Annotated in this window: 48 protein-coding genes and 1 pseudogene (2 of these 49 cut by a window edge); 28 read left to right on the forward strand and 21 right to left on the reverse strand. The window is 74.6% G+C overall.

Annotated features, from left to right (window positions below; genetic code table 11):
* The 3 genes from J5Y04_RS41470 to J5Y04_RS07945 form a co-directional block, all read left to right on the forward strand.
* Nucleotides 1-400, forward strand: the final stretch of a protein-coding gene (locus J5Y04_RS41470) for a zf-HC2 domain-containing protein (protein WP_307852996.1). 614 nt of this gene lie to the left of the window's left edge; 400 of the gene's 1,014 nt are visible here — the last part of the coding sequence; the start codon falls outside the window, past its left edge; the stop codon is at nucleotides 398-400.
* Nucleotides 401-549: 149 nt separating this feature from the next.
* A complete protein-coding gene (locus J5Y04_RS07940) occupies nucleotides 550-999 on the forward strand; it encodes a sec-independent translocase (RefSeq protein ID WP_209411153.1) in 450 nt (149 codons plus the stop codon).
* Between the two features lie 230 nt (nucleotides 1,000-1,229).
* On the forward strand, nucleotides 1,230-1,904 hold the full coding sequence (locus J5Y04_RS07945) for a hypothetical protein (protein WP_209411154.1): 675 nt from the start codon (nucleotides 1,230-1,232) through the stop codon (nucleotides 1,902-1,904).
* Nucleotides 1,905-2,009: 105 nt separating this feature from the next.
* Here the strand turns inward: J5Y04_RS07945 and J5Y04_RS07950 are convergent, their stop codons facing one another.
* From J5Y04_RS07950 to J5Y04_RS07965, 4 genes are all read right to left on the reverse strand, one after another.
* Nucleotides 2,010-3,170, reverse strand: a complete 1,161-nt coding sequence (locus J5Y04_RS07950) for an Mrp/NBP35 family ATP-binding protein (RefSeq protein ID WP_148643045.1) — start codon at nucleotides 3,168-3,170, stop codon at nucleotides 2,010-2,012.
* A 56-nt stretch (nucleotides 3,171-3,226) separates the two neighbouring features.
* Nucleotides 3,227-3,772, reverse strand: coding sequence for a DUF1003 domain-containing protein (locus tag J5Y04_RS07955; protein ID WP_307853025.1), 546 nt, complete (start codon nucleotides 3,770-3,772; stop codon nucleotides 3,227-3,229).
* Between the two features lie 67 nt (nucleotides 3,773-3,839).
* Nucleotides 3,840-5,126, reverse strand: coding sequence for a magnesium transporter MgtE N-terminal domain-containing protein (locus tag J5Y04_RS07960; RefSeq protein ID WP_148643043.1), 1,287 nt, complete (start codon nucleotides 5,124-5,126; stop codon nucleotides 3,840-3,842).
* Nucleotides 5,127-5,337: 211 nt separating this feature from the next.
* Nucleotides 5,338-5,886 (reverse strand): hypothetical protein, encoded by a 549-nt coding sequence (locus J5Y04_RS07965; RefSeq protein ID WP_209411155.1) that lies wholly within the window; start codon nucleotides 5,884-5,886, stop codon nucleotides 5,338-5,340.
* 122 nt (nucleotides 5,887-6,008) lie between these two features.
* Between J5Y04_RS07965 and J5Y04_RS07970 the strand changes: the two genes are divergently transcribed.
* A complete protein-coding gene (locus J5Y04_RS07970; protein WP_374105966.1) occupies nucleotides 6,009-6,962 on the forward strand; it encodes a DMT family transporter in 954 nt (317 codons plus the stop codon).
* Between the two features lie 57 nt (nucleotides 6,963-7,019).
* On the opposite strand, the gene corA is transcribed toward J5Y04_RS07970, so the two are convergent.
* Nucleotides 7,020-8,144: a magnesium/cobalt transporter CorA gene (corA, locus tag J5Y04_RS07975; protein ID WP_209411156.1), complete on the reverse strand. Its 1,125-nt coding sequence runs from the start codon at nucleotides 8,142-8,144 to the stop codon at nucleotides 7,020-7,022.
* 457 nt (nucleotides 8,145-8,601) lie between these two features.
* Here corA and J5Y04_RS07980 point away from each other — a divergent pair, with 457 nt between their 5' ends.
* Nucleotides 8,602-9,261, forward strand: coding sequence for a suppressor of fused domain protein (locus J5Y04_RS07980; protein ID WP_209411157.1), 660 nt, complete (start codon nucleotides 8,602-8,604; stop codon nucleotides 9,259-9,261).
* Nucleotides 9,262-9,390: 129 nt separating this feature from the next.
* Here the strand turns inward: J5Y04_RS07980 and J5Y04_RS07985 are convergent, their stop codons facing one another.
* From J5Y04_RS07985 to J5Y04_RS08005, 5 genes are all read right to left on the reverse strand, one after another.
* Nucleotides 9,391-10,251: a PHP domain-containing protein gene (locus J5Y04_RS07985; RefSeq protein WP_209411158.1), complete on the reverse strand. Its 861-nt coding sequence runs from the start codon at nucleotides 10,249-10,251 to the stop codon at nucleotides 9,391-9,393.
* 53 nt (nucleotides 10,252-10,304) lie between these two features.
* Nucleotides 10,305-10,943, reverse strand: coding sequence for a DUF6758 family protein (locus J5Y04_RS07990; RefSeq protein WP_209411159.1), 639 nt, complete (start codon nucleotides 10,941-10,943; stop codon nucleotides 10,305-10,307).
* A gap of 316 nt (nucleotides 10,944-11,259) precedes the next feature.
* A complete protein-coding gene (locus J5Y04_RS07995) occupies nucleotides 11,260-11,406 on the reverse strand; it encodes a hypothetical protein (RefSeq protein WP_153882781.1) in 147 nt (48 codons plus the stop codon).
* Nucleotides 11,407-11,774: 368 nt separating this feature from the next.
* On the reverse strand, nucleotides 11,775-12,656 hold the full coding sequence (locus J5Y04_RS08000; RefSeq protein ID WP_209411160.1) for an alpha/beta fold hydrolase: 882 nt from the start codon (nucleotides 12,654-12,656) through the stop codon (nucleotides 11,775-11,777).
* A 154-nt stretch (nucleotides 12,657-12,810) separates the two neighbouring features.
* Nucleotides 12,811-14,769: a DEAD/DEAH box helicase gene (locus J5Y04_RS08005; protein WP_374105967.1), complete on the reverse strand. Its 1,959-nt coding sequence runs from the start codon at nucleotides 14,767-14,769 to the stop codon at nucleotides 12,811-12,813.
* 496 nt (nucleotides 14,770-15,265) lie between these two features.
* On the opposite strand from J5Y04_RS08005, the gene J5Y04_RS08010 reads away from it, so the two are divergent.
* Nucleotides 15,266-15,994 carry a ferritin-like fold-containing protein gene (locus J5Y04_RS08010; protein WP_209411161.1) on the forward strand — a complete coding sequence of 243 codons (729 nt, stop codon included), beginning with the start codon at nucleotides 15,266-15,268 and terminating at the stop codon, nucleotides 15,992-15,994.
* A gap of 6 nt (nucleotides 15,995-16,000) precedes the next feature.
* Here J5Y04_RS08010 and J5Y04_RS08015 read toward each other — a convergent pair whose 3' ends face one another.
* The 3 genes from J5Y04_RS08015 to J5Y04_RS08025 form a co-directional block, all read right to left on the reverse strand.
* Nucleotides 16,001-16,318 (reverse strand): hypothetical protein, encoded by a 318-nt coding sequence (locus J5Y04_RS08015; RefSeq protein ID WP_209411162.1) that lies wholly within the window; start codon nucleotides 16,316-16,318, stop codon nucleotides 16,001-16,003.
* 145 nt (nucleotides 16,319-16,463) lie between these two features.
* Nucleotides 16,464-16,691, reverse strand: a complete 228-nt coding sequence (locus J5Y04_RS08020) for a DUF3107 domain-containing protein (protein WP_148643034.1) — start codon at nucleotides 16,689-16,691, stop codon at nucleotides 16,464-16,466.
* A 131-nt stretch (nucleotides 16,692-16,822) separates the two neighbouring features.
* Complete coding sequence (locus J5Y04_RS08025; RefSeq protein WP_209411163.1) at nucleotides 16,823-17,485, reverse strand: TetR/AcrR family transcriptional regulator; 663 nt, start codon at nucleotides 17,483-17,485, stop codon at nucleotides 16,823-16,825.
* Nucleotides 17,486-17,693: 208 nt separating this feature from the next.
* Here J5Y04_RS08025 and J5Y04_RS08030 point away from each other — a divergent pair, with 208 nt between their 5' ends.
* The 5 genes from J5Y04_RS08030 (at nucleotide 17,694) to moeZ (ending at nucleotide 24,329) form a co-directional block, all read left to right on the forward strand.
* Complete coding sequence (locus J5Y04_RS08030; RefSeq protein WP_209411164.1) at nucleotides 17,694-18,617, forward strand: alpha/beta fold hydrolase; 924 nt, start codon at nucleotides 17,694-17,696, stop codon at nucleotides 18,615-18,617.
* 376 nt (nucleotides 18,618-18,993) lie between these two features.
* On the forward strand, nucleotides 18,994-20,616 hold the full coding sequence (locus J5Y04_RS08035; RefSeq protein ID WP_209411165.1) for a DUF3492 domain-containing protein: 1,623 nt from the start codon (nucleotides 18,994-18,996) through the stop codon (nucleotides 20,614-20,616).
* Nucleotides 20,617-20,696: 80 nt separating this feature from the next.
* Nucleotides 20,697-21,770, forward strand: a complete 1,074-nt coding sequence (locus tag J5Y04_RS08040; protein WP_209411166.1) for a hypothetical protein — start codon at nucleotides 20,697-20,699, stop codon at nucleotides 21,768-21,770.
* 94 nt (nucleotides 21,771-21,864) lie between these two features.
* Entirely contained in the window at nucleotides 21,865-22,866 is a 1,002-nt protein-coding gene (locus J5Y04_RS08045; protein ID WP_209411167.1) for an NAD(P)-dependent oxidoreductase, read from the forward strand.
* Nucleotides 22,867-23,150: 284 nt separating this feature from the next.
* On the forward strand, nucleotides 23,151-24,329 hold the full coding sequence (gene moeZ / locus J5Y04_RS08050) for an adenylyltransferase/sulfurtransferase MoeZ (RefSeq protein WP_148643029.1): 1,179 nt from the start codon (nucleotides 23,151-23,153) through the stop codon (nucleotides 24,327-24,329).
* A gap of 118 nt (nucleotides 24,330-24,447) precedes the next feature.
* Here the strand turns inward: moeZ and J5Y04_RS08055 are convergent, their stop codons facing one another.
* Complete coding sequence (locus J5Y04_RS08055) at nucleotides 24,448-27,246, reverse strand: lysylphosphatidylglycerol synthase transmembrane domain-containing protein (protein WP_245204468.1); 2,799 nt, start codon at nucleotides 27,244-27,246, stop codon at nucleotides 24,448-24,450.
* 134 nt (nucleotides 27,247-27,380) lie between these two features.
* Between J5Y04_RS08055 and J5Y04_RS08060 the strand changes: the two genes are divergently transcribed.
* From J5Y04_RS08060 to J5Y04_RS08075, 4 genes are all read left to right on the forward strand, one after another.
* Complete coding sequence (locus J5Y04_RS08060) at nucleotides 27,381-27,737, forward strand: MGMT family protein (RefSeq protein WP_209411168.1); 357 nt, start codon at nucleotides 27,381-27,383, stop codon at nucleotides 27,735-27,737.
* Nucleotides 27,738-27,850: 113 nt separating this feature from the next.
* Entirely contained in the window at nucleotides 27,851-31,189 is a 3,339-nt protein-coding gene (locus J5Y04_RS08065) for an ATP-dependent DNA helicase (protein WP_209411169.1), read from the forward strand.
* A 57-nt stretch (nucleotides 31,190-31,246) separates the two neighbouring features.
* Entirely contained in the window at nucleotides 31,247-34,504 is a 3,258-nt protein-coding gene (locus J5Y04_RS08070) for an ATP-dependent DNA helicase (protein WP_209411170.1), read from the forward strand.
* A 191-nt stretch (nucleotides 34,505-34,695) separates the two neighbouring features.
* Nucleotides 34,696-35,907: a PP2C family protein-serine/threonine phosphatase gene (locus J5Y04_RS08075; RefSeq protein ID WP_209411171.1), complete on the forward strand. Its 1,212-nt coding sequence runs from the start codon at nucleotides 34,696-34,698 to the stop codon at nucleotides 35,905-35,907.
* Nucleotides 35,908-35,997: 90 nt separating this feature from the next.
* Here the strand turns inward: J5Y04_RS08075 and J5Y04_RS08080 are convergent, their stop codons facing one another.
* Nucleotides 35,998-36,969 carry an endonuclease/exonuclease/phosphatase family protein gene (locus J5Y04_RS08080; RefSeq protein WP_209411172.1) on the reverse strand — a complete coding sequence of 324 codons (972 nt, stop codon included), beginning with the start codon at nucleotides 36,967-36,969 and terminating at the stop codon, nucleotides 35,998-36,000.
* Between the two features lie 78 nt (nucleotides 36,970-37,047).
* Here J5Y04_RS08080 and J5Y04_RS08085 point away from each other — a divergent pair, with 78 nt between their 5' ends.
* From J5Y04_RS08085 to J5Y04_RS08110, 6 genes are all read left to right on the forward strand, one after another.
* On the forward strand, nucleotides 37,048-37,701 hold the full coding sequence (locus J5Y04_RS08085) for a PadR family transcriptional regulator (protein ID WP_209411173.1): 654 nt from the start codon (nucleotides 37,048-37,050) through the stop codon (nucleotides 37,699-37,701).
* Between the two features lie 73 nt (nucleotides 37,702-37,774).
* Complete coding sequence (locus tag J5Y04_RS08090) at nucleotides 37,775-38,548, forward strand: ABC transporter ATP-binding protein (RefSeq protein WP_209411174.1); 774 nt, start codon at nucleotides 37,775-37,777, stop codon at nucleotides 38,546-38,548.
* Complete coding sequence (locus tag J5Y04_RS08095; RefSeq protein ID WP_209411175.1) at nucleotides 38,545-41,430, forward strand: ABC transporter permease; 2,886 nt, start codon at nucleotides 38,545-38,547, stop codon at nucleotides 41,428-41,430. The genes J5Y04_RS08090 and J5Y04_RS08095 overlap by 4 nt, the downstream gene beginning before the upstream one ends.
* A 157-nt stretch (nucleotides 41,431-41,587) precedes the next feature.
* Nucleotides 41,588-43,024: a dipeptidase gene (locus J5Y04_RS08100; protein ID WP_209411176.1), complete on the forward strand. Its 1,437-nt coding sequence runs from the start codon at nucleotides 41,588-41,590 to the stop codon at nucleotides 43,022-43,024.
* A gap of 69 nt (nucleotides 43,025-43,093) precedes the next feature.
* Nucleotides 43,094-44,035: an NAD(+) diphosphatase gene (nudC, locus tag J5Y04_RS08105; protein WP_209411177.1), complete on the forward strand. Its 942-nt coding sequence runs from the start codon at nucleotides 43,094-43,096 to the stop codon at nucleotides 44,033-44,035.
* A 291-nt stretch (nucleotides 44,036-44,326) separates the two neighbouring features.
* Nucleotides 44,327-45,187 (forward strand): GntR family transcriptional regulator, encoded by an 861-nt coding sequence (locus tag J5Y04_RS08110; RefSeq protein WP_209411178.1) that lies wholly within the window; start codon nucleotides 44,327-44,329, stop codon nucleotides 45,185-45,187.
* A gap of 52 nt (nucleotides 45,188-45,239) precedes the next feature.
* Here the strand turns inward: J5Y04_RS08110 and J5Y04_RS08115 are convergent, their stop codons facing one another.
* Entirely contained in the window at nucleotides 45,240-45,497 is a 258-nt protein-coding gene (locus J5Y04_RS08115) for a mycoredoxin (protein ID WP_209411179.1), read from the reverse strand.
* A gap of 190 nt (nucleotides 45,498-45,687) precedes the next feature.
* Here J5Y04_RS08115 and J5Y04_RS08120 point away from each other — a divergent pair, with 190 nt between their 5' ends.
* From J5Y04_RS08120 to J5Y04_RS08135, 4 genes are all read left to right on the forward strand, one after another.
* Nucleotides 45,688-47,922, forward strand: coding sequence for an ATP-dependent DNA helicase UvrD2 (locus J5Y04_RS08120; RefSeq protein ID WP_245204469.1), 2,235 nt, complete (start codon nucleotides 45,688-45,690; stop codon nucleotides 47,920-47,922).
* A gap of 308 nt (nucleotides 47,923-48,230) precedes the next feature.
* On the forward strand, nucleotides 48,231-48,710 hold the full coding sequence (locus J5Y04_RS08125; protein ID WP_209411181.1) for a hypothetical protein: 480 nt from the start codon (nucleotides 48,231-48,233) through the stop codon (nucleotides 48,708-48,710).
* A gap of 169 nt (nucleotides 48,711-48,879) precedes the next feature.
* The gene (locus tag J5Y04_RS08130) at nucleotides 48,880-49,248 is read left to right on the forward strand and encodes a WhiB family transcriptional regulator (protein WP_307852998.1); all 369 of its coding nucleotides are present in this window, start codon (nucleotides 48,880-48,882) and stop codon (nucleotides 49,246-49,248) included.
* Nucleotides 49,245-49,643, forward strand: coding sequence for a hypothetical protein (locus J5Y04_RS08135; RefSeq protein WP_209411182.1), 399 nt, complete (start codon nucleotides 49,245-49,247; stop codon nucleotides 49,641-49,643). Before J5Y04_RS08130 ends, J5Y04_RS08135 begins: the two co-directional genes overlap by 4 nt.
* A 117-nt stretch (nucleotides 49,644-49,760) precedes the next feature.
* Here the strand turns inward: J5Y04_RS08135 and J5Y04_RS08140 are convergent, their stop codons facing one another.
* Complete coding sequence (locus J5Y04_RS08140) at nucleotides 49,761-51,221, reverse strand: AarF/ABC1/UbiB kinase family protein (protein ID WP_209411183.1); 1,461 nt, start codon at nucleotides 51,219-51,221, stop codon at nucleotides 49,761-49,763.
* A 187-nt stretch (nucleotides 51,222-51,408) separates the two neighbouring features.
* Nucleotides 51,409-51,946 (reverse strand): annotated as a pseudogene (locus J5Y04_RS08145) (phosphotransferase).
* A gap of 180 nt (nucleotides 51,947-52,126) precedes the next feature.
* Here J5Y04_RS08145 and J5Y04_RS08150 point away from each other — a divergent pair.
* Nucleotides 52,127-52,720 (forward strand): dihydrofolate reductase family protein, encoded by a 594-nt coding sequence (locus J5Y04_RS08150; RefSeq protein ID WP_209411184.1) that lies wholly within the window; start codon nucleotides 52,127-52,129, stop codon nucleotides 52,718-52,720.
* A 225-nt stretch (nucleotides 52,721-52,945) separates the two neighbouring features.
* Here the strand turns inward: J5Y04_RS08150 and J5Y04_RS08155 are convergent, their stop codons facing one another.
* Entirely contained in the window at nucleotides 52,946-54,034 is a 1,089-nt protein-coding gene (locus tag J5Y04_RS08155) for a ThiF family adenylyltransferase (RefSeq protein ID WP_209411185.1), read from the reverse strand.
* Between the two features lie 453 nt (nucleotides 54,035-54,487).
* Here J5Y04_RS08155 and J5Y04_RS08160 point away from each other — a divergent pair, with 453 nt between their 5' ends.
* Nucleotides 54,488-55,039 carry a M48 family metallopeptidase gene (locus tag J5Y04_RS08160; protein WP_209411186.1) on the forward strand — a complete coding sequence of 184 codons (552 nt, stop codon included), beginning with the start codon at nucleotides 54,488-54,490 and terminating at the stop codon, nucleotides 55,037-55,039.
* Nucleotides 55,040-55,183: 144 nt separating this feature from the next.
* Here the strand turns inward: J5Y04_RS08160 and J5Y04_RS08165 are convergent, their stop codons facing one another.
* Both J5Y04_RS08165 and J5Y04_RS08170 read right to left on the reverse strand, forming a co-directional pair.
* A complete protein-coding gene (locus J5Y04_RS08165; RefSeq protein ID WP_209411187.1) occupies nucleotides 55,184-55,771 on the reverse strand; it encodes an NUDIX hydrolase in 588 nt (195 codons plus the stop codon).
* A complete protein-coding gene (locus tag J5Y04_RS08170; RefSeq protein WP_209411188.1) occupies nucleotides 55,768-57,312 on the reverse strand; it encodes a zinc-dependent metalloprotease in 1,545 nt (514 codons plus the stop codon). Before J5Y04_RS08170 ends, J5Y04_RS08165 begins: the two co-directional genes overlap by 4 nt.
* 211 nt (nucleotides 57,313-57,523) lie before the next feature.
* Between J5Y04_RS08170 and J5Y04_RS08175 the strand changes: the two genes are divergently transcribed.
* On the forward strand, nucleotides 57,524-57,671 hold the start of the coding sequence (locus J5Y04_RS08175) for an NAD-dependent epimerase/dehydratase family protein (protein ID WP_374105968.1). It continues 1,001 nt past the right edge of the window; 148 of the gene's 1,149 nt are visible here — the first part of the coding sequence; it begins with the start codon at nucleotides 57,524-57,526; the stop codon falls past the right edge of the window.

Here is a 57,671-nt window from a genome sequence, read left to right on the forward strand (position 1 = left end):
CGGCTCGGTGCTGCGCCCGCTGATGGGGCGGCGCGCCGCCCGCCCCGAGGCCTCCGCCCACGCCGGTCCGGCCGCGGCCGCCGCGGGCCCCGCCGTGGTCCGGCAGGCCCCGCCGCGCGGGCGCCGCTTCGTCTTCGCCGCCGCGGGTGCCTTCTCGGTCGCCGCGGTGACGCTCGGCGGGGTCGGCGGCTTCACCGCGCAGAGCGAGGACCAGCACGGCACCACGGTCAGCCCGCCCGGCGGCACCGGCCGCAGCGGCGGGCTGGTCCCGATGACCGCGCAGATCCCGGTGGACTTCCCGGTCCGCCCGGTGGCGGCCACCCGCAGCGCGCAGCCGCTCCCCGGGCCGGACCGCACCCCCAGCTCCGGTCTGGCCGGTCTGCACCACGAGAGCCGTTAGCGGTTCCCGTACACCCGGAGCGCACCCCGGCGCCCCGGCCACGGCCATCGGCGGCTCTTCACCGCGGCTTCATCACACTGTGGGCCGCGAAACCGCCGGTGGCCATTACGCTGTTAGGAACCGTTGTCCGACGAGCTGAGGGAGCTTAGGTGTTCAGCGACGTAGGCGGACTGGAGGTCCTGACCCTGGTCATCATGGCCATCGTGATCTTCGGTCCGGACAAGCTGCCGAAGCTGATCCAGGACACCATGGGCTTCATCCGCAAGATCCGGTCCTTCGCCGACAACGCGAAGGAGGACATCCGCAGCGAGCTGGGCCCCGAGTTCAAGGACTTCGAGTTCGAGGACCTCCACCCCAAGACCTTCGTCCGCAAGCAGCTCATGGGCGGCAACGAGGACCCGCTGGGCCTCAAGGAGATGCGGGACGGCCTCGACATCCGCTCGGTGCTGGACGACAAGCCCGCCGCCACGGTGAACGGCCACGGCCGCACCGGCACGGTCAGCATGGACAAGTCCTCCGCCGCGGCCCCGGCGGCCGCCTCCGCGGGCGCTCCGCTCCAGCCCGGCGAGCGCCCCCCGTTCGACCCCGACGCCACCTGAGCCGTCACCCGGCCGTCCGCCGGGCCTCCTCTCCGGCGACACCACCGCCCCGCCCGGCCGCACGGCTGAGCGGGGCGGTGGCGTTCGCGCCGCTATTGTGCTGATTGTCCCCGCTGTGCCGTCGGTCACTTCCGGTCCCCTGTGGACCGAAGACGCACGGCGGAGACGTCGCGGTACGCCACGATGGGAGCGCGCTGCGGCAGGGATACGTAGGTTGAGGAGGCCCGGGGATGGACGCGACGAGTCATGCGGTGGGGACGGCCACGGCCGGTGGCCGGGTGGTCGGCGGCCAGGCCGGCCCGGCGGACCCGCTGGTGCCCTACCTGTCGGCGGACTTCCCCTGGTACGGCCTGGACGACGGCTGGACCGGCCGTCGCTACCTGATGCAGGCCGGCGCCGGGGGCCCGCGGGCCGGTGCGGGCGGCAGCGTCGACTACGGCACGCTCGGCCACGGCGAGGAGCCGGCCAGGCAGTACGAGCCGCGCGACGTGCGCAGGTTCGCCGTCGTCGTCACGGTCGCCCGCCGGGAGAGCCGCCGCAGCGCCGACAACACCGGCACCCTGGAGGCGACGTCCGCCTCCTCCGCGGCCTGGCTGGCCGGCTCCGGCCTGCTCGCCTCGACCTGGCCCGGCCAGCTGGACCGCGCGCTGCGCCAGGACTGGCTCGACCAGCAGTCCGCGCTCGCCTGGGACCTCGCCGACGACCTGGCCGGCCCCGGCTGGTCCACCCTCAGCCTGCCGGTGAACGGCCTGCCGCAGCCCTTCCGCTACCGCGAGTCGGAGTACGGCTGGGTGCTCGCCGGCGAGGCCCCCGGCGTCCTGCTCGGCGCCTACGGGCGCGGCGTCAGCGCCTACGGAGCGGGCTTCTCGACCGTCCCCGACCTCAGCGCCTACACCCGCCCCTGAGACCGACCCCCACGCCGGCCCCGGGACCGGCCCCCAACGGCGCGACGGGCCGGACGGTTCTCCACCGTCCGGCCCGTCGCCCGTTCCGTCCGGGGCTGGTGCCCGTCAGAACTTGTTCTTCGGGGTGAGCCCCAGGGAGAGGCCCGAGAGGCCGCGCTGGCGGCCGCCGAGCTTGCCGGCGACGGCGCGCAGTGCGGCGCCGGCCGGGGAGTCGGGGGCGGCGAGCACGACGGGGCGGCCGTCGTCGCCGCCCTCGCGCAGGCGGACGTCGATGGGGATGGAGCCGAGCACCGGGACGGTGGCGCCGACGGTCCGGGTGAGCGCGTCGGCGACGGTCTGGCCACCGCCGGTGCCGAACACGTCGATCATCTCGTCGCAGTGCGGGCAGGGCATGCCGGACATGTTCTCGATCACGCCGACGATCTTCTGGTGGGTCTGCACCGCGATGGTGCCGGCCCGCTCGGCCACCTCGGCCGCGGCCATCTGCGGGGTGGTGACGATCAGGATCTCGGCGTTGGGGACGAGCTGGGCCACCGAGATCGCGATGTCGCCGGTGCCGGGCGGCAGGTCCAGCAGCAGGACGTCGAGGTCGCCCCAGTACACGTCGGCGAGGAACTGCTGGAGCGCGCGGTGCAGCATCGGGCCGCGCCAGACCACGGGGGCGTTGCCCGGGGTGAACATGCCGATCGAGATGACCTTCACGCCGTTCGCCTGCGGCGGCATGATCATGTCCTGGACCTGGGTGGGCCGGCCCTCGACGCCCAGCATCCGCGGCACGCTGTGGCCGTAGATGTCGGCGTCCACCACGGCGACCTTCAGGCCGTCCGCGGCCATCGCGGCCGCCAGGTTCACCGTCACCGAGGACTTGCCGACGCCGCCCTTGCCGGAGGCGACCGCGTAGACGCGGGTCAGCGTGCCGGGCTTGGCGAACGGGATCTCGCGCTCGGGGGCACCGCCGCGCAGCAGCTGGGAGAGCTCCTTGCGCTGCTCGTCGCTCATCACGTCGAGCTCCACCTCGACCCCGGTCACACCGGGGACCCTGCCGACCGCCTCGCGGACGCGGGTGACGATGGTGTCGCGCATGGGGCAGCCGGAGACCGTCAGGTAGACCGCGACGCGCACCGCGCCGCCCTCGGCGATCTCGACCGATTTCACCATGCCGATCTCGGTGATCGGGCGGTTGATCTCCGGGTCGTTGACGGTCGCCAGCGCCTGGCGTACGGACTCCTCCGTTACGCCGGCCGCGACCTCTGTCTCGTTGGCCATGCCTTGATGGTACGGCTCCGGGCGTACCACTTAACCCGGCGGTAGCGTGCCGCCGGTCACAGCACCTCGGAGGCGTCCCGGCGCTCGTCGATCTCCTTGAGCAGGGACTGGAGTTCGGAGCGGAGGAAGTCGCGGGTGGCGACCTCGCCCAGGCCCTGGCGCAGGGCGGCCACCTCGCGGGTCAGGTACTCGGTGTCGGCGATGTTGCGGTCGCTGCGGGCACGGTCCTGCTCCATGTTGACGCGGTCCCGGTCGTCCTGGCGGTTCTGCGCCAGCAGGATCAGCGGCGCCGCGTACGAGGCCTGGAGCGAGAGCACCAGGGTGAGGAAGATGAACGGGTAGTCGTCGAAGTGCACCTCGTCCGGGAGCAGGGTGTTCCAGCCCACCCAGACGACCACCACGATCGTCATCCAGACGATGAAGCGCCCGGTGCCGAGGAAGCGCGCGATCCGCTCGGAGAGCTTGCCGAAGGCCTCCGGGTCGTACGTCGGCAGGGTGATCAGGCCCGGGCGGGTGGTGCGCGGCTGGTCGAGCCGGGTGCGGCCGGTTCCGGTGATGACGGGCTCGGTGCGCTGGGTGCGGCCGCGTTCACGGGCGCGCACCTCGCGCAGCTGGCGCAGCTCGCCCTGGAGGCGCTGGCGGGGCGTGTCGTCCCGGCGGCCCTTGCGGTCAGCGTCCACCGGCGGTCGCCTCTCTCTCGTCGGCGGGCCCGTGCAGGGCGGCCTCGCGCCAGTCCTCGGGCAGCAGGTGGTCGAGGACGTCGTCGACGGTCACCGCGCCGACCAGGTGGTCGGCCTCGTCGACCACGGGGGCGGCGACCATGTTGTACGTCGCCAGGTAACTGGTGATCAGCGGCAGCGGGGTGTCCGGCGGCAGCGGGTCCAGGTCGTCGTCCACCAGCGAGCCGACCAGGGTGTACGGGGGCTCGCGGAGCAGTCGCTGGAAGTGCACGGTGCCCAGGTACTTGCCGGTCGGGGTCTCGTTCGGTGGGCGGCAGACGAAGACCTGGGCGGCCAGGGCCGGCTTGTTGTCGGCGACCCGCACGCGGGCCAGCGCCTCGGCCACGGTGGCGTCCGGTTCCAGGACGATCGGCTCGGTGGTCATCAGACCGCCGGCGGTGTTCTCCTCGTACTTCAGCAGGCGGCGGACCGGCTCGGCCTCGTCCGGCTCCATCAGCTGGAGCAGTCGTTCGGCCTCGTCGCCGGGCAGTTCGGAGAGCAGGTCGGCGGCGTCGTCCGGGTCCATCGCCTCCAGGACGTCCGCGGCCCGTTCGTCCTTCAGCTTGCCGATGATCTCGACCTGGTCGTCCTCGGGCAGCTCCTCCAGCACGTCGGCGAGCCGCTCGTCGTCCAGTGCGGCGGCCACCTCGGCGCGGCGCTTGGAGGAGAGGTGGTGCATGACGTTGGCGAGGTCGGCGGGGCGCAGCTGGTCGAAGGTCGCCAGCAGGTTGGCGGCGCCCTGGTCCTCCTCGGGGAGGGCGAAGCCGGTGACGTCCTGCCAGTCGAGGGTGAGCGTCTCGCGCTTGGCCTTGCGCAGCCGGCCGACCCGGCCGATCTGGACGAAGACCTTGCTGATCTCCCACTCGCGCAGCCGGGACTGCACCATCGCGACGTCCAGGACGGTGACCTCCTGGCCGGTCTTGCTCCAGGTGACGGTGCGGTCCAGCAGTTCGCCGAGGACGAGGGTCTCGGACGGGCGCTGTTCGAAGCGGCGCATGTTGACCACGCCGGTGGTGAGCACCTGGCCGGACTCCAGGCTGGTGACCCTGGTCATCGGCAGGAAGATCCGGCGCCGGCCGATCACCTCGACCACCAGCCCGAGCACCCGGGGCGGGCGGCCGCCGAGGCGGAGCGAGACCACCACGTCGCGGACCCGGCCGACCTGGTCGCCGTTCGGGTCGAAGACGGCGACGCCGGAGAGGTGCGAGATGAAGACCCGGCTGCCTGCCCCTGCCATGGACTCCCTCGACTCGTTCGACCTGTTCGACGCCCTGACGGGCGCGGCGGGGCGCCCCGCGGCCTAGGCTACCCGGGCGCCTGCGGCGCGGCCCGGCGAGGCACGGTCGGCCACGGGCCCGCGGCCGGGGCCCGTGACCTGCGGGGGAGCCGGCCCGCGCCCGCACGGGGAGATCCGGTCCGGCCGGCCTCCCGTCCGGGGGAGGTGCGGCTCAGCCCTTGCGGCGCTTGAGGAGCAGCTTCGGCAGCCCGGCCGGGATCGGCAGCCGGGTGGTGGCGGTGGTGGGCATGGGGACGGCGGCGTGCGAGGCGTCCGGCATGGCGCCGGGGCGCTCGGTCAGCCCGCCGGCCGGTTCCAGCCGCAGCACCCGGCACTCGCGGGCCCAGCGGTCGGTGATGGTGTCGGTGTCGGGCGCGTTCAGCCGCTTGCCCTTGAGCTCCTCGACGGCGCCGAGCCAGGCCTCCCCGCCCGGGGCGAGTTCGGTCACCCGGGCCGGCCAGCCGGTCAGCCGGCCGCCCTTGTCCTTGCTGCGGACGGTCACCACCGCGCCGCCGCCGGCGGTCAGCCCGTGCAGCGGCTGTTCGCCGCCGTCGCCGACCACCACGACCGCGCCGTCGTGCCAGGCGTGCCAGAGCGCCCGGCCGTGCTCCTGGCCGTCCGCGCGCACCCAGAGCAGGCCGGACTTCTTCGCGGCCTCCTCCAGCAGGGCCCGGTCGAGGAAGTCGTCGGCGGTCGCGGCTGCGGCAGGCGTACGGTCCATGGCGGACAGCGTAAGGCCTGGGGCGTCCGCGGGATGTCTCACCCGTCGGGCGACAGTTCCGTGATGGCCGCACGGGCCTTACCTTAGGAGCCGCCCCATCCGCCACGAGCCAGAGGAGCGCTGTGCCCGCCGCCCGGCCCGCGACCGCCGCCCCCGCCTCCGCCGACCCCGGCCGCACCGCCTGCGGCCCGGCCGGCGCGGTGCCCCCGCACCCGCTCCCCAAGATCGACCTGGTGCTGCTCGCCGTCTCCGTCTCCGGCATCTCGCTCTCCGCGCCGCTGATCAGCGCCACCGCGGCCCCCGCGCTGGCGATCGCGTTCTGGCGCAACGTCATGTCGGTGGGCGTGCTCGGCCCGTACGCGCTGCTGCGGCACCGCGCCGAGCTGCGCGGGATCGGCCGCCGGGCGCTGCTGCTGGCGGCGGCGGCCGGCGCGCTGCTCGCCGTGCACTTCGCGCTCTGGATGCCGAGCCTGCGGATGACCTCGGTGGCCTCGGCGACCGCGCTGGTGACCACCACCCCGCTCTGGACGATCTTGCTGATGCGGTTGTCCGGGGTGCGGGCGCCCCGGCTGGTCTGGATCGGCATGGCGGTGGCCTTCGCCGGGGTGCTGGTGCTCACCGGCGTCGACATGTCGCTGTCGCCGCGCGCCCTGCTCGGCGACGCGCTGGCGCTCGGCGCGGGTCTCGCGGCGGCCGGGTACATGCTGCTGGGCGCCGAGGTCCGCAAGACCGTCAGCACCACCGCGTACACCCTGGTCTGCTACGCCACCACGGCGGTGGTGCTGCTGGCGATCTGCCTGGCCGCCGGGACGCCGATGGGCGGCTGGCCGGCCGGGGTCTGGTGGCAGATCCTCCTACTGATGATCACCGCCCAGCTGCTCGGCCACTCGCTGAGCAACCGGGTGGTGCGCACCCTGGGCCCGTCCGTCACCTCCACCGCGATCCTGCTGGAGACCCCGGGGGCGGCGCTGATCGCGGCGCTCTGGCTCGGCCAGTGGCCCCCGGCGGCCGCCTACCCGGCGGTGGTGCTGATCCTGCTCGGCCTGGTCCTGGTCGCCCGCGGCGGCCGCAGGTAGCGTCCGGGCGGGGTCCGCGCCCCCGCCCCGGCGTGCCCGGCTCCGGCGGGCGCGGCGCTACAGCCAGCCGTTGCGGCGGAAGCCGCGGTACATGCCGATGCAGATCAGCACGACGCTGCCGAGCACCATCGGATAGCCGTACTTGTGGTGCAGCTCCGGCATGTAGTCGAAGTTCATGCCGTAGACGCCGGTGATCATGGTGGGCACGGCGAAGATCGCCGCCCAGGCCGTGATCTTGCGCATGTCCTCGTTCTGCGCCACCGAGACCTGCGCCAGGTTGGCCTGGAGCAGCGAGTTGAGCAGCTCGTCGAAGCCGTGCACCTGCTCGGTGACCCGGGCGAGGTGGTCGGCGACGTCCCGGAAGTACTTCTGGATGTCCGGGTCGACCAGCCGCTGGAGCGGCTCGGAGAGCTGCTGCATGGGCCGCAGCAGCGGCGCCACGGCCCGCTTGAACTCCAGCACCTCGCGCTTGAGCTGGTAGACCCGGCCGACGTCGGTGCCCCGGCCGCCCTTGTTGGAGAAGACGTCGAACTCGATCTCGTCCACGTCGGTCTGCAGCCGGTCGGCGACCAGCAGGTAGTTGTCCACCACCTGGTCGGCGATCGCGTGCAGCACCGCGGAGGGGCCCTTGGCGAGCAGCCCGGCGCCGTCCGCGTCGGCCTCCAGCCGGAGCCGCAGCTCCTGGAGCGAGCTGTGACCGCCGTGCCGGACGGTGATCACGAAGTCCCGCCCGGCGAAGACCATCAGCTCGCCGGTCTCGACCACCTCGCTGGTCGGGGTGAGCTGGTCGTGCTCGACGTAGCGGATGGTCTTGAAGACGGCGAACAGCACGTCGTCGTAGCGCTCGACCTTGGGTCGCTGGTGCGCGTGGACGGCGTCCTCGACCGCCAGCGGGTGCAGGCCGAAGCGCTGGGCGATGCCCTCGAACTCGGCCTCGGTCGGCTCGTGCAGCCCGATCCAGCTGAACGATCCTGCACCGTCCTGCACTTGCTGCGAGGCCTTGACGAGGCGGGCCGCCTCGCGCGGGCTGCAGCTCTCGCCCTGGCGCAGGCCGTGCCGGTAGACCGCGCAGTCCACCACGGCCGAGGTGGACGCGCCCGGGTGGATCGAGTCGAACAGGGCGGAGTCCGAGCGGCGGCGGTTGGTGCGGACGGCGGCGCGCAGGCTGTTGATCATCGACATGGCAGGCTCCCTGGGGCAGGAGCCGCCGCACGGCGGCGCGGTGAAGGGGTGGCCGTGGTGCGACGGCGAAGGAACACCGGTTTGAAAGGCGCCTGCGGTCGGTCCTCGGCCTTGCTGGGGCACGCGCTGGAACGACCGGACGCCGGTGAGGGTGCTCTCCCGGCCGGTCGACACCGCCTCGGTCGTCCCCGCGAACGCGGCGCGCCCAGCTACTGCTGGGGCTGTTTCAGCCTGCGTGGCGAGGGGTACGGGGAAGGCGTCCGGGCCGGGTAGAGCTGCCGGTACTGCATGGTCGGCTGGTATCCACCGCAACCACCTCCTTCACGCCGCTGCCCCGGAGGAGGTAAGCATCCCCGGTGGCCAGTCGCTCACACTAACATCTGACCGGCCATCGCCGCTGCGGAGTTCTCGTGACGCTCGTGACAACCGTGCGCGGCCCCCGGGTTACGCTCACCGCATGGCGCACGACTTCCCCCTCTTCGGCGACCCCTCCGCGGCCTCCGGCGGCGGTTCCCACGATCCCTCCGGGCTCTCCCGGGAGGCGGTGCTGGCCGCCGTCGAGGCGCGGCTGCTGACCACCTTCGGCGAGACCAGCGGCCGCGCCGCGGTCACCTTCCTCGGCGCGGAACGGATCGAGGTGCTGCGCTTCGGCCCGGACGCCGAGGGGCTGGTCCGCTACGCGACGCTCGGCATGGCCACCGCGCCGATGGCCGACCCGACCGCGATGGTCGCCGACCAGGTCCGCGGCCCGCGCGCCGAACTGGTCCTGACGATCCGTGGGGGGCGCGACAGCGTGCTGCGCACCCTGGCCACCTTTGCCGCGACCCCGCAGGTGGAGGGTCTGGTGGTGGCCCCCGGCGGCTCGCTGGACCTCGGCTCCCCGCTCTGGGACGGAGCGCCGTTCACCTCGGTGCTGGCCGCCGAACCGGGCGGCCTGGTGGCCGATCTGGAGCTGGAAGACCCGGCCGACCCGGTCCGCTTCCTGCCGCTGCTGCCGATGACGCCCAACGAAGCCGGCTGGAAGCGCGTGCACGGCGCGGCCGCGCTGGAGGAGCGCTGGCTCCAGCACGGCACCGACCTGCGCGACCCCGACCGCCGCGCGGTGCCACTGGACTGACACCGGATCAGACCCTGGCCGTGGGCTCCCGTCTCCCGGGGCGGAGGCGGGCCTGGCCGACCCGGCTCGGGCTGGAGCAGGCGGGCCTCCGGACGCTCCCGCACCCCGGCGTGCGCGCCGGGCCCGGGCTCAGCCCCCGATCGGCTTCGCGCCGGTCGCCTGCGCCAGCAGCGCCTCGTAGACGGCGGGATCGGTGGTGTGCTCGCCGAGCCGGACGGTCTTGCGACCGCCGTGGTAGTCGCTGGACCCGGTGGTCAGCAGGCCGAGTTCGGCGGCCAGCCCGCGCAGGTGCTCCCGGGCCGGCTCGTCGTGGTCGACGTGGTCGACCTCCAATGCGGCCAGCCCGGCCGCGGCGAGGTCGGCGATCACCTGGTCGGAGACGGTCCGCCCGCGCTTCACGGCGCCCGGGTGCGCGAAGACCGGCACCCCGCCGGCCGCCCGGACCAGCCGGACCGCCTCGACCGGGTCGGTCTCGTGCTTGCGGACGTCCGCCCGCCCGCCGTTGGCCAGCCACTCGGGCGTGAACGCGTCCGAGACGGTGGCCACCACACCGGCCTCCACCAGCGCGCTGGCGATGTGCGGCCGGCCCACCGAGCCGGTGCCCGCGATCCGTTCGACCTGCTCCCAGCTGATGTCCGCACCCAGGGCGCGGCAGCGCTCGACGATGGCCCGCCCGCGGCGGAACCGGTCGGTGCGCACCAGCTCGCGCTCCTGCGCGAACTCCGGCTCGGCCGGGTCGAACAGGTAGGCCAGCAGGTGCATGCTGATGCCGTCCACGACGCAGGACAGTTCGGCGCCCGGCACGAGGGTCAGCCGGGTGCCGGCCGGCAGCCCGTGCACCGCCTCGGCGGCCTCGGCGTGGCCGGCCACCGTGTCGTGGTCGGTGAGCGCCACCACGTCCAGGCCGGCGGCGACCGCCGCCGCTACCAGCTCGGCCGGGCTGTCGGTGCCGTCGGAGGCGTTGCTGTGGGCGTGCAGGTCGATGCGCACGGCGGGGTCTCCCTGGGGCTGGGCGGCGGGTGCGGCCCAGGATAGTGCGGGGGTCAGCCCAGTAGACGGGGGGAGAGGGCGCCGCACGGCAGCAGGTCCAGCTCGGCGCCGGCCTCGCGCAGGTCGGTGAGGACCAGCTCGTCGTACATCACCAGCGCCGACTGCTCGGGCCAGGCCACCGCCCAGAGCCAGAGCCCGCGGGCCTCGCCGACGAAGACCGCACGGTCGGCCGGTGCATCCGGGACGTGGAACATCGGGGTGGGCCGCCCGGCCGCCATCAGCTTGGCGTCGGCGGGCTTGTAGAGGGCGACGGACTCGCCCGGGTCCGGGCCGGCCAGCCCCGCGTACCGGGCGCCGAGCCCGACGCCCAGCTCCTCGGCGACCAGCACCAGCTCCCCGAAGCCGCCGAGCGGTGCCGGTCCGGAGCAGGCGACGGCGGTGGCCCGGGCGCCCGAGACGTCGTCGCCGACGTGCGCGATGCCGGTGTAGAGCCAGCCGACCGGGAGCGGCCAGGGTAGCCAGACGGGGACCTGTGAACGGGCGACGGCGACGCCGAGCGCCTCGATGCTCGGGGGCAGCACCGGCTGCATCGGGTGCACGGCTCCGTGCCGGTCGCACTGCCAGGTGTCTGAGAACAGACCGGGGGCGCGGACCCGACCGGCGCACCTCGGGCAGCTTGGCTCGCCCCTCATAGCCGACAACGCTCCTCCCTCCGGACCGCCGCGTCAAGGACGATCACCCGTACGGAGGGCTCGGCGGCACCCGTCGGTGGCGGGCGCGGGTCCGGTGCCGGGCGGGCGCGGTGCGGGCGGCTCCCGGTAGGGGATGTCCAGCGGCGGGCGGCGGCAAACGTCGGCCCCGGGGGACGGTTGGGCCCCTGACGCACTGACGCCCCGTCATCGGCGATCGCGGTGACGGGGCGTCAGTCTGGTATCGGAACGTCGGGGTCGGACGCTCCCGGGTCTTCGGCGGCGGGTGAGGGCTCCCGGTCGGAGGCGCCGCGCTGGGTCAGACGGTCGGGCACGGACGGATGAGCAGGCGCTCGCCGGTGCGGGCGGCGGCCTGGACGAACTCGCGGACGGTCTCGGCGTCGGCGATCAGTCGGTCGGTGGCGGTGCCGTTGGCGTCGTCCAGTCGGAGGATCTCGAAGCGCATGGGCGTCTCCTTTCCTGGCCCCGTGCGGGGCGGTCGTGGCTGAGTGGGTATCAGCCCTTTCGGGGTCTGTCGTGCCGAACGTTCGGCGGTCTGCTGCGGCAAAAGGGCTCCCCCCTGCTTGCCGAAGGACCGCTGGTCCCTGCCGGAGGACCTCTGGTCCCTCGTGGTCCACGCTGTCGTGGTGCTGCTACCGGGCCGTTGCCCGTCCGTAAAGTCCTGGTTTCGGCTGATGCGCGCCGACGTCGATTCCGACGATGATTCCCGGACAGAATCAAATATTACCGCAACTAACGAATTTTGTCCTGCACCGGCGCCGACCGGGCCGGCGGAAGGGCCCGGCCGAGCCCCGGATGCGGCTCCGGAAAGCGCTACGAACGGCCCCAGAAGCCGGTCAGCGCCTCGGCCGTGGCGGCCGGCTGCTCGGCGTTGGGGGAGTGGCCGGCGTCCTCGACCACGACCCGGCCGGCGCCCAGCCGTTCGGCCATCTTCGTCTGCTCCGGCACCGGCCACGCGTAGTCCCGGACGCCGGAGAGCACCAGGACGGGCAGCGCGCCGGCGGCCGTGGCCAGCTCGTCCACCCGGTCGGGCGCGGCGACCAGGTGGCTGCCGGTGGTCATGAGCGACTGCGGCACGTTGGCCACCCAGCGGCGGTGCAGGAACTCGGAGACCTCAGGCGTGCGCTGCTGGGCCGGGTCGCCCGAGCCCTCCTCCATCTGCTGGAGCACCTGCCAGATCTCCTCCAGGCTCATCGAGGGCAGCACCGAGACCAGCAGCTTGGTGCGCTCCGCCTCGCCCGGATCGATCGCGCCCGGCCCGGTGGACATCAGGGTCAGCGAACGCCAGGGCAGCGGGCCCTCGGCGGCGGCCGCCAGGACGGCCTCGCGGACCACCTGGCCGCCGAAGGAGTGGCCCAGCAGGTGCAGCGGTTCCCCGTCGGCGGCGAGCGCCGCGGACAGCGCGCGGACGTCCTCGCCCAGCGCCTCGACGGCGTAGGCCGCGGGGTCGTCGGGGCCGCCGGTCTCGTACTGGCCGCGCTGGTCGACCGCGGTCACCCGGTAGCCGGCCGCCGCGAGCGGCTCCAGCAGCGCGATGAAGTCCTCCTTGCTGCCGGTGAACCCGGGCACCAGCAGCGCCGACCCGCGCACCGCTCCCGCCGGTTCGGCCCGCAGGGCGGCGAACTCCCCGCGGGCGGTCGCCACCCGCAGCGCACCGGCGCAGCGGGGGAGGGTGAGGAACGGAGGCGTGCTCATGGGCGGATCTCCTGGATCTCCTGCGGCTCTTCCTGCGGCACGGCGGGAGTGACCCGCCGGTAACCCCCACCGTAGCCGTGCGCCCGTGCCGGAGGGGGCGGCCCGTCCCGTCTCGCGGGACCGGGCCGCCCCCTCCGGGCGGCGTCTCGGCGGGTCAGCTCTCCGGCGTCGCCTCGGCGGCCTCGGCGGCCGGACGACGGGTCCGGGCACGGCGGCGCGGGGCCGGGGCCTCGGCCGGGGCGTCCGCGGCGGCCTCGGGCGCCGCAGCGCCCTCGGCGGCCGGCTCGGCCTTGGCCTTGGCCCGGCTGCGGGTGCGCCGGGCCGGCTTCTCCGCCACGGCGGCGTCGGCGACCGGTGCGTCCGCGGCCTCGGCGACCGCGGCCGGAGCCTCGGCCACCGCGGCGACGGCGGTCTCGCCGGCGGCGGTGCTGCGCGGACGGCGACGGCGGCGGCGCGGGGCCGCGGCCTCGCCCTCGGCGCCCTCGACGGCCGGAGCCGACGGGGCCTCGACGACGGCGCCCTCGACGGGCGCGCCGGTCACCGCGTCGGCCGCGACCGCGCTGCCGCCACGGGTGCGGCGACGCTCGCGGGTCCGGCGGGCCGGCTTCTCCTCGGGGGTCTCGACGGCGGCGGCGGGCTTGCCGGAGCCGCCCTTGGCAGCGCCGCGGCCCCGGCCGCCCGCCGCACGCGAACCGCGCCCGCCGGTCTCGCCGAGGTCCTCGACCTCCTCCGCGCCGAGCCCGGCCCGGGTCCGCTCCGACCGCGGCAGCACACCGGTGGTGCCCTTGGCGATCTTCAGCAGCTCGTACAGGTGCGCCGAGGTGGAGTAGGTCTCCTCCGGCTCGTTGAACGGCAGGTCCAGCGCCTTGTTGATCAGCTGCCAGCGCGGGATGTCGTCCCAGTCGACCAGCGTGACCGCGGTGCCGGAGGCGCCGGCCCGGCCGGTGCGGCCGATCCGGTGCAGGTAGGTCTTCTCGTCCTCGGGGCACTGGTAGTTGACGACGTGCGTCACGCCCTCGACGTCGATGCCGCGGGCCGCGACGTCGGTGCAGACCAGCACGTCGACCTTGCCGTTGCGGAACGCGCGCAGCGCCTGCTCGCGGGCGCCCTGGCCGAGGTCGCCGTGGACGGCGCCGGCCGCGAAGCCGCGCTGGGTCAGCTGGTCGGAGACGTCGGCGGCGGTGCGCTTGGTCCGGCAGAAGATCATCGCCAGTCCGCGGCCGTCGGCCTGCAGGATGCGCGACACGACCTCGACCTTGTCGAGCGAGTGCGCACGGAAGATGTGCTGCTCGATGTTGGCGACGGTGGTGCCGGTGTCGTCCGGGGCGGCGGCCCGGATGTGGGTCGGCTGGCTCATGTACCGGCGGGCGAGGCTGATGACCTGGCCCGGCATGGTCGCCGAGAACAGCAGGGTCTGCCGCTTGGCCGGCAGCATGGTGAGGATCTTCTCGACGTCGGGCAGGAAGCCCAGGTCGAGCATCTCGTCGGCCTCGTCCAGGACGAGTGCGCGGACCTGCGCGAGGTTCAGCTTCTTCTGCCCGGCGAGGTCCAGCAGGCGGCCCGGGGTGCCGACGACGATGTCGACGCCCTTCTTCAGGGCCTCGACCTGCGGCTCGTAGGCCCGGCCGCCGTAGACGGCCAGCACGCGCACGTCGCGGACCTTGCCGGCGGTCTGCAGGTCGTTGGTGACCTGGGTGCAGAGCTCGCGGGTCGGGACGACGATCAGCGCCTGCGGGAAGTCGCTGAGCTGCTCCTCGGTGGCGCGGCCGGCGTCGACGTCGGCGCGGACGACGACCCGCTCGATCAGCGGGAGGCCGAAACCGAGCGTCTTGCCGGTGCCGGTCTTGGCCTGGCCGATGACGTCGTGGCCGGTCAGCGCGACCGGGAGGGTCATCTCCTGGATGGGGAAGGGGTGGACGATGCCGACGGCCTCCAGGGCCTCGGCGGTCTCCGGGAGGATCCCCAGGTCCCGGAAAGTGGTCTTGGTGGGTTCAGCGGTGGTGGACAGGGTGCTGCCTCTTCCGTGTGGAGGGGCCGAGAGCGAGCGGCGGGCGGGCAGCCGCGCGGCTGCGTAGGGGCCGGTACGGCCCTGATGACAGCTGCGCGGACGCACAACCGCGCCGGTCCCTGCGGCCGGCCGGTCCGCGGGGCCCGGTGAGGGGCGCGGTCACGGCGGCGTCGGGGAGGATTCCCGTGAGGGACCTGCGCGGGACCTTCGCCGGGCGGCGCGGTCTCGGCGGCCCTCGCTCGGCCACTGATGCGGTGCCAAGGCTTGAAGTCCAAGCCATGGTCGGAGCCGATCGGCTCTCCGACCGGGCATCCGCGTACGTGAGGACCCGGCTTCCGGTACGGACACGCCCTGAGGGGCGGTCCCGCTACGGAGCGGGCTTGCCCGGCGCACCGAGACGGCGGTGACACCGTGCGAGCACTACGGGTCTCCCTACCACCATACCGTGACGCGACGACTCGAACACGTGACGCGCATGACATCGCTGCTCGGAGGCCCTGCGGGGCCGCCCGCGGCCCGTCCGCCGGGCGACCGGCACGCCCGGGGCCGGCCGCGCCGCCGTGCGTGTGCCGGAGGGCGGGCGGGACTAAGGTGGCCGGTCATGGAGACCCATGGTGAGACGCAGGACGACGGGGCCGGTTCGATCGGGGACTGGGCGAGCTGCTCGGCCGACCCCGGCTACCGGGCGGCCGTGCTGGACCTGCTCGGCGCCCTCGCGTACGGCGAGCTGAGCGCCTTCGAGCGGCTCGCCGAGGACGCCAAGCTCGCGCCGGACCTCGCCGACAAGGCCGCGCTGGCCCGGATGGCCTCCGCCGAGTTCCAGCACTACCAGCGGCTGCACGACCGGCTCGCCGAGGTCGGCGCCGACCCGCAGGAGGCGATGCGGCCGTTCGTCGAGCCGCTGGAGCTGTTCCACCGGATGACCGCGCCGTCCGACTGGCTGGAGGGCCTGGTCAAGGCGTACGTGGGCGACGCGATCGCCACCGACTTCTACCGCGAGGTGGCCGTCCGCCTCGACGACGACACCCGCGACCTGGTCCTCGGCGTCATGTCCGACACCGGGCACGCCCGGTTCGCGGTCGACAAGGTGCGGCAGGCCATCGAGGCCGACCCGCGGGCCGGCGGCCGGCTGGCGCTCTGGGGCCGGCGGCTGATGGGCGAGGCGCTGAGCCAGGCCCAGCGGGTCGTCGCCGAGCGGGACGCGCTCTCCAACCTGCTGGTCGGCGGCGTGCAGGTGCAGGGCTTCGACCTGGTCGAGGTCGGCAAGATGTTCAACCGGATCACCGAGGCGCACACCAAGCGGATGGCCGCGCTGGGGCTGGCCTCGTAGGGCGGGTCAGGCGTGCCGGTGCCGGCGGTGCGCGCCGGCCCGGTGCGGGTGGTGCCGGTGGGCGGGCTGGCGGCCGGCCGCGAGGTCGGGCCGGGCCAGCACCGAGGTGAGCAGGGCCGAGGCGACCGCCGCGATCGCGATGCTGGCCGCCGGGAACCGGCCGTCCAGCGTGAAGTGCGCGATCACCCCGGCGAGCAGTGCCGAGACCAGCGCCGTTCCCGTCGTCAGTACCCGCCCGGACGGGAAGTACGCGGGCAGTGACATCAGCGCTCCGGCGCCGACGATCAGACCGACGAGGGCGAAGGCGAGCGTCTCGACCAGCAAGGGTGCCTCCCGGGGAGGGTGCGGGCGCGCGGCGTCCGGTCGGCCGCACTGTCGCCGTACCCCCGTCCTCCCGGCCGTACACGCGCGGCCGTGGAACGCGAAGGTGCCCCGTTCCCCAAGGGGGAGCGGGGCACCGCGGTACAGCTCAGAGCGTGCCGAAGCCGACCTTGCGGGCGGCCTGCTCGCCGATCTCCACGTACGCCAGGCGCTCGGCCGGGACGATGACGCGGCGGCCGTGCTCGTCGGTCAGCGCGAAGAGCTTCGAGGTGCCCTCCAGCGCCTTGGCGACCGCGCTCTCGACCTCATCGGCAGTCTGCGAGCTCTCGATCACGATCTCGCGCGGCGCGTTCTGCACGCCGATCTTGACCTCCACGACTTCCGTCCCTCCGGGGTTGCAGCCATCCACGCGCGGTTCCGGGCCGCCTGGGACAGGCGATCTCGGCGACCGCGCCGTACGGCTTCACCATAGAGCACCGGATCAAGGCCGAGGCGAAGGTCCGTGGATCACTGCTCGGCGGCGGAGTCCTCGGGCTGCTCGGAGGCGGGGTGCATCGGGAAGCCCTTCAGCCCGCGCCAGGCCAGGCTGGCGACCAGCCGGACGGCCTCGTCGCGCGGGATCTCCAGCCCCTGGGAGAGCCAGTAGCGGGCGGTGATCTGGGCCAGGCCGCAGACACCGGCGGCGAGCAGCTTGGACTCGGACTCGGGGAGGTCGGTGTCCTCCTGGATGACCTTGCTGACCAGCGTCGCGCTGGCCTCCGAGGCCCGCTCGACGCGCTCGCGCACGGCCGGCTCGTTGGTCAGGTCCGACTCGAAGACCAGCCGGAAGGCGCCGGACTCGCTGGAGACGTAGTTGAAGTACGCCTCCATGGTCGCGGCGACCCGGAGCTTGTTGTCGGTGGTCGTCGACAGCGCGTCACGGGTGGACTCGACGAGGGCGTCGCAGTGCTTGTCCAGCAGTGCCAGGTAGAGCTCCAGCTTGCCGGGGAAGTGCTGGTACAGCACCGGCTTGCTGACCCCGGCGCGATCGGCGATGTCGTCCATGGCGGCCGCGTGGTAGCCCTGCGCGACGAACACCTCCTGGGCGGCACCGAGCAGTTGTTCACGGCGGGCGCTTCGCGGCAGGCGGGCACCGCGCGGGCGCTCCTGCGCCTCCTGGATGGCCGTCACGGCGCTCCTCACTTCACGGGTTGATCGGGGCTGGCAAGATGACCGATTCTACTTTCCGGTAACCGCATTCGCGCTTGGCGAGCGCCAGAAAAGCTGAGAGCTCCCTTGTCAGGAGCCCACAATACGGCGCTGACCACGGGTGACGGCAGTGGTGTGACGAGGGACGGGAGATCCCCGCCGGGCCGTCGGCTCACTACCATCGTCCACCATGAGCAGCGCTGAGCAGCAGATACGCACAGAGGCGGGGGAGCCCGCAGCGTTCCGTACGGTCGAGGTGCCCGGTGCGGCGCTGGCGGTCCACCGGCCCGGGGGCGGTGCGGCCGGGGGGCGGGAGCCGGCCCTCTTCGTGCACGGGCTCGGCGGCTCGGCCGGCAACTGGACGGCGCTGATGGCGAGGCTCTCCGGCCTGGTCGACGGCGAGGCCGTGGACCTGCCCGGGTTCGGCCGCTCCGCGCCGCCCGCCGACGGCAACCTCACCGTCTCCGGGCACGTGCGCGCGGTGATCGGCTACCTGGAGGCGGCCGGGCGCGGTCCGGTGCACCTCTTCGGCAACTCGCTCGGCGGCGCCGTCTCCGTCCGGCTCGCCGCGCTCCGGCCGGACCTGGTGCGCAGCCTCACCCTGATCTCGCCCGCGCTGCCCGAGCTCCCGCCGCAGCGCACCGCCTGGCCGACCGGCCTGCTCGCGGTGCCCGGCGTGCCCGCGCTGCTGCGCCGGCTGCCGGCGAACGGGCGGAGCGCCGAGGACGCCACCGAGGGCCTGCTGCGGCTGGTCTACGGCGACCCGGACGGGCTGTCGCCGGACGCCCGGGCCGAGGCGGTGGCCGAGTACCGGCGGCGCAGCGAGCTGCCGTACGCGATGCAGGTGCTGACCGCCTCGGCGCGCGGGATCGTCTCCGCCTACACCGAGCGCGGCGACCAGGCGCTCTGGCGCCAGGCCGGTCAGGTGAAGGCGCCCACGCTGCTGGTGTACGGGCTGAGGGACAAGCTGGTCTCCTACCGCTCGGCGCGGCGGGCCTGCGACGCCTTCGCGGACGCCCGGCTGCTGGTGCTGCCGGACTCCGGGCACGTGGCCATGATGGAGCACCCGGAGCAGGTGGCCCGGGAGGTGCGGGAGCTGCTCGCGCGGGCCTGAGGGCCGGTGCGGATCAGAGCGCGCGATAACGCCCCGCTCCGGGGCGAGGTCACGGCGGTTCACTCGTTCAGGTGGCAGCCAGGCATGTGACCGATGGATCGCCGGGGGCCGGTCCTACCTTTCTGCTGTCGGACCGAACAGGTGTGGGGGAGTCGCGGCCGCCGGAGATCCCGGAGGGCGGCCGAGGGCAGGGGCGCCGGGGCCGGTGCGCACCGCCGGCCCGTGCCGCGGTGCGCCCGGCCACGGGCGCCGCGGCCGGTCCGGACTCCTTCGCCCGGGCCCCTCCCCGCGCCGTCCCGCGGGGCTCCCGGGAACCGGCCAGGCCGCACAGGCAATCCGTCGATCCGCTCCGATCCGCTCTGCTCTGGAGGTCTCCGTGCGCGTTGCTCTGATCACCGAGGGTGTGCGTCCATACCCCCAGCGTGGTACCGGCGGCTGGTCCGACCGGCTGGCCGAGGGCCTGCACGAGCACGACTTCGAGCTGTACGTGCTGGCGGGCCCGGGGGCCGCTGCCGGTCCCCGGGGCGGCCGGCCGGGAGTGCACGAGCTGGCCCTCTGGGGGCGCCGCCCGGCCGGGCGCCTGCCGGGGGCACTGCGCAGACGGCAGTACGCACGGGCGTACGAGGGGCTGGTCCGGGCGCTGGTGATGCCGGGGGAGCGGGCCTCGTTCGGCGCCGGGCTGTACCGGCTGGCGGCGCTCGCCCGGGAGGACGGTTCGCTGCCGGCCTTCCTCGCCTCGGCGCACGCACGGCGCACGCTGGAGCGGGTCTGGCGCTCACCCGGCGCCGACACCTCGGCCGGGCAGCCGCTGGTCTGCGACGTCCTGGTCGGGGCCGACCTGCTGGAGCAGTGCCTGCGTCCGCTCTCCGCGCCCTGGTACGGCACCGGGCCGGGCGGCCTGGGCGCCGCCGATCTCTGCCACGTGGTCGGCGGCGGCCCGGCCGCGTTGCCCGCGCTGGTGGCCAAGCAGCTGCACGGGGTGCCGTTCGTGGTCACCGAGCACGGCCTGCACCTGCGCGAGCAGTACGCCGGCTACCGCGAGGCGCCGTACCGGTGGCCGGTCCGGGCGCTGCTGCTCTCCTTCTTCCGGGCGCTCACCGAGGAGACGTACCGGCAGGCCGCGATACTGACCCCCGGCAGCGCCCACGACCAGCAGTGGCAACGGCGCTGCGGGGCCGACCCGGCGCGGACCAGGGTGGTCCACGAGGGCACTCCGGCGGTGGCCCGGGCGGCGGCCGGCCCGGAACCGTCCGCGCCGACGCTGGTCTGGGCCGGCGCGCTGGAGCCGGGCCGGGACACCGAGCTGATGCTGCACGCCTTCGCGCGGGTCCGGGCCGGACTGCCCGCGGCACGGCTGGTGGTCCACGGCGAGGAGGCCGTCCGCGGCTACCGGGCGCACTGCGAGGCGGTGGCCGGGCGGCTGGGGGTGGCCGACGCGGTGGAGTTCGCCGGGCGGCCGGAGTCGACCGCGCGGGCCTGGGAGGGCGCCACGGTGATCGTCTTCTCGGCACTCTCCCAGCGCAGCCCCCGGCTGCTGGCCGATGCGATGCTGAGCGGCCGGGCGGTGGTCTCGACCGACGTCGGGGTGGCCCGGGAGGTGGTCGGGCCGACCGGGCTGCTCGTCCCGCCGCGCGATCCGCAGGCGCTGGCCGCCGCCTGCCTGGCGCTGCTGCGCGACGAGGAACGGCGGGCGAGGCTCGGGCTGGCCGGGCGGCTGCGCGCGCAGGAACGCTTCGCCGTGGAACCGGTGATCGGCGCGTTCCGGGAGATCTACCTGGAGCTGGTCTCGCAGTGGCCGGCGTTCCCGGCGGCGGTCGGCGGTGAGGCGGGCGTGCAGCCGCGCCCGTTCGCCCGGCCCGCCGAGTACTGGCTGGCGGACCGTACGGGTGGGAAGGGCGCGGCGGGCCCGGAGGCCGCCGGGGCGGACGGCGCGGAGCCGGGCGAGGACGGTCCGACGGCGGTGGCCGAGCGGCCGGGCGCCCTCGCGGAGGCGGTCTGATGGCGGGCGGCGGCCCGGCGGCCGGGGTGCCCGGTGCTACCGGTGCGCCCGGGCTCTCCGGTGATCCGGTCCGGGAGGTGATGGCCGAGTACAGGCTGCTCTGCGAGCGGGCGGTCGACCCGTTGGAGATCGCCGTCGGGCTGGAGGAGGCCGGCCTGGGCCAGGAGGCGGCCGCGCGCTGCCGGCACGCCGACCTGTTCGGGCTCGCGGAGGAGCTGTACGCCCGGGTACCGCGCCGCCCGCCCGCGTGGTCGGCGGCCGGGGAGGCGGACGCCGGGGCCGCCGGGAGCCGGCAGCGGCGCTGCGGTGCGGCGCTGCGGACGTCGGTGCTGACGGCGCTGCCGGTCGCGGCCGCCGCCGCCCTCGGCGGCCGGTGGCCCGTGCTGCTGCCGGCGGCCGTCCCGCTCGCGCTGCTGCCGGCGCTGCCGACCGCGTCGGCGGAGCCCGTCCCGTCCGGCCCCTGCGCCACCGCCGGCCCCGAGCTCGGCCCGTCCGCGGCCCTGCCGGAGGCATCGCACCCGGCCGGGCCGCGGCGGTGGCGGCCGGCCGCGCTGGGGTACGGGGCCGGGGTGGCCGGGCTGCTGCTGCTCCCGCTCGCCGGGGCGGTCGGCGGCCCGGGTGACGGCCGGGTGACGGTCGCGCTGGTGCTGGCGGCGGCGCTGTCGGCCGGGTCGGCCGAGTGGGCCGCGCACTGGTTCCGGCACGTCGGCGGCGGCCATCTGCGGACGGCGGGCACCCTCGCCGAGTTCCGTGCCCGGATGGGGCCGGTGCTGCCGGTGGCCGTCGCCCTGCACCTGGCCGTGCTGACGGTGCTCAGCTTCGCCGCGCTCGCCGTGCTGACCGCCCTGGCCCCGCGGCCCGGCCCGGGCCACGACGGCGGGCTGCTGCACCTGGCGGCCGAACGCGCCGGCCCCGCCCAGTGGGCGGCGCAGGGCGTGCTGGGCCTGCTGCTGGTGCTGACCGCACTGCTGGCGCGGTGCGGCCGCCACCGCGGCGCCGCGCTGGGCGCGCTCGCCGGGTCGGCGGCCGCCGCGGTGCCGCTCGTCCTGGGCCGGTCCGCTCCGGTGGCCGGGCTGCTCGGCGGCGGGGCCGTCGCCCTCGCGCTGCTGGTGTACGCGTGGCCGGCGCTCGGCCGGGCCGACGCGCACCGCTGACGGTCCGGCCGCCGTCCGTTCCTCCTGCTTCCTGCTCGTTCTCACTCTGTCCGCCAGGTCGTTCCCGACCTCGCTTCGTGGAAGGACACCCCCGATGAGGGTGCTGCTGCTGGGCGCCGACGGCTTCATCGGCCGCCGGGTCACCGATCGTCTGCTCGTGGACCAGGAGTTGCAGGTGACGGTGCTCGGCCGGCGTGACTCGGCCGACATCCGCTTCGACCTGACCGCGGGCAGCCCGGGCGCGCTGGCCCGGTTCCTGGACGCCGTCGCGCCCCAGGTGGTGATCAACTGCGCGGGCGCCACCTACGGCAGCTCCCGCAGCCTGATCCGGGCCAACACGCTGGCCGTCGCCACCGTCTGCGAGGCGATCCGGCGCAGCCGCGAACCGGCCCGGCTGGTGCACGTCGGCTCGGCGGCCGAGTACGGGCCGGTGCCGGGCGGGGTGCCGGTGTCGGAGAGCGCCGAGCCGCGCCCGGTCGGCCCGTACGGGGTCTCCAAGCTCGCCGGGACGGAGCTGGTGCTGGCCTCCGGACTGGACGCGGCGGTGCTGCGCGTGTTCGACGTGGTGGGCCCGGGGGCGCCGACGGCGTCGCTGTTCGGGCGGCTCGCCGAGGGCCTGCGGCGGGCGCTGGAGCGGGACGAGCCGCAGGTGCGGATGCCGGACCTGTCCGGATACCGGGATTTCGTGGACGTCAGGGACGTCGCCCGGGCGATCCAGGCGGCGGCGGTCTCGGCGGCCACCGGAGTGATCAACATTGGCAGCGGGCACGCCGTCCGGGCCCGGGAGGCGGCCCAGCACCTGGTCCGGGCGTCCGGGTTCGAGGGGGCGATCGTGGAGGAGAACCGGCAGGTCCTGCTGCCCGCGCAGGCGGGCGGGCCGGTCGAGCACGCCGGCTCGCACCCGGGCCAGCACCACCTGCCCGGGCACCGTTCGCCGGAGCCGCGGCCGGCCGAGGGCAGGGGCCCGTCGGGTGAGCCGGTGCCGTGGCGGCAGGCGGACGTGCGGACCGCCCGGGACCGTCTCGGCTGGCGGACACAGGTGCCGCTGGAGGAGTCGCTGGGGGACGTCTGGCTGGAGACGGCCTGCCGGGTCTGACCCTCCGGGCGGTCACCGCGGCCCGGCGCCCCCGGTCCGGCCGGGGGCGCAACGGCCCGGTGGCGACCGGCCGGTGCGCCCGTGACCGGCCGGGCCGCGGCCGTGCGCGGGCCGTTCCGGCCGGTCCCAGCATCCGACGTCGCTCGTCTCGCCAGTCGGACGGGCTGTCTCGGAATACCGGGGCGGCGTGACACTGTTGGCGTAGCAGAGCCACCTCGGTGGCGGAGCAACAAGCCACAAGAGGTTGGCCCTGGCCACCTGAACTGACGACCATCGGAGTCCCCGTGTCGCTGCCACCCCTGGTCGAGCCGGCCGCCGAGCTCACCGTTGACGAGGTCCGCAGGTACTCCCGCCACCTGATCATCCCCGACGTGGGCATGGCCGGGCAGAAGCGGCTGAAGAACGCCAAGGTGCTGTGCGTCGGCGCCGGCGGCCTCGGCTCGCCCGCGCTGATGTACCTGGCCGCGGCGGGCGTCGGCACCCTCGGCATCGTCGAGTTCGACGTGGTGGACGAGTCCAACCTGCAGCGTCAGATCATCCACGGCCAGTCCGACATCGGCCGCTCCAAGGGCGAGTCGGCGCGGGACTCCGTCAAGGAGATCAACCCCTACGTCAACGTGATCCTCCACGAGGAGCGCCTCGACAACTCCAACGTCATGGAGATCTTCTCCGGCTACGACCTGATCGTGGACGGCACCGACAACTTCGCCACCCGTTACCTGGTGAACGACGCCGCGGTGCTGCTCGGCAAGCCGTACGTGTGGGGCTCGATCTACCGCTTCGACGGCCAGGCCAGCGTGTTCTGGGCCGAGCACGGCCCCTGCTACCGCTGCCTCTACCCGGAGGCCCCGCCGGCGGGCATGGTCCCGTCCTGCGCCGAGGGCGGCGTGCTGGGCGTGCTCTGCGCGTCCATCGGCTCGATCCAGGTCACCGAGGCGATCAAGCTGCTGGCCGGCGTCGGCGACCCGCTGGTCGGCCGGCTGATGATCTACGACGCCCTGGAGATGAACTACCGCCAGGTGAAGGTCCGCAAGGACCCGAACTGCGCGCTCTGCGGCGAGAACCCGACGGTCACCGAACTGATCGACTACGAGGCCTTCTGCGGCGTCGTGTCGGACGAGGCGCAGGCCGCCGCCGCGGGTTCGACGATCACCTCGAAGCAGCTCAAGCAGTGGCAGGACGACAAGGAGGACATCTTCCTGATCGACGTCCGCGAGCCCGGCGAGTACGAGATCGTCAACATCCCCGGCGCGGTGCTGATCCCGAAGAACGAGTTCCTGATGGGCGACGCCCTGGGGTCGCTGCCGCAGGACAAGAAGATCGTGCTGCACTGCAAGTCGGGCGTGCGCTCGGCCGAGGTGCTGGCCGTGGTGAAGTCGGCCGGCTTCGCCAACGCCGTCCACCTGGGCGGCGGCGTGCTCGGCTGGGTCAACCAGATCGAGCCGCACAAGCCGGTCTACTAGCAGCAACCGGAAGACGTCGAACACGTGCGAAGGGCCCGCCGGATCCGGCGGGCCCTTCGGCGTTCCGTCGCCGGGCGCCCCGCCGTCCGGCGGTGCGGCCCGGCGGAGCACCCGTCGGTTACAGCGCGCCCTTGCGCTGGAGCACGTTGTAGGAGATCCAGCCGGGCAGCACCGGCAGCCAGAAGGTGAGCGCCCGGTAGAGGAAGACCGCCGGGGTGGCGATCGCCGGGGGCACGTCGGCGACGGTGAGCGCACCGATCAGCGCGACCTCGACCGGGCCGATGCCGCCGGGGGTGGGGATGGCGGAGCCGGCCGCGTTGGCGGTCAGGAAGACCACCGCCACCGCCGAGAAGCTGATCGAGCCGCCGAAGGCGTGCACCGAGGCGTCCAGGCAGGCGGTGAAGGAGAGCGAGAGCAGCAGGACGCCGCCGAAGCCGGTGACCAGCTTGCTGGGCGTCTGCATCAGGTCGAGCATCCGCGGCACCACGCCGAAGAACAGCGAGCGCAGCCGGTTCAGCACGAACCGCCGCAGCGGGGCGACGGCCGCGACCACCAGGGCGAGCACGGCGGCGGACAGCACCCCGATGATCACCGCGCGGGAGGCGGAGAGGTCCCCGTTGGTCTGGCTGCCGGTGATCAGGCCGAAGCTGAACAGCAGCAGCAGGTGCCCGGCGAGGTTGGCCAGCTGGGAGGCGCCGACCGAGGCGACCGCCTGCCCGGAGCGGATGCCGGCCTTCTGCAGGTAGCGGGTGTTCAGCGCCATGCCGCCGATCGCGGCCGGCGCGACCAGCTTGACGAACGACCCGGCCAGCTGGGCCGCGACGGTGCGGCCGAAGGGCAGCTTCTCCGGGACGAAGCCGGTCAGGTTCATCGAGGCGGCGACGTGGCTGAAGGCGGCCGCGGCGAGGGCCGCCGCCGCCCAGGCCCAGTCCATCTGGGAGAGCTTGAGCTGGGCCGGCTTGATGGTGGTCAGTGCCAGGTAGGCGGCGAAGGTGAGCGCGATGACCATGATCAGGGTCTTCGGCTTCAGCCGTTCCAGCTTGGCCGTCTCGGTCGGCGCCTCGGGCGCGATCTGGAGGATCTGGCCGCGGATCCGGCTGAGCAGGTCCTCGCCGGCCGTCGCGATGTCCTCCTCGGCCTGCTGCTGGGTGCGCTCGCCGGCGGCGACCTGCTCCAGCGCCCGGGCCCGGGCGGCGGCCTTGCGCTCCTTGGTGAGCTTCTTCAGGTCGACGCGGGTGGAGCGGCTCAGACCGACCGGCTGCAGCAGCGGCAGTGCCTGGGCGACCCGGTCGGCGCCGAGCACGGCGTTGGCGGTGGCCACCGCCCGCTCGGGGCCGATCCGCAGCGCGAAGGTGGTGAGCAGCTGGGCGACGTCGATGCGCAGGGTCAGGTCGGTGGCGGCGATGTCGCCGCCGGAGAGGTTGACCAGGCAGGCCGTCTTCTCGTCGACGACCAGCAGCGACTCGCCGGTCAGCCGGCGGTGCGCGATGCGGCGCTCGTGCAGGGCGGCGACGGACTCCCAGAGCGAGGCCATCACCTGGTCGGTGACCTCCTCGTCGGTGAGGTCGTCCAGGGTGCGGCCCTCGACGTTCTCGTAGACCAGGATCGCGGCGTCCGGGCCCAGCTCCGAGGTGGCGACCAGCTGGGGGGCGCGGGCGCCCGAGGCGGCGGCCGCGTAGGCGATCAGCGCCTCCTGTTCCAGCGCCTGGCGCAGCGACTGCGGGCTGCGGCGGACGGCCACCGAGCGCAGCCGCAGCCGCCGCCAGGCCCGGTAGAAGAAGCCGGAGGCCTGCTGCTCGCGGTCGACGATGTGGACGTCCAGCGGCGGGCCGCTCTGCTGGGCGACGAAGTAGCGGCGGGTGCCGCCGGGCGCGTCCGGCGCGCGGTGGGCGCTGGCCGGGGTGAAGCCGACCTTGCGCAGGCCGATCATCAGGTGCTGGCCGGTGGGCCGGATGTTCGGCGAGCCGATCGCGTAGAGCGTGCCGTAGGCGACGGACCAGCCGATCAGGACGGTGAGCAGCAGCGAGAGGGGGGTGGTGAAGCCGCCGAGCAGCTCGGTGATCCCGCTGAAGACCACCACCACCCAGAGGGCGACCCGCCAGCGCGGCCGGCTCGACATGCCGACCGCGGTCATATAGGCGATCACCGGTGCCAGGTAGCCGTGCACCGGGTCGGTGAGGGTGCCGTTGCTGTCCAGCGGCAGCCGGGTGAGGGCGTCCCGGATGTGGTCGGAGGCGCCCTCGGCGACCCACCAGTCGATCCCCAGCGAGACACCGTAGGCGAGGACCGAGGCGAGCACGCCGTCGGCGACCCGCAGGCCGTCGCGCTTGATCAGCCGCTCGACCGCGAAGGCGAGCGGAACGGCGAGCACCGCGACGCTGGAGACCAGGCCGGTGATCGTGGTGAGCACCGGGGAGAAGCGGGGCGCGTTGGAGGCGATGTCCAGCTCGATGCCGGTGGTGGTCGAGGTGGCCACACCGGCCAGGACGAACACCGCGACTATGCCGAGGACGCCGACCAGGAACCGGATCAGGTCGGACGGGCGGTGCGCGCGGGCGGCGAGCAGCGGCTCGTCGACGTCCAGGTGCGGGGTGTCGTCGGCGGGCTCTGCGGGCTCTGCGGGCTCGGCGGGCTCGAAGGGGCCGGTGGGCCCGGCCACCTCGTGCGCGCCGGACGGCGCGGGCTGCTGGGCCGGGACGCCGGTCGGCGCCGACCCGTCGGCGGGGGCGGGGGCGGCGGCGCGCTCGGGCGCCTCGGTCTCGGCGTCGGTCGGCTGCGGGGTCTTGATCGTCCGGTCCTTGATCAGGGAGACTTCCGGGGACGGCTCGGCGGCGGGCGCACCGCCGGGACCCGCGGGCATGGCGTCGGTGGACTCGTCGGAGTCCTCGTCCACGTCCACGTCTGCCGTCCCGGTCATCTGGTCTTGTCCTCGTATCACCACTCACCGCCCCGAAGATGGTGGCATGCCGCGGCACCCCGTGCTGGACAGGGGGCGGATCGGGCGCGGCGGATCGTTCGCACGGGTCCTTGCATCCTCCCCCATAAGGAAGAATGCCCCAGGTGACGGACGCTGACGACGACGGCGACCGCGGCGCTCTGCCGCCCTTCGCCGAACTGGTGCTCGACCTGACCGAGCGGATTCCACCCGGCAGGGTGATGACCTACGGGGACGTTGCCGAGTACCTCGGCCAGGGCGGCCCCCGGCAGGTCGGGCGCGTGATGGCACTCTACGGCGGTGCCGTGCCCTGGTGGCGGGTGATCCGCGCGGACGGCCGCTTCCTGCCCGGCCACGAGCACCGCGCCCTCGCCCACTACGGCGAGGAGGGCACACCGCTGCGCGAGCTCGCCGACCCGCCCCGGGTCGACCTCAAGCGGGCCCGGTGGGACGGCGGGCCCGCGGGGGATTGAGCCGAAGCGGGTGCGCGGACGGGAATGACGGGGCAGGATCGTAGGCTCGATACGGACGGGCCCCCGCGCGGGGCCCGCCTTCCGTGGCCCGCAGCACAACCCCCAGGACATCCGTGAGCTCCCCCTACCGTCTGGTGCGCAGCCCCCTCGCGCAGCCGGCCCCGCCCGTGCTGGACGACTACCAGCGTGCCGTGGCCGAGCACACGGGCGGCCCGCTCCTGGTGCTCGCCGGGCCCGGGACGGGCAAGACCACGACGCTGGTGGAGGCCGTCGCCCGGCGGATAGAGCGCGGCACCGACCCCGAGCGGATCCTGGTGCTGACCTTCAGCCGCAAGGCCGCGATGGAGCTGCGCGACCGGATGTCCGCCCGGCTCGGCACCTCCTGCGCCGCCCCGCGCCCCACCGCGCTGCGGTCCCCGCAGGCCACCACCTTCCACTCCTTCAGCTACGCCCTGCTCCGAGCCCACCAGGACCCGCAGGAGTACGCCGAGCCGCTGCGGCTGCTGTCCGGACCCGAGCAGGACGTCATGGTCCGCGAGCTGCTGGCCGGCGGCGCCGAGGACGCCCGCCTCGGCGGCGGCCGGATCTCCTGGCCGCTCGACCTGCGGGCCTGCCTGACCACCCGGGGCTTCGCCGACGAGGTCCGCGCCGTGCTCGCCCGCAGCCGTGAGCTGGGCCTGGGCGAGGCCGAGCTGGAGCGCTTCGCCGAAGGCGTCCAGCGCCCCGACTGGGCCGCCGCCGCCCACTTCCTCGCCGACTACCTGGACGTGCTCGACCTGCGCGGCGTCCTCGACTACGCGGAGCTGGTGCACCGCGCCGTCCTGCTCGCCGAGCGCCCCGAGGTGGGGGAGGAACTGCGGGCCCGCTACGACGTGGTCTTCGTCGACGAGTACCAGGACACCGACCCGTCCCAGGTCCGGCTGCTGCGCCGGCTGGCCGGCGACGGACGCGAGCTGATCGCCGTCGGCGACCCGGACCAGTCGATCTACGCGTTCCGCGGCGCCGACATCAACGGCATCCTGGAGTTCCCGCAGACCTTCCGGCAGGCCGACGGCAGCCCCGCCGACGTCAAGGTGCTGCGCGTCTCCCGCCGCTCCGGCGCCGTCCTGCTCGCCGCCTCCCGCGAACTGGCCCGGCGGATGCCGATGGGCCGGCTTCCCGCCGAGAAGCTCGCCCAGCACCGCGCCCTGCTGCCCTCCCGCGAGGGCGGCCGGATCGAGGTGTACACCTACCCCACGCCCGGCACCGAACTGGACTCGATCGCCGACCTGCTGCGCCGCGCCCACCTGGAGGACGGCGTGCCTTGGGGCGAGATGGCCGTCCTCGTCCGGGCCGGCGCCCGGTCCATCCCGGGCGTGCGGCGGGCGCTCGGCGCGGCCGGCGTCCCGCTGGAGATCGACGGCGACGACCTGCCGCTGCGCGAGGAGCCGGCCGTCGCCCAGCTGCTGCTCGCCCTGCGGGTCTGCGCCGAGCAGGCCCACCGCGACCGGCACGCCCCCGAGGCGCCGGACCCGCTCACCACCGAGCTGGCCCACACCCTGCTCACCGGCCCGCTCGGCGGCATGGACGGCTCCGACCTGCGCCGCCTCGGCCGCGCCCTGCGCGAGGAGGAACGCGCCGCGCTGCGCGCCGACGGCCGGCCCGCCGCCGTACCGCGTCCGGCCGGCGAGCTGGTCCGCGAGGCCCTCGCCGAGCCCGAGCGGCTGATCGCCCTCGACCCCGCCTACGCCCGGCGCGCCCGCGACCTCGGCACCCTGCTGCGCAAGGTCCGCGAGCGGCTGGCCGGCGGCTGCACCGCCGAGGACGCGCTCTGGGAGCTCTGGGACGGCAGCCGCCGCTGGCGCGAGCGCCTGGAGCGGGCCGCGCTGCGCGGCGGCGCCGGCGGCCGCAACGCCGACCGGGACCTCGACGCGCTCTGCGCCCTGTTCGAGACCGCCGCCCGCGCCGAGGAGCAGGTCACCGGCCACCGCAGCGCCCTCGACCTGCTCGCCGAGCTGGAGGCCCAGGACATCGCGGCCGACACCCTCACCGTGCGGGCCGTCCGCCCGGAGGCCGTCCGGCTGATGACCGCGCACCGCTCCAAGGGCCTGGAGTGGCGCCTGGTCGTGGTCGCCGGTGTCCAGGAGGGCCTCTGGCCGGACCTCCGCCGCCGCGGCTCACTGCTGGAGGCCGACCGGATCGGCCGCGACGGTCTCGCCGAGCCGCTCTCCCCGGCCGCGCTGCTCGGCGAGGAACGCCGGCTCTTCTACGTCGCCGCCACCCGGGCCCGGGAGCGGCTGATCGTCACCGCCGTCAAGGCGCCGGCCGACGACGGGGACGAGCCCTCCCGCTTCCTGCGCGAGCTCTACCGCGAGGACGTCGACCCGCGCACCGGCAGGGTGCTGCGCCGCACCCCGCCGGCCACCGTCGAGGACGTCACCCACCGCCCGCGCCGACCGCTCGCGGTCGCCGCGCTGGTCGCCGAGCTGCGCGCGGTCACCGTCGACCCGGCCCGCGCCCCCGAGCTGCGCCGCGCCGCCGCCGAACGGCTCGCCACCCTGGCCCTGGCCGCCGACGAGGACGGCCAGCCGCTGGTGCCGTCCGCGCACCCCGACCGCTGGTGGGGCCTGGACGACGCCACCGCCGCCCCCGACCCGCTGCGCAGCGCCGACCTGCCGGTCCGGCTCTCCGGCAGCGGCCTGGAGCAACTGGAGAACTGCTCGTTGCAGTGGTTCCTGGACAAGGAGGTCAAGGCGCGCGGCTCCTCCTCCGCCGCCCAGGGCTTCGGCAACGTGGTGCACGCCCTCGCCGACGAGGTCGGCTCCGGCCGCACCCCGGCCGACCTCGCCGTCCTGATGGAGCGGCTGGACACGGTCTGGGACGCCCTGGCCTTCGACGCCCCGTGGAAGTCCCACCAGGAGAAGACCGAGGCGCGGGCGGCCCTGGAGCGTTTCCTGCACTGGCACGTGCTCCAGCGCGGCCGCGACGTCGTCGCCACCGAGCACGGCTTCGACGTCACGCTGGACGCCGGCGGCGTCTCGGTGCGGATCCGCGGGTCGATGGACCGGGTCGAGAAGGACGAGGCCGGGCGCGCCTACGTGGTCGACTTCAAGACCGGCAAGGAGGTGCCGACCGACAAGTCGCTGCCCGACCACAAGCAGCTCGCCGTCTACCAGCTCGCCGTCCGGGCCGGTGCGCTCAACGAGCTGCCCGGCTTCGACGGCCGCGCCCCGGAGTCCGGCGGCGCCGAGCTGGTCCAGCTGCGCAAGCCCGACAAGGGCGCCCCGGACGCGCCCAAGGTCCAGCGGCAGGAGCCGCCGGAGGGCGAGCCGTGGATCGAGAACCTGCTCGCCGACGCGGCCGGGCGGGTGCTCGCCGAGCGGTTCGTGCCGCAGACCGGCGGCGGTTGTGACCGCTGCTCGTTCCGCCGCAGCTGCTCGGCCCAGCGGGACGGCGCCCAGCTCGTCGAGTAGCGAGGCTCACGCCGGCCGGACGCCCGTCCTGTCGGTGCCCCCCGTTAACGTTGCGGGGTGACCGCCGTGCTCGACCATCCCGACCAGCTCAAGGAGCTGCTCGGCATCCCCTTCAACCGGGAGCAGATGGCGGCCGTCGGCGCCCCCCTGGAGCCGGCCGTGATCGTGGCCGGCGCCGGCTCCGGCAAGACCACCGTGATGGCGGCCCGGGTCGTCTGGCTGGTCGGCTCCGGCGCGGTGCGGCCCGAGGAGGTGCTCGGCCTCACCTTCACCAACAAGGCCGCCGGCGAGCTGGCCGAGCGCGTACGCTCCGCCCTGCGTCTCTGCGGGCTGGGGGTGTCCCCGGCCGAAGGCTGGGGGAGGGCCGCCGAACCGGACGAGGAGTCGCTCGGCGAACCCGAGATCTCCACCTACCACGCCTTCGCCGGCCGGCTGCTCAAGGAGCACGGCCTGCGGATCGGCATAGAGCCGGACGTCCGGCTGCTCGCCGACGCCACCCGGTTCCAGCTCGCCGCCAAGGTGCTGCGCACCGCCCGCGGGCCCTTCCCGGCCCTCACCGGCACCTTCGCCAACCTGGTCGCCGACCTGATCGCGCTGGACGGCGAACTCGCCGAACACCTGGTCGAGCCGGCCACCCTGCGCGCCTTCGACGAGGACCTCCTCGACACCCTGGCCGGCGTCAGGCTGACCAACGACGACCTGCGGGCCGTCCCCGGCACCGCCCGGGCCCGGCTGGAGCTGCTCCGCCTGGTCGAGGAGTACCGGCGCCGCAAGGCCGCCGCCGGCCTGATGGACTTCGGCGACCAGATAGCCGCCGCAGCCCGGCTCGCCCAGCAGCGCCCCGAGGTCGGCGCACTGCTGCGCGGCCAGTTCCGGGTCGTCCTGCTCGACGAGTACCAGGACACCTCCGTCGCCCAGCGGCTGATGCTGGCCGGCCTCTTCGGCGCCGGCCCGGACGGGCGGGGCGGCGGCCACCCGGTCACCGCCGTCGGCGACCCCTGCCAGGCGATCTACGGATGGCGCGGCGCCTCCGTCGCCAACCTCGACGAGTTCCCCCGGCACTTCCCGAAGGCGGGCGGCGAGAGCGCCGCCCGGTACGCGCTGAGCGAGAACCGGCGCAGCGGCGGGCGGCTGCTCGCCCTCGCCAACGAGCTGGCCGCCCCGCTGCGCGCGATGCACGAGGGCGTCGAGGCGCTGCGCCCGGCCCCCGGCGCCGAGCAGGACGGCTTCGTCCGGGCCGCGCTGCTGCCCACCCACGCGGAGGAGGTCGACTGGCTGGCCGACTCGATCGCCCACCTGGTGCGCACCGGCACCGCGCCCGGCCGGATCGCCGTGCTCTGCCGGGGCGGCGCGGCCTTCCCCGACATCCACGCGGCGCTGGTCGCCCGCGAGGTGCCGGTCGAGGTGGTCGGCCTCGGCGGGCTGCTCCAACTGCCCGAGGTGGCCGACCTGGTGGCGGTCTGCGAGGTGCTCCAGGACCCGACCGCCAACGCCGCGCTGGTCCGGCTGCTGATCGGCCCGCGCTGGCGGATCGGCCCGCGCGACCTGGCCCTGCTCGGCCGGCGCGCCGCCGACCTGGTCCGCACCGCCCGGCCCGAGGGCGTCGAGGCGCTGGCGGCCGCCGTCGCGGAGACCGACCCTACCGAGGTGGTCTCGCTGGCCGACGCGCTGGAGACCTTCCTCACCGGCCCCTCCGGCGACGAGGGCCAGCCCGACGAGCTGCCGTTCTCCGCCGAGGCGCGGCTGCGCTTCGCCCGGCTCGCCCGCGAGCTGCGCGAGCTGCGCCGTTCGCTGGCCGAGCCGCTGATGGACGTCCTGCACCGGGTGCTCACCGTCACCGGCCTGGAGGTCGAACTCGCCGCCTCCCCGCAGGCGTTGGCCGCCCGCCGGCGGGAGACCCTGCACGCCTTCCTGGATGTCGCGGCCGGCTTCTCCGACCTGGACGGCGACCCGGGCCTGCCCGCCTTCCTCGGCTTCCTGCGCGCCGCCCAGGAGTACGAGCGGGGCCTGGACAGCAGCCTGCCCGGCGGCGAGGACACCGTGAAGGTGCTCACCGCGCACAAGTCCAAGGGCCTGGAGTGGGACGTCGTCGCCGTCCCCGGCCTGGTGAGGGGCGCGTTCCCGTCGTCCAGCGCGCGCGAGCGCTGGACCAGCACCAAGCGCGTGCTCCCGCACGCCCTGCGCGGTGACGCGGCCACCCTGCCCGACGTGCGCGGCGGCTGGAACAGCAAGTCGATGACCGCCTTCAAGCAGGCCCTGGCCGAGCACTCCGGCACCGAGGAGCTGCGCCTGGGCTACGTCGCCTTCACCCGCCCGCGCTCGCTGCTGCTGGCCTCCGGGCACTGGTGGGGGCCCAGTCAGAAGACCCCGCGCGGACCGTCCGCCTTCCTGGAGCAGCTGCGCGAGCACTGCGAGCGGCCCGGCGCCGGCGAGATCGAGCACTGGGCCGAGCAGCCGCCCAAGGGCGCGGAGAACCCGGCGCTCGCCGCGCCGGCCGAGCGGCCCTGGCCGCTGCCGCTGGACCCGGCCGCGCAGCACGCCCGCCGCCGGGTCGCCGAGGTGGTGTACCGGCGCCTGGCCGGGGAGCCGGCCGCCGAGCCGGAGCCGATGGCGGCCGAGGACCGCCGCCAGGTCGAGTCCTGGGACCGCGATCTCACCGCACTGCTGGGCGAGTTGGAGCGGTCCCGGCGCAGCGTGCGGGAGGTGCCGCTGCCGGCCGCGCTCTCCGCCACCCAGCTGCTGCGGCTCGCCGCGGACCCGGACGGCTTCGCGCACGACCTGGCCCGGCCGATGCCGCGCCCGCCGCAGCCCGCGGCCCGCCGGGGCACCCGCTTCCACGCCTGGGTACAGTCCCGGATCGAGCCGCTGCTGCTGATCGAGCCGGGCGCACTGCCCGGGGCGGACGACGACGGCATCGAGGACGAGCAGGACCTGGAGCGGCTCAAGGAGGCGTTCCTGCGTACTCCGTACGCGAACCGGGAACCGTACCGGGTGGAGGCGCCGTTCCAGCTGGTGCTCGCGGGCCGGGTGGTGCGCGGCCGGATCGACGCGGTCTACCGCGAGGGTGACGGCCGGTCAGAATCCGGCGGCGCGTCACGCTACGAAGTGGTGGACTGGAAGACGCACCGCGAGGAGACCGCGGACCCGCTCCAGCTCGCGGTCTACCGGGTCGCCTGGGCCGAACAGTTGGGCGTTCCGCTGGAGCAGGTCACGGCGTCGTTCCTGTACGTCCGCAGCGGCCGGATCGAACAACCCGCAGGACTTCCCGACCGAAAAGAGTTGGAACGGCTCCTGATCGGGAACAGTGAAGAATGAGTCACGCAGAGCATTCAAGTCATCACGGCAACGGGCGAAACCTGTGCGTAGTGCACGTTTCGTGCCTATTGTGGGGTCGGTAACCGGTCAACCCCCGTGCTCCGGCCGCCAGCGAGGCCCGTAGTCCCTAACCCTCAGTCATCACCGCAGGTGCCCACGGGCATCGGCGTCTTCTGCTGGAGAGACCGAAGTTGAGCGCGACCGGATGGATCAGAGAGCGGTTCGCCGGGCCGACCCCGGGGGCCGCTCCGGGCGCGACCGGCACCTGGCCGAGGACGGCACTGTCGCTGCCGTTCATCGGCATGGCGCTGGTCGTCGTCCTCGACTACACCACTGACGCCGCGGTGACCGTCGAACCGGCCCTCACCGCGGTCCCCGCGCTGGCCGCCGTGGTCAGCCGCCGAACCTGGTACCCGCTCGCGATCGGCCTCTGCACCCAGGCCGTCGCCTTCCTGATGGCCTTCCACAACGACGTGCTCGGCGAGTCCGTGCACAGTGCGACCGTCTTCGCCATCGTGCTGGTCGCCGCGATCGGCTGGGTCAGCGCCACCCTCCGGCTGCGCCAGGAGAAGGCGCTCGCCGACGCCCAGCTGGTCGCCTCGATCGCCCGCCGGGTGCTGCTGCGGCCGGTCCCCGACCGGGTCGGCACCGTCCGGGCCGCCGTCCACTACGAGGCCGCCGCCGCGCACGCCCGGATCGGCGGCGACCTCTACGAGGTGGTGAACACCCGGCACGGCGTGCGGGCCGTGGTCGGCGACGTCCGGGGCAAGGGGCTGGGCGCGGTGGAGACGGCCGCCGCCGTGCTCGGCGCCTTCCGCGAGGCCGCCCACCAGGAGCCCGCCCTGGAGCGGGTGGCCGGCTGGCTCGCCGTCAGTCTCGACCGGGCCCTGCACGAGAACGACCACCCGGGAGTGGAGGAGGAGTTCGTCACCCTGGTGCTGATCGGGGTCCGGCCCGACGGCACCGCCGAGATCGTCAACTGCGGCCACCCCGCGCCGCTGCTGCTGCGCGGGGGCGAGGACGTCCGGCCGCTGGAGCTCGCCGAGACGGTGCCGCCGCTCGGCGTCCTCGACCCGGCCGACGTCCGGCCGCCGGTGCACCGCATCCCGCTGCGGCGCGGGGACCGCGTGCTGCTCTTCACCGACGGCGTCATCGAGGCCCGCAACCGGGCCGGCGTCTTCTACCCGCTCGCCGAACGGCTGCCGCGTTGCGCGGACGGCTGCCCGGCGGACGTCCTCCAGCGCCTGCACGAGGACGTCGTGCGCCACGTCGGCCGTCAGCTCGGCGACGACGCGGCCATGCTCCTGCTCCAGTACGACCCTCCCCCGGCCGCCGGCCAGGGGGACCTCCCGGCGGTCGGCGCCCAGCTGCCGCACCAGAACGGCCTGCTGACCAGGCACTGACCAGGCGCCGACCGGGCACTGATCAGGCACTGATCGGGCACCGACCGGGCGCCGGGCGGTCCGGGTGGCGGCCCGCTGGTGGTGCAGGTGTCAGAGCGACACCTGCACCACCAGCGGGCGGTGGTCCGAGACCGCAGCCCTCGGGGCGGCCGCCGGGCCGACCGCGGCCCGCGGCACGCCCACCGCCAGCACGTGGTCGAACTGCACGGCCGGCCGGTGCGAGGGGTAGGTGGGGGTGCGTGCCAGGTCGTGCCAGCCCTGGAGCCGGGCCCGCGGCTCCCGCACCCGCCGCCGGCGCGGTTCCACCAGGACCGGCCTGGCCCGCCGCGCCGCCCGCAGCTCGCGGACCCGCGCCCGCGGGGCCGTCCGGTCCAGCGCCGTCGCCCCGCCCAGCACCGTCCGCGGCACCGCGCCGATCAGGTTGAAGTCCCCCAGCACCAGGTACGGCTGGGGCAGGTCGGCGATCCACCGGCGGATCCCGGCCAGCTGTGCCATGTTCCAGCCCGGCACGAAGGACAGGTGTGCGGCCACCACCGTGAACGGCCCGCGGTCGCCCTCCAGCACCGCCGCCAGCGCGGCCCGGGGTTCGTCCGGGACGGGCGTCAGACCGCGCCGCCCGGCCACCCGCAGGGGCAGCCCGAACGGTGCCGGGGCGAACCGGCGGGCCCGCCAGTGCCGCACCGGCAGCCGGGTCAGCAGTGCCGTCCCGTACGCGGACGGGGCGTCGTCGCCGACCTCGCCCGGCCCGTACACCTGGATGCCGGCGGGCTCCGAGGGCTCCCGCACCCAGCCGGCCACCGGTGCCGGGCGGCCGTGCAGCGCCGCCGCGAACCGCCAGTCCGCGGCGCCCATCGCCTTGGCGGCGACCGCCGTCTGGTCGGTCCCGCCGGAGCGCGGCTGGTACCGGTCGACCTCCTGGAGTGCCAGCACGTCGGCGTCCAGCGCGGCCACCGCCTCGGCGAGCGGCCCGCCCGCGTCGGCCGGGTAGGGCCGCGGGGCGCCGTCCGGGGCGAGCGGCTGACCGTGCAGCAGATTGAAGGTGGCGATGCGCAACTGGCTCACAGGGCACGACGGTACCCGCTCTCCGGGGGAGGGGGCGCCGCTTGAGCGGACCGGGCATACCGGGTATACATACTCGGTATGTCGATCCGCCACGGTCTGCTCGCCCTGCTCGACCAGGGCCCCCGCTACGGCTACCAGCTGAGAACCGAGTTCGAGGCACGTACCGGCGCCACCTGGCCGCTCAACGTCGGGCAGGTCTACACCACGCTCTCCCGGCTGGAGCGCGACGGCCTGGTCGAGCCCGCGGGGGAGGACGACGAGGGCCACCAGTTCTACGCCGTCACCGACGCCGGCCGCGCCGAGCTGCGCGCCTGGTTCGACACCCCGGTGCCCCGGACCAGCCCGCCCCGCGACGAGCTGGCGATCAAGCTGGCCATGGCGGTGACCGTCCCCGGCGTGGACGTGCCCGCCGTCGTCCAGGGCCAGCGCCGGCACAGCGTCAAGGCGCTCCAGGACTACACCCGGCTCAAGGGCCGGGCGCTGGCCGGCGAGACCCGCCCCGGCGCCGCCGGCCAGCCGGCCGGCCCGGGCAGCGACCTCGCCTGGCTGCTCGTCCTCGAACAGCTCATCTTCCAGACCGAGGCCGAGATCCGCTGGCTCGACCACTGCGAGACCAGACTCGCCCAGCACGCCGAGATCGAGCAGGCCAGGGCCGCCGAGGCCCGCAAGGCGGAACCCGGCGCCGCGTCCGGGCCGGCCGCCCGGATCGGGCGCCGCAGGTCCAGGGCCTGACGCCCGTCCCGACCTCACGAACCACCCGGCCCGGTCGGTCACCCCGACCGGGCCCAGAACAGCAGGGGGAAGTGTGTCCCACACCGATCCGACCAGGAACGCCACCCAACCGGTGCTCCACCTGGACCGCGTCACCCGGGTCCACGGTCAGGGCGCGGCCGAGGTGCAGGCGCTGCGCGGGGTCGACCTGAAGGTCCACCCCGGCGAGTTCGTCGCCGTGATGGGCCCGTCCGGCTCCGGCAAATCCACCCTGCTGACCCTCGCGGGCGGCCTGGACAGCCCGACCGAGGGTCAGGTCCTGGTCGAGGGCGTCGCCCTCGGCGGGCTCAGCCGCAAGCGGCTCGCCGAGGTCCGCCGCCGTTCGGTCGGCTACGTCTTCCAGGACTACAACCTCATCCCGGCGCTCACCGCCGCGGAGAACATCTCGCTGCCCCGCGAGCTCGACGGCCTCTCCGGCCGTGCCGCCCGCCGCGAGGCCATCACCGCGCTGGAGGAGCTCGGCATCCCCGAGCTCGCCGACCGCTTCCCCGACGACATGTCCGGCGGCCAGCAGCAACGCGTCGCCATCGCCCGCGCCCTGATCGGCGACCGCCGCCTCGTCCTCGCCGACGAACCCACCGGCGCCCTCGACTCCACCACCGGCGAGGCCGTCCTCGCCGTCCTGCGCGCCCGCTGCGACGCCGGCGCCGCCGCCATGATGGTCACCCACGAACCCCGCCACGCCGCCTGGGCCGACCGCGTCGTCTTCCTGCGCGACGGCCGGATGGTCGACGAGAGCGTCAGCCAGGACGCGGGCAGCCTGCTCGTCTCCGCGGCCACCAACGCGATGGGTCCGGTGAACGAGTGAGGCTCAGCGCCTGGCGGGTCGCCCTGCGCATCGCCCGCCGCGACGCCCTGCGCGCCAAGGGCCGCAGCGCCCTCGTCGTCGCCATGGTCGCGCTTCCCGTCCTCGGCGTCACCGGCGCCGACGTCGTCTTCCGCAGCGCCGAACTCGACCCGGGCGAGCGGGTCGTCCGCACCATGGGCCAGGCCGACGCCGAGGTCCACCTGCTCGAACGCGGCTCGGTCGTCCTGCAGGCGCCGGACCCGGCCGAGGACTTCAGCATCGACAGCGCGAGCGACACCAAGCTGGAGAACGGCCAACCCAAGTACACCCCCGAGCAGCGCCGCAGCCTCGACACCGGCACCGCCGAGCTCGCCGGGCAGCTGCTGCCGCCCGGCGCCACGCTCGTCCCGGTGAACCAGGGCCCCTACGTCCCCACCAGCACCCGCGAGGGCCTGCTCAACGTGCAGACCGTCGAGGCGGACCTCACCGACCCGGTCTGGAAGGGCCGGATCAACGTCGTCGACGGCCGCGCCCCGAGCGCCGGCAACGAAACCGCCGTCACCCGGGACTTCCTCGACCGCTCCGGCCTCAAGCTCGGCGACCGCACCACCGTGCGCGGCCTGGAGGGCACGCCCTTCACCATCACCGCCGTCGCCGAGTACCCCGCCGAGCTGAACACCACCGGGCTGATCGCCCGCCCCGGGACCCTGGTCGGCCCGCTGGAGAGGCTGGCCGGTCCCGACCAGGGCAAGGGCGGCGCCCCTGCCGCCGGCGAGACCAACCGGTGGCTGGTCAAGCTCCCCGCGGGGGCCGTCATCGACTGGCCCAAGGTGATGGAGTTCAACAAGTACGGCTTCACCGTCGCCTCCCGCACCGTCGTGCTCGACCCGCCGCCCCGCTCCGAGGTGCCGTTCTACGCCCACCAGGACCAGAGCGGCGGCGGAACCAACTACCTCGACAAGACCTCCGTCGTCATCCTCGCCACCGTCGTGGGCATGGCGCTGCTGGAGATCGTGCTCCTCGCGGGCCCCGCCTTCGCCGTCGGGGCCAGGCGCTCCCGGCGGCAGCTCGGCCTGCTCGCCGCGGGCGGCGGTGACCGCGCCAACATCCGCGCGGTCGTCCTCGGCGGCGGCATCGTCCTCGGCGTCACCGGCGCCACCGTGGGCCTGGCCGTCGGCGTCGGCCTGGTCGCGCTGCTGCGCACCAGGACCGAGGAGTACGCGGGGGCGCGGTTCGGCCACTTCGACCTGCAACCGCTCGACCTGCTCGGCGTCCTCGCCATCGGCCTGGTCACCGGGCTGCTCGCGGCCGTCGTGCCGGCCGTCCAGGCCTCCCGGCAGGACGTCGTCTCCGCGCTCACCGGCCGCGACTCGCTCAAGCCGCCGAGCCGCAAGCTCGCCGTGCTCGGCCTGCTGATGCTGGCCGGCGGCGCCGCGATCGCCCTGCTCGCCGCGACCAGCGGCTTCGGCAACCGCAGCATGTCCGTCCTCGGCGGCTCGGTGATCGCCGAGCTCGGCATGGTCGCCCTGACGCCCTACCTGGTCGGCCTGTTCGGCCGGATCGGCCGCTGGCTGCCGCTCGGCCCCCGCCTCGCCCTGCGCGACTCCGTCCGCCACCGCGGGCGCACCGCCCCCGCCGTCGCCGCCGTCATGGCCGCCGTCGCCGGCTCCGTCGCCGTCGGCATCTACAACGCCAGCAGCGACGAGCAGCAGCGCCGCGAGTACGTCGCCGCCGCCCCGGCCAACGCCGTCTCCATCAGCAGCGGCTGGGGCGCGGGCGCCGACGGCAAGCTGCTGCCCCAGATGCGCGCCGCCGTGGAGACCAACATCCCCGGGCTCGGCACCCGGGCCGACGTGCAGCGGGTCGGCTACAAGAACGACTGCAGCGTCGTCCGCACCGACTGCGGCTACGTCAACTCCGTGATGCCCAAGGAGCGGCGCTGCCCGCTGAACGACGGCGCCCCCTCGGCGATCCCCGAGGCGGAGGCCAACCGGATCCGCAAGGAGGACGAGCGCTGCAAGGAACGGCTCCTCTACCGGGGCAACTCCTTCGGCGGCGTCCTGGCCGGGGACACCACCCTGCTGCACAACCTGTACGGCGTGACCGACCCCGCCGCCGGCCAGGCGCTGGCCGCGGGCAAGGCCGTCGTCTTCGACGGCAAGTACGTCAAGGACGGCAAGCTCACGCTGAACCTGGTGGAGATGGAGCCCGTCGGGCTGAAGCCGGGTGACTCCTACTCGCCGCCCAGCCACGAGATCACCGTCGACGCCGTCCTCGTCACCGCCGGGATCGCGACCGGCGGCGGCCAGGCCGTCATGAGCCCGGACACCGCCCACCGGCTCGGCCTGACCACCAGGGACTCCGGCTCGGTCTGGCTGCCCGGGGAGGCGCCGTCCGACAGTTCGGAGCAGAAGGCGAACGCCGCGCTGGCCAAGCTCACCGACGGCATCCAGTTCAACGTCGAACGCGGATTCCAGCCGGTGGGGACCCTGGTCAGCCTCGGTCTCACCGGCTTCGCCGCCCTGGTCGCGCTCGGTGCGGCCGGCATCGCCACCGGCCTCGCCGCCGCCGACTCGCAGCGCGACCTGACCACCCTCGCGGCGGTCGGCGCCGCACCGCGCATCCGCCGCACCCTGTCCGGCTTCCAGTGCGGGGTGATCGCGGTGATGGGCACCCTGCTCGGCGTCGTGACCGGAGTGGTCCCGGCGGTGGCCCTGCGCAAGGTGGAGGGCGTCGCGGTCGTCTACCAGGGGATGAGCGCCGAGGAGGTGGCCGACCGCAGCATCATCGTCTTCCCGTGGCTCAACGTCGGGGTGACCGTGGTCGTCCTGCCGCTGCTCGCGGTGGCGCTGGCCGCGCTGCTCACCCGCTCGCGGATCTCGCTGCTGCGCCGCTCCGGCTGACGGCGGGCACTGCGTCGCCGCCCTGACCGTCGCCCTCCCCGTCACCCCCGACCGCCTCTCACCGGCGGCCGGGGGTGACGGAGGTTACAGGTCAACCGGCGACCGGTGGCCGGACGGCCGGGGCAGGCACCCGCATGGGCGAACTAAAGTCGTCCGTATGACGAGAACCCCGGACAGCGTCGTCCGCTCCTTCATCGACCAGCACCAGGCCAGCTTCCTGGCCGATCTCTCCGACTGGCTCGCCATCCCCTCGGTCTCCGCGGACCCCGGCCGGGCCGGCGACGTGCGCCGCTCCGCCGAGTGGCTGGTCGCGAAGCTGCGCGACACCGGCTTCCCGGTGGCGGAGGTCTGGGAGACGGACGGTCTGCCGGCGGTGTTCGCCGAGTGGCCGTCCGGGGACTCGTCCGCACCGACCGTGCTGGTCTACGGCCACCACGACGTGCAGCCCGCCGCCAAGGAGGACGGCTGGGCCACCGAGCCGTTCGAGCCGACCGTGGTCGGCAAGCAGCTGTTCGCCCGCGGCGCCGCCGACGACAAGGGCCAGGTGTTCTTCCACACCCTCGGTGTCCGCGCCCACCTGGCCGCCACCGGGCGGACCACGCCGGCCGTCAACCTCAAGCTGCTGATCGAGGGCGAGGAGGAGTCCGGCTCGCCGCACTTCGCCGACCTGGTCCGCCGGGAGGCCGGGCGGCTGGCCGCCGACGTGGTGATCATCTCGGACACCGGCATGTGGTCGGAGACCACGCCGACCGTCTGCACCGGCATGCGCGGCCTGGCCGACGCCCAGATCGACCTGTACGGCCCGGACACCGACATCCACTCCGGCTCCTTCGGCGGAGCGGTCCCCAACCCGGCGGCGGTCGCGGCCGCTCTGGCCGCCGGGCTGCACGACGACGACCGCCGGGTGGCGGTCCCGGGCTTCTACGACGGCGTGATCGAGCTGACCGAGCGCGAGCGCGAGCTCTTCGCCGAGCTGCCCTTCGACGAGGCGCAGTGGCTGAGGGTCGCCAAGTCGTACGGGACCCAGGGGGAGGCCGGCTACTCCACCCTGGAGCGGATCTGGGCCCGGCCGACCGCCGAGGTCAACGGCATCTGGGGCGGTTACACCGGCCCCGGCGGCAAGACCATCGTGCCGTCCTCGGCGCACCTCAAGCTCTCCTTCCGGCTGGTCGCCGGCCAGGAGGTGGAGAAGGTGCGGGAGGCCGTCCGGGAGTGGGTCGCCGCGCGGGTGCCCGAGGGCATCCGGTACGAGCTGGTGTTCCCCGGTGCGACCCGGCCCTGCCTGACCCCGCTGGACCACCCGGCGCTCCAGTCCACCGTCCGGGCGATGGGGCGGGCGTTCGAGCAGAAGATCCTCTTCACCCGGGAGGGTGGTTCCGGCCCGGCCGCCGACCTGCAGGACGTGCTCGGCGCGCCGGTGCTGTTCCTCGGCATCTCGGTGCCCTCGGACGGCTGGCACTCGGTCAACGAGAAGGTCGAGCTGGACCTGCTGGCCAAGGGCGTGGAGACGGCCGCCTACCTCTGGGCCGACCTGGCCGAGAACTGGCGACCGGGCGGCGACGGCGCCGGCCGGGGTGCCGGCGAAGGTGCCTGAGGACGCCGCCGCCCGTCCCGGCGGGCAGACCACCGATCCAGACGACTCATCACGTGGGGATGGAACGAAGTGAGCACCGTGCCTGAGACCGAACGCCCGAGCAGCCTGGCACTGGCCCGGGCCGGGGTGGACCGGGCGGCCCAGCACCGGTTCGACGAGCCCTGGCTGGCGGCCGCCTGGAGCCACCCGACCACCCAGGTGCTGCCGATCGCCGGCGGCGAGGCGTTCGTGGTGGACACCGGGAGCGGCACCGAGCTCGTCCTGCTGCCCTCGTTCGAGGCGCCGCAGACCGGGGACCGCTACTTCCTCGGCACCGACGAGGACGGCGTCTCGTACTTCGCGCTGGCCGGCGAGAGCCTGCCCGGGCGGCTGGACGGGGACGCCCGCCCGGCCGGGCTGCGCGAGGTCGGCGGACTGCTCTCCGACCGGGAGGCCGGGCTGCTGGTGCACGCCGTCGCGCTGGAGCACTGGCACCGGCTGCACAGCTTCTGCTCGCGCTGCGGGCACCCGACCGAGAAGGCCGGCGCCGGCCACGTGCGGCGCTGCACCTCCTGTGCGGCCGAGCACTACCCGCGCACCGACCCGGCGGTGATCATGATGATCACCGACGAGCAGGACCGCTGCCTGCTCGGGCGCCAGGCGCTCTGGCCGGAGGGCCGCTGGTCGACCCTGGCCGGCTTCGTCGAGCCGGGGGAGTCGATCGAGCAGGCGGTGGTCCGCGAGGTCTTCGAGGAGGCCGGGGTGCGGGTCGCCGAGGTCTCCTACGTGGCGAGCCAGCCGTGGCCGTTCCCGTCCAGCCTGATGCTCGGCTTCATGGGCAAGGCGCACCCGGACGGCACGGCGATCACGGTGGACGGCGAGGAGCTGGCGGAGGCCCGCTGGTTCTCCCGGGAGGAGCTGAAGGCCGGGATGGCGGCGGGCGAGATCCTGCCGCCGTCCGGGATTTCGATCGCACGTCACCTGGTCGAACTCTGGTACGGCGGTCCGCTGCCGTCGGCGGCGCGCTGGTAATTCCGTCAAATAGGGGGCGTGTGGCATATTGCCGCGCGCCCCCTATTTCCCTTTCGTGCCGTCGTTCACTACCGCTTTCCGGAGGCATCGATCGGCCGAACGGGTGACCAGAGCCGATTTCCCGCAGGTCGGGCGCTCTTGTGTTCGTATCCGGAGGGGCCTTGCCCGGAAGCTCCTGCGGCCGTCCGGGCGGGGTTGCCGACGGTCTCCTCGGGGCGGCCGCCGCCGATCCTGGCCGACATTGCCCGAATCGGCTGAAACGGTGTCACCGCCCTCGCTACATTCACTCGGGTGACAATCCCACGGGGCACCGCCCAATCCCCCAAGTACCAGCGACTCGCCGCCGATCTGCGCCGCCGGATCGCCGAGGGCGAGTTCACCGCCCAGGCCGCGCTGCCGGTCGAGAGCGAGCTGGAACGCCAGTACGGAGTCGCCCGCAACACCGTCCGGCTGGCCGTCGACGTCCTGGTCAACGAGGGCCGGCTGGTCCGCCTCCAGGGCAAGGGCACCTACCTCCGGGAGCACCCCGTCCTGGACCACCGTGCCTACGGCCCCACCCTGCGGCCCCTGCCGCGCGACCCACAGACCGGGACGCGGGACTGCCTGGCCGTGCCCACCGCCGTCTACCTCGGAGAGGCCGCCGAGGCCGGCCGGGAGCTCGCCACCGACTTCGAGATGATGATCGTCCGGGCCAGGGTCGACATCGCCGAGCGGCTCGGGCTGCGGCCCGGCGAGGCCATCGTGGTCCGCCGCCAGCTGCGGCTGCTGGACCGCGAGCCCTACTCGATCGAGGAGAGCCACTACCGGGCCGGCCTCGCCGCGGGCACTCCGCTGATGGAGCCCGACCCGATCGACGGCGGCGACGAGGCGGTGCTGGCCGCGCTCGGCCGCACCGAGATCGGCGCCGTCGACCACCTGGTGGCCCGGATGCCCGGCCCTGAGGAGGCGCAGTGGTTCCAGGGCGGCCCCGGGGTGCCGCTGGTGGTCCAGACCCGGGTGACGTACGACCGGCGCGGGCCGGTCCGGGTCATCGAGACCCGCTACTCCGCCGACCGCAGCCGGCTGGTCTACGGCGTCGGGGACCTCACCGCCCGGGCGCTGCTGCCCGCCCCCGCCGCACCCGTCGACCCGGCCCGGGCCGACGCGCAGTGACGCGCCGGCCCGGGCCCCGGGCGGTCGCCGGGGGCCGGGCGTGCGCCGCGGGTCAGGCCGCCAGGGCCTTCTTGACCTGCATCAGGCTCGGGTTGGTCATCACGACCTGCTCGCCGCCGCCCGCCGGCTTCACCAGCACCGTCGGCACCGTCTGGTTGCCGTTGTTGACGGACTCGACGAAGGACGCCGACGCCGGGTCCTCCTCGATGTTGATCTCGGTGTAGCCGATGCCCTCACGGTCCAGCTGGCTCTTGAGCCGGTTGCAGTAGCCGCACCAGGTCGTGCTGTACATCGTGACGCTGCCGGACATCGAGGGGGCTCCTTCGGGAAGGGGGTGTGCGGTCTCGGGGGAGAACGCACGCCGTTCGTCGGTCATTCCGCGGCCGCCCGGCGCGAGGGCGACCCCGCGCGCCCGGCCGCGCAGCGATCATCCTGCGATCACACCGTGCCTGTGGACAACCCCGTCCGGGTTGTCGCACCGGGCTGAGAAGATGGAACGCATGCAGGAAGACCTCTTGAGCGGCAGCCCGTTCGACAGCCACCACGCCGCTTCGGGCCCCGACGCGGTGCTCGCCGGGCTCGACCCCGAGCAGCGGGCCGTCGCCACCGCCCTGCACGGGCCCGTCTGCGTCCTCGCCGGCGCCGGCACGGGCAAGACGCGCGCCATCACCCACCGGATCGCCTACGGCGTGCGCAGCGGCGTCTACCAGCCCGCCCAGGTCCTCGCCGTCACCTTCACCGCCCGGGCCGCCGGCGAGATGCGCGGCCGGCTGCGCCAGCTCGGCGCCGAGGGCGTCCAGGCCCGGACCTTCCACTCCGCCGCACTGCGCCAGCTCCAGTACTTCTGGCCGCGCGCCGTCGGCGGGCCGGTGCCGCAGCTGGTGGAGCGCAAGGTCCAGCTGGTCGCCGAGTCCGCCGCGCGCTGCGGGCTGCGGGTCCAGCGCACCGAGCTGCGCGACCTCACCGCCGAGATCGAGTGGGCCAAGGTCACCCAGATCGGCCCCGACGACTACCCGGCCGCCGTCCTGAAGTCCGGCCGCGAGGCCCCGCGCGACCCGGCCGAGACCGCCCAGGTCTACCGCGTCTACGAGGAGACCAAGAGCCGCCGCGGGGTCATCGACTTCGAGGACGTCCTGCTGCTGACCGCCGCGATCCTGGAGGACCGGCCGGACATCGCCGACCAGGTCCGCGCCCAGTACCGGCACTTCACCGTCGACGAGTACCAGGACGTCTCGCCGCTCCAGCAGCGGCTGCTCGACCAGTGGACCGGCCCCGGCGGCGGCGCCAGCCTCTGCGTGGTCGGCGACGCCAGCCAGACCATCTACTCCTTCACCGGGGCCACCCCCGACTACCTGCTGAACTTCCGCAGCCGCCACCCCGAGGCGACGGTCGTCAAGCTGGTCCGCGACTACCGCTCCACCCCGCAGGTCGTCCACCTCGCCAACGGGCTGCTCGCCCAGGCCCGCGGCGAGGCCGCCCGGCACCGGCTCGAACTGATCTCCCAACGCGAGGCCGGCCCCGAGCCCGTCTACACCGAGTACGAGGACGAGCCGACGGAGGCCGAGACCACCGCCCGCCGGATCCAGGAGCTGCTGGCGGCCGGCGTCCGCGCCAGCGAGGTCGCCGTGCTGTTCCGCACCAACGGCCAGTCCGAGGTCTACGAGCAGGCGCTCGCCGACCTCGGCGTCTCCTACCAGCTCAAGGGCGCCGAGCGGTTCTTCGAGCGGCCCGAGGTGCGCGACGCCGGGGTGCTGCTGCGCGGCGCCGCCCGGGCCGGCTCCGACCCGCTCACCGACGGCGCCCCGGGCCTCGCCGCGCAGGTCCGCGCGGTGCTCGCCACCCGCGGCTTCACCCCCGAGCCCCCGGCCGGTTCCGGGGCGGTCCGCGAGCGCTGGGAGTCGCTGGCCGCGCTGGTCCGGCTCGCCGAGGAGTTCGAGCGCACCCGCACCGCGGCCGGGGAGGGTGCCGACCTCGCCGCGTACGTCGCCGAGCTGGACGCCCGCGCCGCCGCGCAGCACGCCCCCGCCGTCGAGGGCGTCACGCTGGCCTCGCTGCACGCCGCCAAGGGCCTGGAGTGGGACGCCGTCTTCCTGGTCGGCCTCACCGAGGGCACCATGCCGATCATCTACGCCAAGACCGACGAACAGGTCGAGGAGGAGCGCCGGCTGCTGTACGTCGGGGTCACCCGGGCCCGCAAGCACCTCTCGCTCTCCTGGGCGCTCTCCCGCTCCCCGGGCGGCCGGGCCAGCCGCAAGCCCACCCGCTTCCTGGACGGGCTGCGCCCGGGATCCGGCGCGCCCGGAGCGCGCGCCGGGAGCCGGGGCGGGCGCGGCGGCGTCGAGCCGGGCGAGCGCTCCGCCGGCCGCCGGGTGCGCGGGCCGGTCAAGTGCCGGGTCTGCGAGCGGGTGCTCACCGAGGCGGTCGAGCGCAAGCTGCGCCGCTGCGAGAGCTGCCCGTCCTCGATGGACGAGGCACTGTACGAGCGGCTGCGCGAGTGGCGGGCCGGGCAGGCGAAGAAGCAGGGTGCGCCGGCCTACGTCGTCTTCACCGACGCGACGCTGATGGCGATCGCCGAGGACGTCCCCGCGACCCGGCAGGAGCTGGCGGTGATCTCGGGGGTCGGTGCGATGAAGCTGGACAAGTACGGGGCCGCCGTGCTCTCGTTGTGTGCGGGGGAGGAGCCCGAGGGGGATCCGGTCGACGTCGAGGACGGCGAGCCGGGCGAACCGGCCTGAGCCGGTCCGGGGCGGTGGGAGCAGGCGCTTCGAGGCGCTTCGGAACTCGTCGGGGAACTCGCCGAAAAAATAGTTTGCGCGCCGTACCGGGAGCGCAATAGCCTGCCGGAGCGGTCAAGGGGACGCGATCGCACGGGGTGACACCTGTGCCGTGCTCTCCTACGCCCGAAGCGTGCAACGCACCACCAGCTCCATCCGAACCACGCTTCACCTGAACCACGCTTCACCTGCATCACCGAGACAGACATCCGAACAGTTCGGAGCCGGGGAAACCAGGCTCCGCGAGACGCCGAGAGGAGGCGAAGACAGTGGAAACCATCATGATCACCAAACTGACTGGCCAGACCGTCGTCGCTGCCTCCCTGCGTGCCGCCCACCTGCGGGCTCTCGCCGGACTGGGCGGAACCGGTCTGGGTCTCGACGCCACCGGTGTCTCCGTCGTCCCCGCCTCCCTCGTCTCCGCTGTCAGTGGTCTTGGACACACTGATCTCAGCGGCACGGGTCTCAAGGGCGGTATCGACGGCACCTCTGTCGAGACCGGTCTGTCCCGTGACTGGGCGTCGGTCGGCACGTCGCGCTCCCTGCGTGATGAGCGACCGACCCAGGCACCGAAGGCAGCTGTAGCCGCGCCCATGCATGGCGGTTATGAGCAGGTCATCGGTGCCGGAAACGCCCAGAAGCAGAACGAGCAGCAGATTAACCAGGCCAAGGCCGCCTTTACGGGCGCTGCCACGGCCATCCGGATGCGGGCCTTCCGCGGGCCTGAACCCTGGAGAGAACGAACCTGAGTCAGCCTCAGGTCGGCACCTCCAGGGCCGCGGAACCCGTCACACCGGGATCCGCGGCCCTTCTGTTTTGTCCGGTACGCAAGACCACCCAGGCCCCCCGGGGCCTCCGGCCCAGCCCCACCAGTCAGCTGAGCCGGACCCACTGAGAAGACGAGAGAAGACGCCCACAGTGTCCACGGTCATCACGCCGCCCATCCCGTCCGTACCGCCGACAGACCAGACCACCAAGGCCGACCAGGCCGACCCCCCGGAGGTTCCCCAGATGCAGATCACCTCGATCGACCAGGCCGAGGCGCTCGGTCTCCCCATCCCGTGCCGCGCCTTCGACCCCGAGGTCTTCTTCGCCGAGACGCCCGCCGACGTCGAGTACGCGAAGTCCCTCTGCGGCACCTGCCCGGTCAAGGACGCCTGCCTGACCGGCGCGCTGGAGCGGCGTGAGCCGTGGGGCGTCTGGGGTGGCGAGCTCTTCGTCCAGGGCGTCGTCGTGGCCCGCAAGCGGCCGCGTGGCCGTCCGCGCAAGACCGAGGTCGCAGCGTGAACTCCGCGCTCGGAGCCGAGGCCGTCCGCCGGGGAGAGCAGCCCCCGCTGGACAGCGCCCTCCGCCGCTCCGTGCGAACCGCCGCCGCCCGGGCCGACGCAGCCCGCACCGTCCACTTCCCTTCGTCGCACCACGAGCAGGACCACCACATGACCGCCGCCGCCATCGATCCGACCGTCCGCGCCGAGCAGACCCACGAACTTCAGATCCAGAACAGGACCCTCGAAATGCAACTTCTCCACGAATCCCTGGCCCGGGCGCATATGCAAGAGCGCCTCCAGGAGGCCGAGCACGAACGGCTGGTCTCCCGGCTCGCCAGGGCCCAGCGGCTCAAGCAGAAGGCCGAGCGGGCCTCGCTGCGGGCCCGCAAGGCCATCGCCGTGGCGCTGATGTAGCGCCCGCTCCACCGCTTCACCCCCGTCGTGCCGCAGGCCGCCCCCCGATCCGGGGAGCGGCCTGCGGCCGTTGGCGGCCGTTGCGGCGAGCCTCGCCGGCTGTTCGCCGGCTCCGCGTCAGCCCTTCGCGGCCTTCCTGGCGGTCACCGCCGGGGTCTTCCCCGCCGTCGGCTTCGTCGTCGTCCTCGCCGCGCGGTCCTTCGGCGACGTGGGCTGCTCCTGCTCGGCGGGCCGCTCCCGCGGTGCCGCCGGGTCGGCGAACTCCGGGAGCCAGCGCAGCATCTCCGCCCGGAACGGCGCCTTCGCGCCCAGCTGGCAGAGCACCCCGATGGTGCTCAGGGTGACCCGGTGGATCAGCAGGTACGCCGGGGGAAGGTTGAGCTGCTTGCCCAGGTTGTAGGCGGGCGAGCGCGGATCGGCGATCCGGGCCGCCTGTGCCCGCATCCAGGCCCGGGTGAAGTGGAAGGTGTCCACGGCGGCCGGCTCGATGATCGGCACCAGGTAGTCCAGCACCGCGTCCGGGTCCAGCTCGATCGAGGGCTTGACGAAGCCCTCCTCACGCAGCATCTCCAGCACGCCCGCCGCGTCTCCGGCCAGCGCCATCCGCAGGGAGGCCCCGATCGGCGCGGGCAGCCCGCCCGGCAGCCGGTCGACGGTGCCGAAGTCCAGCACGCCCAGCCGCCAGCCGGACGCCGGCCCGTCGTCCTTCAGCAGCCGGAAGTTGCCCGGGTGCGGATCGGCGTGCAGCAGGCCGGTCCGGGACGGGCCCGCGAACAGGAAGCGGGCCAGCAGCTTCCCGGCCCGGTCGCGCTCCTCCTGGGTGCCGCCCGCGATCACCTCGGCCAGCGGGGTGCCGTCCATCCACTCGGTGACCAGCACCTGGTCGGCCTGCGCCACCACGCCGGGCACCGCGATGTCCGGATCGCCCGCGAACTCCTCGGCGTGTCTGCGCTGGGCCTGGGCCTCCAGCTCGTAGTCCAGCTCCTCCGAGACCCGCTCGCGCAGCTCGGTGATCAGCGGCTTGATGTCGAGGCCGGGGATGAGCGGGCCGAGCAGCCAGGCCACCCGGCTCAGCTGCGAGAGGTCCGCCAGCAGCGCGTCGCCCGCACCCGGGTACTGGACCTTGACCGCCACCTCGCGCCCGTCGTGCCACACCGCCCGGTGGACCTGGCCGATCGACGCGGCGGCGGCCGGCCGGTCGTCGAACTCCAGGAAGAGCCCGCGCCAGTCCTCGCCGAGCCGCTGGGCGAGCGCCGTGTGCACCTTGGCGGCGGGCATCGGGGGCGCGGCGTCCTGAAGCTTGGTCAGCGCCGCGCGGTACGGGCCGGCTACCTCCTCGGGCAGCGCGGCCTCGAAGACGGACAGCACCTGCCCGAACTTCATCGCCCCGCCCTTGAGTTCGCCCAGGACCTTGAACAGCTGGTCCGCGGTGGCCTGCTGGAGCTCGGCCGTCACCACGTCGGCCGACCGCCCGCCGATCCGCTTCCCCAGCCCGAGCGTGGCCCGGCCCGCGATCCCCAGCGGCAGGGCGGCGAGTCGCGCCGTGCGGGTCACTGCCTTGCGCGGAAGATCGCTCACCCGGGTCTCCATTTCACACGCCCCCGGCACCCCGCCGTCGGGGGCCGACCGTCACTACGCCATTGTGCCCGCTCGTCACCCCGGTCCCGGCCGCATTTCCCGACCCGCTCGGCCGGGCTCCGCCACGCGGCCCCGGTCGGGCTCCGGCTCCGACCTCTGGTCGGACTTCGGTTCCGACCCCCGGCGGTTATCGGGCGACGCCGTTCAGGGCCTCGGTGATCTGGTGCCGGGTGGCGGCGGCCACCCGCGGGTCGGTCGCGGCGTAGTGGGCGTGGGCGTTCAGACCGGTGGTCAGCGCCCAGCCCCGCCCGCGCAGCCAGGTGGCGTCGTCCACGCCCAGCTCCGTGCGGCGGACGGCCCGGGCGTCGGCGTCCAGCAGCGTCCAGGCGATCACCAGGTCGCACGCCGGATCGCCGACGCCCAGCCCGCCGAAGTCGATGACCGCCGACAGCCGCCCGTCGACGGTCGGCAGGTTGCCGGTGTGCAGGTCCCCGTGGACCCAGGCCGGCGGCCCAGTCCCCGCGCGGCAGGCGCACCGCCATGGTCGCGCCGAGCCGGTGGATCACGTGGTCCGAACCGGCCCGTTCCAGCAACCGCAGCGGCAGGTCCGCCCACGAGGGGAACTGCGCCGCCAGCAGCCGCCGGACGAGCACGGCGTCGATCTCGGGGACGGCGTCGGTTTCGGGGGCGGTGTCGGTGCCGGAGGGTGCGGTCTCGGCCGGCATCGGTGGGCCTCCCGTCCGGTGTGGGCTGGTCCCCTGATCGTTCCCCCGGGCGGGAGCCGGCCCGGCACCCTGTGGTGTGATCCAGATCACGCCAGATGGATTGGGCGGGAGCGATGAGTTCCGGGCCGCGCGACGGTCTCTATTGCCGTAAACCCGAAGCGGAAGAGAAGCGAGCACCCCATGCGCATCGTGATCAACGAGTTCATCAGCCTCGACGGCGTCGTTCAGGCGCCCGGCGGCCCCCAGGAGGACACCGACGGCGGCTTCGCCCACGGCGGCTGGACGCACCCGTTCTTCGACCCGGAGGTGATGGGCGGCGCCATCGGCGAGGCCATGGGCAGGACCGAGGCGCTGCTCTTCGGCCGCCGCACCTGGCAGACGATGGCGGCGGCGTGGCCCGAGCGCGCCGGCGACCCGTTCGCCGACCACATGAACACCGTCCGCAAGTACGTGGTGACCGGAACGCTCGCCGACTCCGAGCTGGCCTGGAACAACACCACCCGCATCCCCGGCGACGAGGCCGTCGCCCGCATCCGCGAGCTGCGCGCGACCGAGGGCGGAGACCTGGCGGTCATGGGAAGCCCCACCCTCGCGCGCACCCTGCTGAGCGAGGGCCTGGTCGACGAGCTCTGCCTCATGGTCATGCCGGTCGTGCTCGGCGGCGGGAAGACGATCTTCCCCGCGGACGGCGTCCTGCGCACGTTCGAGCTGGTCTCCACCGTCACCAGCAAGACCGGCGTCAACATCTGCACCTACCGGCCGGCGGCGGCGTAACCGGACGGGGCGGAAGGCCCGGCCGGAGCCGGGGCGGGGGGAGGGGCGGGGGAGGGGCGGGGCAGGGGGGGCGGCCGTGTCGCCGGCGGGCCTCGGTGCCGAGGGGTGCCGAGGCCCGGCACGTGCCCGGTGTTCCGGGCCCCCCACCCCGCCTCCACCACCTGAGAGTTGCTCAGGACACCTTCTCGGCTGCCCACGCCTGCCTCACAGCAAGCCGACTTCCCCTCACGCCGGTGGCATCGGCTGCCACAGGCACCCGCAGTCCGGGTGACCCCGCAGCCTCAGCCGCCGCGACATGCCGTCCGTGGCCGAGAGCTCGCACCAGCCGTCCACGCTGGGCGGCCGGACGCCGTCGAGGTGGAGCTGGACGTGGAGGGCGGCGAGGCCGGCGACCGCCGTGGCCAGGGCGGTGTCGCAGGCCGGGGTGCGGGCCCGGCCGGGGCCCTCGTCGGCGATCTGGGCGAGCAGCCGGGGCCAGCCGGCGTCCTCGTCCTCCCGCGTGAGCACCAGGCAGTGGCCGCACGCCGAGACCCCGGGCGTCACCAGCGGTCCGACCACCCCGATCTCCTCGACCACCCCGACGTACAGGTGGGGCGTCCCGGCGCGCAGCAGTTCTCTGGCCGCCTGCGTGCCGCCGGCGAAGGCGCCGCTGCCGTCCCGGGGCGCCAGTACCACCAGGTCGGGCGGCCTCCGGTCCTGGCCGCGGCGTGCGTCGGGCCCGGGGCGCCGTCCGGACGCCCGTTGGACGGCCTCGCGGGCGGCGGTGGCGCGCAGCCGCCCGAGGTCGGAGGGCGGCAGTCCGGCGGGGGAGCAGTCCGCCGGGCCGACCCGGCCGTTGTCGGTCACCGTGACCGTGCCCGTGCCGCCCGCGGAGAGGACGGCGGCGATCGCGGCCCCCACCCGGCCGGCGCCGCGGACCTCCACGCGTTGGCCGGCCCGCCGGGCCAGGACGGCGGGCCCGGCGCCCGGACCGGAGTGGACCAGGGAGAGCGAGGCGAGGTCGGGCCCGAGCAGCTCGCGGTGCGGCTGCGGGAAGCGGGCGAGCGCGGCGCCGGCGGCGTCGGCGTCGTCGAGCAGCCCGGTCCGTTCCAGTGTGTCGAGCAGCTCCTCGGTGGGCTCGCGTCCGAGGCCGGCCCGCTCGCCGGCGGCCAGCAGGGCGGGTCGGTCGCGCGTTCCGTCGATCAGTCCGAGGAAGTCGCGCAGTGGCCGGTCCACCTGTTCCAGCACACCGGCGTAGCGCTGGACGGTACCGAACTGCAGGGTCTCGGAGTCCCGCCAGCCGCGGGAGAGGGCGGGCTTCAGCAGCAGGCGCACGGCGGATTTCCTTCCGATGGTTTCCGGACGGCTGACGGCAGCATGCCCGATCACCCCCACGTCGTGCGCTGCGTTGTCCACAGGCACGGCCTCATGATCAGAAGATCTGTTCGCACGCCCTGTGGATAACCCGGAGTCCGGCCCGGGGTCGTATTCCGGACACCTCTTGTCGGCCTTTCGTTCCCGATCACTCCACGAAAGATTTCGGCCACGGCAGCGGACTTCTGTCAGTGCTACCGGGTAACGTCGTGTGCCATGGCAGCCGAACGGGACTCCCATCCCCCGGCGTCGCGTCGGCGTGCCCGTGCAGCGTCCGGGTCGCAGGTCGCGGCGCCGAGCACGCGCGGGCGCCCTGATCAGCGGCCGACCTCCGCCGAACCGCCGAAGCCCCCGCCGCACGCGGAGGGCCACGCCGAGGGCCATGTCGAGAAGTCGCTCCCCGACCGCTCCCGCGTGGAGGTCCGTCGCAGCGCCCGTCGCAGCCGCACCGTCTCCGCCTACCGCGAGGGCGACCGCACGATCGTGCTGATCCCGGCCCGGATGTCGCACGCGGAGGAGCAGCGCTGGGTCGCCCAGATGCTGGAGAAGCTGGCCGCCCAGGAGAGCCGGCGGGTGCTCGGCGACGACGCGCTGGCGGCCCGGGCGCGCGAGCTGTCCGCCGCCTATCTCGGCAACCGGGCCCGGCCCGCCCAGGTCCGCTGGGTCACCAACCAGAACTCGCGCTGGGGCTCCTGCACCCCCAGCGAACGGACGATCCGGCTCTCGCACCGCCTCCAGGGGATGCCGGAGTACGTCGTCGACTACGTGCTGCTGCACGAGCTGGCCCACCTGCTGGTGCCGGACCACGGCCCGTCGTTCTGGGCGCTGCTGGAGGCCTACCCGCGGACGGAGCGGGCCCGCGGCTACCTGGAGGGCGTGGTCTCGGCCGCCCGGCTGCCGCACATCCCCGGCGCCCGGCACGCGGGGGGCCCGCAGGAGCCCGGCCCGGCCGGATCCTGCGGCTGAGTGACCGGGCCACCGGGCTTGAGGGCAGCCCTGCCACCGGGCTTGAAGGCAGGGGAACGACAACCTCGATGACAAGGGAACGACAACGAGGAGGGGGCGCGGACCATCTGGTCCGCGCCCCCTCCTCGTGCCTTCGCACCAACCTCAGGCGGTCAGCTCCCGCGCCCGCGCGACCAGGTCGCGGACCGAGTGGTCGGTCAGCTCGGGCAGGCGGTCGTAGTCGAACCAGCGCAGGTCCAGCGACTCCTCGCTGATCAGCTCCTGCGCCCCGGGCGGGGCCACCGCGATGTACTGGACGTCCAGGTGGGTGTTCTCCGGCCGGTCCTTGCCGGTGCAGCGGACGAGGTGCCGGTCGAGCTTGGCGGGCACCGGCAGACCGTCGACGGCCAGCAGGGTGAGGTCCGGGATGCCGGACTCCTCGGTGGCCTCGCGCAGCGCCGCGGCCGCGAGGTCGCGGTCACCGGGCTCGCAGTGGCCGCCCATCTGCAGCCACATGCCGACCTTGGGGTGCAGGGTCAGCAGCACCCGCCCGGCGGCGGGGTCGACGACCGCCGCGCTGGCGGTGACGTGGGCGGGCAGGCAGGACCGGAACAGGCCCTCGGGCTGCTCGGCCAGGTGGTCCAGGTAGTCGCGGCGCAGCTGCTCCTGGTCCGGGTCGGCGGGCCGCCAACGGCTCAGGGTGCGGACGGCGTCCGCGTGCAGGGCGGACGGGCCCGTCTCGGTGAGCGTCATGCGGTGGGCTCGCCCTTCCCGTTCTCGTCGTCGTCCTTCTTCTCCAGGTCGGGCTTGGAGCCCTCGGAGGACGCGGCCGCCTCGCCGAGCAGCTTGTCGATCGCGTCGAAGTCGATGCCGCCCTCCAGGTCGCCGGCCGCGTCCCGGTGCACGAAGGCGTCCGGGTCGTCCAGGTCGGCGGCGGTGGGGAGCATGTCGGGGTGCTGCCAGAGGTCGTCACGGCCCTCGACGCCGCGGGCGTCGGCGAGCAGCGCCCAGAGCCGGGAGGCGTCGCGCAGCCGGCGCGGGCGCAGCTCCAGGCCGACCAGGGTGGCGAAGGTCTGCTCGGCGGGCCCGCCGGCCGCGCGGCGGCGGCGGACGGTCTCGCGCAGCGCGCCGGCCTGCGGCAGGTGCGGCTGGGCGGCGGCGTGGACGACGGCGTCGACCCAGCCCTCGACCAGCGCGAGCGCCGTCTCCAGGCGGGCGAGCGCGGCCTTCTGCTCGGGGGTGTCCTCGGGCTGGAGCAGGCCGCCGGCCAGCGCCTCCTGGAGCGCCTCGGGGTTGCCCGGGTCGAGCTGGCCGACCAGCTCCTCCATCCGGGAGGTGTCGACCTTGATGCCGCGCGCATAGGCCTCGACGGCGCCGAACAGGTGGGCGCGCAGCCAGGGCACGTGGGCGAAGAGGCGCTGGTGGGCGGCCTCGCGCAGGGCGAGGTAGAGCCGGACCTCGTCGGCGGGGACGTTCAGGCCCTCGCCGAACTCGGCGATGTTCTGCGGCAGCAGCGCGGCCTTGCCGGCCGGGGCGAGCGGCAGGCCGACGTCGGTGGAGCCGACCACCTCGGCGGCGAGGGCGCCGAGCGCCTGCCCGATCTGGGTGCCGAACATGGCGCCGCCCATCGAGCGCATCATGCCCATGAGCGGGCCGGCCATGGCCTGCATCTCCTCGGGCAGGACGCCGCCCATGGCGTTGCCGACCCGCTCGGCGACCGGGTCGACCAGGTCCTTCCAGACCGGGAGGGTGGCCTCGATCCACTCGGCCCGGCTCCAGGCGACGGCGGTGCCGGCCCCGGAGGGGAACTCGGTCGCGCCGTCCAGCCAGAGGTCGGCGAGCCGGACGGCCTCGGCGACGGCCGAGCGCTCGGCGGCGCCGACCGACCGGTCCTTGGACTTGCCCTCGGCGGGCTCGGCGACGACGGTCTGGCGGGCGATGTCCTTGGCGAGGTCCCAGTTCACCGGGCCGCCCTCGAAGGAGAGCATCTGCCCGAGCTGCTGGAAGGCGGCGCCGAGGTCGTTGGGGTTGAGCCCGCCGAACATCGCGGCGAACGGGTTGTCGGCCCCGCCGGGCGTGCCGGGGGTGCCGGGGCCGCCGGGCATCCCCATGCCGAACAGCGCGCCGAACGGGTTCCCGCCGAAGCCGAAGGGCTGCGGGCCGCCCTGCTGCGCCTCTCCCGGGTCCTTCTTCGCCTGCTCGTCGCCGGGCTTGCCCTTGCCGTCCTCGGGCTTGGCCTTGCCGTCCTCGGGCTCCTCTGGCGGAACGCCGAATCCGAAGGGAAGGTCGCTCACGGGGTCCTCGATCCGGTCGGCCGTCATGCGGGGTGGTGGCGGGAAAAGTCTGCAGGCCCGGGGCGGTCGGCGGAGTGGGGGACTCGTGGCCGGTGGGCGGCTCCCGCGCGGCTGGTCCGTGCCGGGTGCACCGCCGGGCCTTCGCCTCGGGCAGGATGGACGTACGTGACACGCGTACGTACGCACATAAGCTAACCGTGGAGGATGGCCGGTGAGTTCCCCGCCTTCGGACGTTCGCTCTGGGCTGACCGGAGGAGAGGACGCCCCGGACATCACGGCGTCGCCGCCTCCAGCCTACGGCGGCAAGCCGCTGACCGTGGCCGTGACGGGCGCCGCCGGCGTCCTCGGTGAGCGGGTCG

Origin of the sequence: Kitasatospora sp. RG8 (genome assembly GCF_017813315.1) — a bacterium.
GTDB lineage: Bacteria > Actinomycetota > Actinomycetes > Streptomycetales > Streptomycetaceae > Kitasatospora.

Coding starts and splice junctions, on each gene's coding strand:
- J5Y04_RS07945 (WP_209411154.1), top strand. CDS start 1,230: ATGGACGCGACGAGTCATGCGGTGGGGACGGCCACGGCCGGTGGCCGG.
- J5Y04_RS07950 (WP_148643045.1), bottom strand. CDS start 3,170: ATGGCCAACGAGACAGAGGTCGCGGCCGGCGTAACGGAGGAGTCCGTA.
- J5Y04_RS07960 (WP_148643043.1), bottom strand. CDS start 5,126: ATGGCAGGGGCAGGCAGCCGGGTCTTCATCTCGCACCTCTCCGGCGTC.
- J5Y04_RS07965 (WP_209411155.1), bottom strand. CDS start 5,886: ATGGACCGTACGCCTGCCGCAGCCGCGACCGCCGACGACTTCCTCGAC.
- corA (WP_209411156.1), bottom strand. CDS start 8,144: ATGTCGATGATCAACAGCCTGCGCGCCGCCGTCCGCACCAACCGCCGC.
- J5Y04_RS07980 (WP_209411157.1), top strand. CDS start 8,602: ATGGCGCACGACTTCCCCCTCTTCGGCGACCCCTCCGCGGCCTCCGGC.
- J5Y04_RS07990 (WP_209411159.1), bottom strand. CDS start 10,943: ATGAGGGGCGAGCCAAGCTGCCCGAGGTGCGCCGGTCGGGTCCGCGCC.
- J5Y04_RS07995 (WP_153882781.1), bottom strand. CDS start 11,406: ATGCGCTTCGAGATCCTCCGACTGGACGACGCCAACGGCACCGCCACC.
- J5Y04_RS08000 (WP_209411160.1), bottom strand. CDS start 12,656: ATGAGCACGCCTCCGTTCCTCACCCTCCCCCGCTGCGCCGGTGCGCTG.
- J5Y04_RS08010 (WP_209411161.1), top strand. CDS start 15,266: ATGGAGACCCATGGTGAGACGCAGGACGACGGGGCCGGTTCGATCGGG.
- J5Y04_RS08030 (WP_209411164.1), top strand. CDS start 17,694: ATGAGCAGCGCTGAGCAGCAGATACGCACAGAGGCGGGGGAGCCCGCA.
- J5Y04_RS08040 (WP_209411166.1), top strand. CDS start 20,697: ATGGCCGAGTACAGGCTGCTCTGCGAGCGGGCGGTCGACCCGTTGGAG.
- J5Y04_RS08045 (WP_209411167.1), top strand. CDS start 21,865: ATGAGGGTGCTGCTGCTGGGCGCCGACGGCTTCATCGGCCGCCGGGTC.
- J5Y04_RS08055 (WP_245204468.1), bottom strand. CDS start 27,246: ATGACCGGGACGGCAGACGTGGACGTGGACGAGGACTCCGACGAGTCC.
- J5Y04_RS08060 (WP_209411168.1), top strand. CDS start 27,381: ATGCCCCAGGTGACGGACGCTGACGACGACGGCGACCGCGGCGCTCTG.
- J5Y04_RS08085 (WP_209411173.1), top strand. CDS start 37,048: ATGTCGATCCGCCACGGTCTGCTCGCCCTGCTCGACCAGGGCCCCCGC.
- J5Y04_RS08100 (WP_209411176.1), top strand. CDS start 41,588: ATGACGAGAACCCCGGACAGCGTCGTCCGCTCCTTCATCGACCAGCAC.
- J5Y04_RS08115 (WP_209411179.1), bottom strand. CDS start 45,497: ATGTCCGGCAGCGTCACGATGTACAGCACGACCTGGTGCGGCTACTGC.
- J5Y04_RS08120 (WP_245204469.1), top strand. CDS start 45,688: ATGCAGGAAGACCTCTTGAGCGGCAGCCCGTTCGACAGCCACCACGCC.
- J5Y04_RS08150 (WP_209411184.1), top strand. CDS start 52,127: ATGCGCATCGTGATCAACGAGTTCATCAGCCTCGACGGCGTCGTTCAG.
- J5Y04_RS08165 (WP_209411187.1), bottom strand. CDS start 55,771: ATGACGCTCACCGAGACGGGCCCGTCCGCCCTGCACGCGGACGCCGTC.